This window comes from Flammeovirga sp. OC4 (genome assembly GCF_000812565.1).
Taxonomy (GTDB): domain Bacteria; phylum Bacteroidota; class Bacteroidia; order Cytophagales; family Flammeovirgaceae; genus Flammeovirga.
The window spans coordinates 1-52,741 of the sequence record NZ_JTAM01000052.1; the positions used below are offsets into that span (position 1 = coordinate 1).

The window sequence follows — 52,741 nt, forward strand, 5'->3', positions numbered from 1 at the left end:
TTTTAAACCCATTTCTGAGACCAATAAATTTATACCATGATAGAAAATAAGCTATTTCATTTAATATCATAAAATTCCAACATTTGCTTCATGATATTAAAACAAATAGCAAAATGAAAAAAATAGCATTAGTAACAGGAGCAAATAAAGGACTAGGTCTTGAAACTGCTCGACAATTGGCACAAGCAAATACAACTGTTTTGATTGCTTCAAGAAATAAAGAAAGAGGATTAGAAGCAGTTGATACATTAAAAATAGAAGGTCTTGATGTGGATTTGGTTCAACTCAATGTAACGAATGAAACTGAAATAAACGCCTTAGTACAAGAGATTGACGCCAAGTTTGGTCAACTCGACATATTGGTAAACAATGCAGGTATTATACATAGTCGCGAACCTAAAGGTATTAACTCTGCTGATCGAGTGGAAGCAGAGGTTTTAAGAGAAACATTTGATGTGAATTTCTTTGGTTTAGTCCTTCTCACCCAAAAATTATTACCACTGCTTAAGAAAAGTAAAGCGGCTAGCATTGTTAATGTCTCAAGTATTTTGGGGTCAAACACGATTCAAAGCGATGAAAGTTCTCCATGGAGCAGTATTAAACCTTTTGCCTACAATGCATCTAAAACTGCCTTAAATTCATTTACGGTACACTTAGCAGCTGCTTTGAAAGAAACAAACATAACAGTGAATTCAGCCCACCCGGGTTGGGTCAAAACGGAGCTTGGAGGTGAGAATGCTCCATTAGAAACTCCAGAAGGAGCCAAGACTTCAGTAAGTCTAACATCCGCTGATTTTACAGGAAAGTTTATCCACGATGGGGAGGAAATTGCCTGGTAACCATCAAGTATAACACAATAAAAAAATAATTTCAATTTTAATAAAACACAAAAAGATGAAAAAAATAGTATCACTAATCGTATTGGCTTTTGCCTTGAATTTCCAATCAGTACTTGCTGCAAATATCTTAGTTGTCATCTCTGAAGTCTCAGAAATGAAACTAAAGGGTGGGAGTAATTATAAAACAGGATTTTACTTAAATGAATTAATGGAACCTGTAAAGATCTTTATGGATGCTGGGCATACATTGACTTTTGCGACACCAAGTGGTTTAGCTCCAACTTTAGACCCAGTGTCAGATACTCCTGATCATTTTCTAAACACAAGCAAAGAAAACTATAATGCCCACAAGGCACTTTTCAATCAATTAATGCTGACGGATATAGATAAAAGTCCTGTGATAAGTTTTGCTCGTGTTGAGCAAATCGGAATTGAAACATTTGATGCCCTATTTGTACCTGGAGGTCATGCTCCTTTAGGCGATTTAGTAGCCAATGATTTGCTTAGCAAGTTTTTAAATCATTTCCACGCTGAGGCAAAACCAACGGGCTTGGTATGTCATGGTCCGGTTGCTCTCTTATCTTCGTTACCCAATAGCAAAGCATTTGAAAAGGACATGAAAGCAGGAGACAAAGCGAAACCTGCTAAAGGATGGATTTATAAAGGATACAACATGACTGTATTCAGCAACTCAGAGGAAACTGTAGCAACAAAATACTACTTAGGGGGTGATGAATTACCTTATTGGCCTGAAAACGCGATTACATTAGCTGGAGGTAATTATTCTAAAGGAAAACAAGATTGGGCTCCACATGTAGTTGTCGATAGAGAACTTGTAACAGGTCAAAATAACAAATCATCTTCGGGAGCGGGAGAAGCAGTACTTGAATTGCTTAAGAAAGTCAACTAAACTACTCCAATCTAAATTCTCTGTATTGTAAAATCAATTATCATCCACTTTCAAGTTTTTCTTCCTTTTTACATTATGAAAAGAGGTAGGCTTAGAAATTAAAAACTAAATTTCATTCATATCCTAAAAGTTTTCAGAAACCTCCTGATTTCTAAACAGATGATGCTCCCGGATGTTGATTTTACCTGAACATACCCTATTCTTCTCCCTTAGTGGTTTAGAAGAATAGGGTATTTTGATTTTAATAATAGGAACTGCTATTCTTCAATTAGGACTTAATTTTAAGTGAAAAACATGAGAATAAATATCGTCAAGCACGTTGATATAGCTGAAATTTACCATTCCCTCAATCTAGTACATCAGTAACTTTAATGGCTCAAATAATCCTATATCATTATCAAAAAAAGAGACTGATACATCTACTAGTGATGAAACAGCCTCTTTTCGATTAAACGCTAGTTGAATAGCGCTTTAGAATAGTCTATTGATGACCTAAAAACTCTTCCAAAGCTTCTTTATTTTTCACATAAGATAGTTTACCAACTGCCATATGATATTTTGATTTGTCAGAAGTGTACTCAAACGCCATTTTAGCAAAAGCTAATCTTTTCCCATCCAAGTTGAAAACACCCATCAAATCTACTACTTGGGCAGTGCTGATGCATCCTTTTTCCATCAAAAACTCATTGGCCATCTCTACAAATTTTCCACCTGCATTCATCTCAGCTTTAATGTCATTTTTAAGTTTAGAGAAGTCAGCAAAGCTCATTTCGCAATCTTTTGCAACTTCTTTTTTCTCTGCTTTCGGTGCTTCACTCACTGCTACCTCTTTTTCTACATAAGTAGTACTTCTTATATCAATATTTTCGATGCTCACCTCTTCTAATTGAAGTACTTGAATTGCATTCGCCCAATCGATCACAACAGCTTCACCATTAGGAGTAATGTTGATAGAGAAAGTATAAGATTTGTTAGGGAAGATGATGTCTCCTTTTTTCACAATCTTCGGTTCTCCTCCTGAAACATTAATTTTTGAAAGATCTAAATAACCTAATTGTCCCATTTTTCCTTGGAACGAACATTTTACCTGAACATATACTCTATCAGAATAAACGTTGTGTTCCATCACTTTTACGTGAAAACTACCATACGTTTTTTCTACTTTTTCAGCTACCGTTAAAGGCTCCGTTTTTACAGCTGTCCCTGGTGCTTTTGCATAACGAATGCCTTTCATTTGAAGAAAGAATTGGTCTGCATTTGCCTTTACAGGAGGTTTCGCACGGAACTCATTGTAAATCGTTTTGCTGTCTCCCGGTTTTAAAATGTATTGTGTTTTGGTAGGTCTAACTTCCCCCTCGTTCATTGATAAAGTAGTTTCATTACGATCAATAATAAGGTAACCGTTTCCAGTGTTTTTAGCCTTATAATTAATGTAATAACTAGAAGTAGAAGATTTGACTTTTTCGAAAGTGAAGCTTGAATGATCTGTTGTAATGGATTTTGGCATATTATACACTTTGGTTTGTGCATAAGAAGTCCCGATCATAAGTAATAAAAAAATGAATGATAATTGTTTTTTCATAAGATGCATATTTAATATAATTTATATGAAGAGAGCACTATTTTGAAATATAATTTCACTGTAAAAAAGGATAATGATGTATAACCTATTATCATTGGAAGTAGCAAAAAAAGAAGTCAAATAGCCTCAAGTAGCTAGGAACATATTTCTCCCTAGAATAATCGAATAGATTGTATTTTTAAATTTCTTAGAAGTCTGTTTTTCTTACTACATTTAAGTCATTTCATCCAGCATGAATTGAGTTTTTCACTCTTAGACCCAATGTATTTCTTAACTAATTTTGAATTTACCAGTAGAAACTCCAGCTATTAAAAAATTAGCATGAATACTTCGTTCTTCCGAATTACCAATAACCTCATTTTGATTCAAAAGTCGAATTGCATAGATAGTAAGAAACAAAAAATTAAAGATGTTTATGATTAGCATAAAAAATTCATGTCAGTGTTTTACGCTTCCAAATTCATCAATAATTGTACCACAAAAGTAGATAACTCCAACAGGTCATTTTATGGTTTCACAATGTTATATCAAAGAGAATTGTTTGAGAAAAATCTAAATTCAATACATTATACACTAAATTATCATCAACTTTTATTCGTTCTTTCTACAAACATTTATAGGATCTACTTTCAAGCTTCCTTCTTCTTCATTTTTGGCTTAACGCAAAAGAGTGTCAAGGCTTTGAAGTCAAAAGCTAAATTCTTTGGTCTTACAGGCTGTCCAAAAACACAAGTAGGTACAAAAAAAAGTAAGATTAGTATTTTCTTCATAGTTTGCGTTAGCTGATTTTCAAATAATTATTGCCAATATTCGGAAGATAAGGGGCATTTGAACGTTGAGTGTTATAGTTTCGATTTTATTCTTTTCTAATTATTTCGCTTACTCTTACAGTTCCACATTGTCCTTTTGAAAAGCTTGGGAATTCAAAAGTTTGAATTGAATCATTTTCCAGCTTTATTTCAATTCTTAGCTTGTTTATTTTATAATTATACAAATCATCTGAAATCCCTTGTGTCCAATCATACTTATAAACAGGATAATATGAGAATATGAAATCTTTTTTGTCTTTATAATTAGTTTTTTCAAAATTGTCAGAATAGATTCTTACAATCTCTGAATCATTAATATCATTTAGAATATTTATGAAGGCTTTTTGCTCAAATGAAATATGAATTGATGAATATAATTCTGTTATAGGGATTGTAATAAGAAGAATAATTAAAGGAGTTCTAATATTTTTCCAACTACTCTTTCGTTCCGATACGTAAATACTACATTGTATTAAAGCAATAATACCGAATAAGAAATAAGCCATTATAGTAAAGAATGCTGTAAGTTCAATATCAATATTTTTCGCGAACCATACCCTACTGTAATACCAATAGAAAAATGTAATACTTCCAAATATTAAAGGTGATAATGAAAAAGCATAAATTATTTTCAAACGTTTATTCTTCATGATTATCTAATAAACTACAACGGTGTATATACATTCCTTAGTCAATTTCTTGACACTTACCTATCAAGATGTTAATGATATTACTCGGACTGCAAACTTCTAAATTACTGCAATCTAAACTAAGAAATTTATTCATTTTCTAAATATTCTTTCAGTCTTCGGTACTCATTTAGCAGAGCTCCCCTATTTCCCCAATCCTCGGTTTCGTCTTCTACTTTCGGATTGATAAAAGTTCCATTGCCTGCTATAATTTCAATTGATTCAAGTCCCATTTCTTTTGCAGCTTTTTTCTGGTCTTCTGTTTCATCTTTAATACCCATCATATCTTTAGAGTATTCCCAATCACGATCGAATACTTCTTCGAATAGATCCAAGAATTTAGTAATTGAAACTTTTAAGTCCTTATTCATTCTATTTCATTTCCTGATTTAACAATATTCCTAGCTCTTGATAAAAGTTGCTTGTAATCTTTGTCGAGTAATTCGGGGACATCAGATTCAAGCATCGCACACAAATCCCATAGGAGCTGTTCTTCCGAAGGATCCTTAATTTTTAATTCTTCATCATCACGAAATCGAATGAGGAAGTCAATCAAAACAAGAGCTTCATTTGAAGAAAGTTCAAGAGTTATTTTTTTTATTTTTATCTAAACCTTTTCAATTCAAAAAAACCTATTATTGATAACAATGCACAATAAAAATTAATTGTAACAGTAGAATGTTGTATCAAATCGATGTAATATGTATAGCCATAAACATAGTCCTCGGTTTGACTACCTTCTACGCTGCTGTATATTATGTCCATATACCAATCGTATGTATCTATGCCAAACACAAATAATAATAATGGAAATATTATCTGATAGTAAGTAAATAGTACTGAAGCGAATAAGAAACCATATGATTTGATTTTCTTTCTTGGTTTCAATCCTTTCAAAATTATTTTTAGATTAATCAAAGGAATGAATAACAGATATTTCGATTTTACATTCACTTCCGTTTGTCTATTAACCCACATTAAAAATGTTGCTATAAATACCCATTTGATAAAATTAAGAAAGATACCGACTCTCTCTGCTATATTCAAAAGCATGATATAGCTGTCAGATTCAGCTAAGTCAGGTGATATCCAAAATAGATTGTAAGCATAAAAAGAGGGAAAAAGCAATATTGAAAATACCGACAAAAAATAAATATAGTATTTTCTTAAAAAATCGAATTTCCCAAACCTAAATACTAAAACAAGAACCAATATCTGAATAAAAAAAACTCCAAAGTACCCTATTAGAAGATAATTATAATTGGGAGTAAGTAATGTCGAATCCATTTATTTTAACAGTTACATCTTATGCTTATAAAACAATTATAGCCTACGTAATGGCTAAACTACAACCAGCGAGTGCATCACCCAGTGTATGGAAATTAGCTACTATTAGGCTTCTTTTTTTTATTAATCAGATTTTAAGAAATTATCAGTTACAGCAAAATAACATGAAGTAATATTCGGATAGATATAATCTGAGTTTCTATTATCAAAACCACTATAAATCCAAATCCATAAATCTGAATTCTTCCAAAATGATGTTTTTATGTAGGGTTGCCATGTTTCTCCATCTTCATCTAAAATCATATTCCATTTTCCACCATGTTTTTTGATGTACACATCTCCAGAATAAGCAATAACAGCCAAAACATTTTTTTCGATAAATTTATCTGTCACTTTATTTTCTTCAGCTAATGTAATTAACCTGTTATCGATTGCGTAAAGACTATTTTCACTGTAATCAAAAATGTCTATATCCATATTCAAATTTTCAGCTAACTGTCTTCTTAATTCCTTTGTATGTTTTGGGAAATTTTCACCATAAATATTTTTGCCTTTAAGAACATTATGGGAATAAGTACCGTATTCATGCATTTCCTTCTGTTTAGCACACGAGAATAATAAAACTAAAGCTAAAGTGTATAAAAATCTATATTTCATCTACTTTATGAAGCCTAACATTAAATATAAACAATAGCGTATATCCCTTAAATTCCAAAAATAAACACCATAGCTTATGTTAGTATAAAAACTTCCAACTCCCTTTCAAAAAAATAGTTTGCTGTTAGATTGTTGAAAGACAATTTCAATTTACATTTTAATGTATTACAAAACAAGAATTGATTTTTAAGTGGGTAGAAGAGGTTGATTATTATTTTAAAATCTATTCGTGAGCAAATGCAAATTTATTCGAAAACTTAGTTTATGATGTATTGTTTGTTTGTAAGGACGCCGCAATGCAACGCCCCTACATGACTACATTTTTGAAAAGTTATTATTAAACACTGTTCTTCTATATCTTCAGAAAATCACTTAGTCGTATTTCCCCATTGGTCTTAAAGGAAATTTTGCTTTTGACTTAGTGTTTCGGAATCAAATCTAATGCGATGATTTCACTTTTTGTTCCAAGTCTAAAAGGAGGGCCAAATGTACCAATCCCTTCTGAAACAAGTATTTTTGTGCCGTTATAATCATGCAAACCTCGGTTATAATCAAATATCATATTCGCCACAAAGTTGAATGGAAAAATCTGCCCTGCATGTGTATGACCGGTGAGGTATAAATCAATACCATGTTCATTGGCATATTTGATTCCGTTTGGAGCATGATGAAGCAATATCGTTGGACGTTCCTTGATCATTTTAAGCGTAGGTAAAACTTCGTCCATCGTTGGTTTTTCATCTGAAGCATGCATATCAAAAGAGTTTCGATCGGCAAGCATGTGTGTTAAACCAGCAATTTGCAGTTCTCCAAAAGTTGCCTTTTCATTTTCTAATACATGAACACCAACTTTCTTCATCAAAGAATAAATGCTGTCCATATTGGTGGCATGATCATGATTACCGTCTACAAAATAAACTGGTGCTTTAATTTGCTTCAAAGGCTCAAAATATTTTTCTTTTAGAGCGTATTCACTGTCAAGATAGTCTCCAGTAATCAGTACTACATCAGGATTTTGTGCATTGGTCTTCTCAATGATTTCTTGTAAGAAACCATTTGTTCTGAAATGTCCAATATGAATATCCGTTAAGTGAACAGCTTTTACTTTTTTCGTTAAGCCCTCCATCGGAATTGTCATTGGTGTAATTTGTATGCTTGCTCCTCTCCAATATCCAAAAAGAGTAATGCAAAATGCCAATCCAAAACCTATTAGGCCAAATGTTGATGGTTTTAATTTCACAAAAATACCAATACCATCCGCCACCAAAAATGAGAGGAGTACGAAAAGGTAAATACCCATGGTCACCGATGCTGTTTTGTATAAGATGTGTCCAATCATGCCTGTAGCATTTGTGAAAACACCACTCACTACCATAAAAATCAATGGAAGCAAGCTGAAAGTGATATACACTAAACGTGTACTCTCAATTCCAAAAATATAAATGATTTTTTTTGATAGATAGATAACGGTAAATGCAATGAGGGCTAAAAAGACCACTACTATTGCATAGGGGAGTAATTTCATTTTAAAAGTTTATTTGATGTATTTATCACCGTGTAAACGAAGCTTTCAACAACGTTCGATTACAGTGTATTTCTATACCATAAATTTAAAGGTGTAGATTTTCGTAGGCTTAACAGTTTAAAGGAAATGATTAACAAAATTACAGATCTGCCATTTTTTGATGACGTGGAAAAATAAAAGAGGCATCACTACCAATGTAAACCAGGTTATCGTTTACCCCAAAACGACCTTTCTACAAGCATTGATAGGATCTACTTTCAAGTTTCTTTCTTCTTCATAAATGATGGACTGATTGCAGATCAAAATAATCTGCTTCACGATTGAAGTCATAGGCAAGTGATATGGAGTCCACCAACACTAAAGTCGCTTACGTTAACTAACCTTCAAGACTTCAGTCTTGATAAGGTTGGGCTATCACCTACCCATAGTTTTAACTATGGTGTACGAAACATCCTATCTCTTTTGTTCCAATTCTTATCGTTTTGAAATCGGGAGATTTCTGATGATCTGTTGGACACGAATGTCGCTAACGCTTAACATTCGCACCAGTGGTCTTTCTACCCAATTCGTTGGTTAGTTCTAGCCCTCGTTTTGCATTAAAATAAAATGAAACAGAGAAATTGATTGAAAGTGAACCAAAACCTAGTTTACAGTACGTTATTCACCCTTCAATATTCTATATGTTTCTATTTCTCCATATTTCTGAAAACCGAGCTTTGTATAAATAGGTTCTCCCATTTTAGAAGCGTGAAGCACGGCAATTTTTGAACCATGACCTTTCGCTTCTTTTAGCAAATGCTTCGTCATACTTTTTCCAATGCCTTTTCCTCTCCCTTCGGGAAGCGTCCCAATCATATGCAAGCCTGCATGATTTTCTGTATCAAAAAATACAATGCCGCAACCCAAACTTTTCTGATCTTCTTGATAAAGGAAAAGTCGTATGGTTGAAGATTGTCTTACAATGGTATTGATCACCTTATGGTCTACTCTATAACCAAAAGATTTTGAAGCAGTCGCTGCAAATGCCTTTGCACCTTCTTCCGTTTCTACTTGTTGGATGTTTGGGGTAATCGTTGCTTCAGTCGTAAAAGATTCCAACTCAAGGGCCATGTTTTGTTGCGTCATGAGTAACGCTAGGCCAGTATGACTCCCAAGGTCGTCCGATTTTGGAACCGTGAGCACCTCAGGGATATCCCCTTTTTTACAAAGGTCTATGACTTTCGTTAATGCTGAGTCATGATCTTTTAAATCAAAAACTCTTTTGGGCCAGTCAGCATCTTGCACTGCTACAGCAGTAAAACCCTCGGATGCAATGACTGTATTGTTGATGGTACCAATATGTTCCCAAAGTTCATACAGGTTATTTATGATGTAATTATCCATTGATTACTTATTTACTTTTCACCAAATTATGAAGTAAAGATGTGATCCATTCTTGCTCAGCATCATTTACCTCTTCAAAAAAATAATTCACTTCTGTGTTTGAAATGACAGCCGGAACTTCAAAACCTCCAAATTCCATCGATCTTTGCATTTTAAATAAAAGACTATATTGTTCAATCAACTTATAGGCGCTTGTCTTCCATAATTTCATTCTCACAATCTGAATATCCCTAATTCTTATTTCTTTTATTTTTGATCGAATAGGTCTGTTTTTGATGATTGAAAACGTCTTATTATCAATTAATAGAGTTTGTGATTCAAAAATAGAATTCATTACACCATATAACATTCCTAACCCAATAAACCAGAAAGGAATTGAAAATAATGCAAATAATATACTACTCTGCGTTGCCAGAAACGTCCACAAACTAACAAAACTTAGCCATAGAATAGGCATGATTAATTGTGGTATGACAGATAACGTAAATCCCTTTTTAGGATAAAATATTTCTACTAAATCATCTTCAAACTTTCTCAATATCATTTTTGATTCTGAAGGTGGACGACCTACTGATTTCAACGAAAAACTATCTAACAAACTACTCGCCCTGTAAACGGAATTACAATAGTCGCACTTTGCTAAGTCCGTGATAATATTTACATTTTTTGTCGGGATCGCTGTATTACAATTTGTGCAAACTAGTTCCATATTCGATTTACCAATAACATTTCAACCTTAAGTACAAATTCAAAATTAACTATGATTTATTTTTGATTTTGTACTTATTTTATTAATAATCTATATCCACCATAAAGCTCCTAATTTTATATTTCTTTGGCGTTGCTTTAGAGATTTTCTTTAGCATTTTTTCCTCCTTATACTGATAATTTGAAAAACTAAATTCTACTGGTTTAAAAGAAGGATGTTTCTCTTTTCTGTCAACAACAATCTTAGTGAAAATTGAATCAAAATCATTCAACCCTTGCTCCGAAAACCAAACACAATCTAACCACTCTGTATCAACAATAAAATTTTGAATACTATCATTGTATTTAGGTACATAACCTTTCATATTAGCAAAGAAAGATTTAAATATACCTCCCTTATACCCTGCAATGAGAACATAATCAAATTGTGATTGTAATGTGGAGTCATTCAATGACTTGTAAAACATATCTAATGCTTCAGGAGAAAAAGAGGTAATACACAACCAATTTTCTTGGTCATCTCTTTGATAATGTGTTGCAAATGTTGTCAACTCAGAGGCCAGTGCATTACACCATTCTTCCAGTTCTTCTTTTCCACTGTCTTCATAATGTATTTTGTCCACCTTTATTTCAACATAAACTTTACTTTTCTTATAAAAATCCTCTTCTACAAAATACTCCAAAATTCCTTTGAGTGTATTGGCATGAAGATAAGATAACGCGTTTTTGTTGTTCACTTTATTTTTATCCCACTCAGGGATATCATGCATCACATAAGCGCCATCATCAGGGTAAATTTTTCGAATGAGGTGGTCTTTTGGAGGATAATGAGCATCCAATTCAATAGACATCGTGGGGTCAATGGAGTTAGAGATTTTGATTAAATCCTTAACATCCATCGCTGGTGTGGCTTTTGATTGAAAACCATTACCGTAGACCACTCCATCTTTATTGATCCCCATTGGGTAATACCTCCACGAACTACTTCCGTGACCTATCACTTCCACTTTTATATTTTGGGTGCCATTAATTGAATTGCATAGTTCATGAAAAGGTTGACACCTAGCGTGATAATCTGCTATTGGAACCCTACCAGGGCTTACAAAGGTTTCGTTAATTTTAATACAAGACATTGCTGAAAGTGAGATTAGCATTGATACAAAAAATATTCTCATCATAAGTTGGCATTTTGATACTTTCTGCATTGTAAACTACAATTATCTTTGACTATCAATTGACACCTCTGCAATCTTTAAAGACATTACTTCCAAGCTTCCTTCTTCTTCATTTTTTCCATTGCTGAAAAAACGAAGCAAAAAAAGCTAGGCTTAGAAGTCAAAAGCTAAATTCCATTCCTTTCGCCTAACTGATTTTAAACTCGCTGCGCTCAAACAACAAAATCATTCTTAACGGCTCAATCCATGAAATTCTTAACGCTTTTTCCTTCAAGGCCGGGGGTAGAACTACCAAATGAATTGGATAGCAAGACCGCTGGCGCGAATGTTAAGCGAAAGCGACATTCGTGTGCTATAAATCATCAGAAATCTCCCGATTTCTAACTATCATAAATATTCAAAAACTTAGTTTACAATGTAATTGAGTGTTTTCATTTATCTTATCCCAATTTTCTTTCCAATTGAGTCACTAATAGGATAAAGTCGTTCTTTTGGAAGAAAACGTTTCACTTCTTTGTATTTTCCTGCTTTCCGCAATGCACTCATTTTTTTCACCAATGGAGTCATGTCTATGATCTCGGTGATCCATTCGTTGTTGTATTCTTCAATTAAAAATCTACTGATCCCTACTTGTATTGTTCTCTCTTGTAATTTCCCTCCTTTAAGGGTTCTTTCAGGGTCCCATTGTATGTGTACTTTTGCCTCTCTGAACAGCTTGTCCCATTCGTAACCACTGCTATACACTTCCTTGTCGGGATCAGTTAAAACCCCAAAAGAAAGGGCCTTTTCCCAGCACTCTCTCTTGATTTTAATTCCTAATATATATTCTTGATTCGATTTACTGCCCCAATTGCTACGTTCCATTAACCACAAAAATGAAGGTTTGATCCAAGTCATTCGATGAAATGAAAATGGTTTTTCAAATTTCTGATGCTTAAGTGCGGGAAGTGCTATATTTTTGTTGTAAGCTTGATAAACTGTAATTGTATCTCTGTCAAATTCGGCTCTAATTTCCTGGTATTTCATAAGTTAATTTCTAAACACATTGTAAACTAAATTTTCGATTATTTGTAGTTTTTAGAAATCAGGAGATTTCTGATGATCTGAAGGTCACGAATGCCGCTGACGCTTAACATTCGCGCCAGTGGACTTTATACTCAATTCGTTTGGTATTGCATTCATCGGCCTTGAAGGGAAAAGCGTGAAGAATTTTATGGAACGAGCCGTTAAAAATGATTTTTTTGTTTGAGCTTTAGCGAGTTTAAAATCATTGAGGCGAGAGGAATAAAATTTAGCTTTTGACTTCTAAGCCTAGATTTTTTGCTTCGTTTTTCATCAATGGAAAAATGAAGAAGAAGGAAGCTTGAAAGTAGGTCCTAAAAATGCTTGTAGAAAGATGGATTAAAAGTTAACGATAATTCCGTTTACTGTGTACCTAATCTTGCTCTCTTTCTATGATTTTAAATAATCTGCTATTAATAATTTCTGACAAGTTCCAATTGTAAAGTTTAGCATCGGTAGTATTATAAAAAGCAACTACTACTGCATCAAGGTCCTTGTTGTATTCTGCAAAACTCTGATAACCGGGCACCCATCCACCATGTTCATATTCATAAATGGACGAATAGATTTCCTGTTCGCCAGGTGCAAACAAAGTTCCATTGTTCAATGCTCTGAGGAAAATACCTACATCTTCCGCCGTGGCTAACATGCCGTGTTCGTCTTCTTTTAAATCAAACTCATAGCCTACATGATACCCACTCATTACGTCTTTTAATTCTACTTCACTTAAAGAACTAAAGGTATTTTGGAGTTTTAAAGGAGATAATATTTCATCTTGAATAAATTTAAAATTGCTATACCCCAGCTCATCATCCATTATTTTATTGATCAACATATAATTCGTGTTGCAATACTCATAATCTTCACCTGGTTGAAAATGGGCAGGTTGATCTAAAATTAAAGCAAGACTTTCTTCATAACTCTTTGTTGGGTTACTCCAGAAGTTGGGAGCATCTGTAAAATTTGGAATACCACTTCTATGCTGAATCATAAGTTTTAGCGTAATTTTGTCCGCATTTTCAATTCTCCCCACCAAAGAAGGTAAATAATCTGCCAATGTTTTATCCAAAGAAAGACGCCCTTCACTCACCAATTTCGTCACGGCCACCGCATCGTAGAGCTTACTAATACTGGCAATTTTGAACAACGCATCGGGGCGAGCCGGAATCTGTTTTTCTCTGTTATGCCAACCTGACGCTAAATATTGAGGGGTATGCCCCGCTTGATCCACATAGACAATAACACCTTCAAATCCATGATCTACTGCTTGATCTAATTGCTCTTGCATGGTATCAGGCAATGGAAGTATCCACGCTTTCACTAAAAGCCAGGGTACAAAAAATAAGGAAATGACAGTACCAAGTAGTAACGCTATTCTGATGATTTGTTTGGATTTCTTCTTATTCATAGGTATTTGAGTTTGTGTTATATTAGCCTACAGTAATGACAATTTACTTTTGATTGGTTTTCATAATTCCCTTGTAAAAACTATCTAAAAACAATGAATTATGGGTATCATCTTTATAAAGTTCTGACGTCAATTCAATATACTGATTGCCTTCAAGTGCTTTTTTAAATTCTTCTATTTTCTCTTTGTGGAAAGCAGGTGCCGGCTGATAAGTAAGATGTATTTTCGTTTGCTGATTATAATCTATTGCATTAAACCGCTTTACTACCTCACCGTTACTGTACCAAATAGAAGGGTCGTAAATATGAATCACTTCAAAAGGGTGTTCTAATGAGAGTAGATAGGCACCAAAATAACCTCCATAGGAATGACCAATCAATGTTTCATGTTGGTTGGTCGAATAGTTTTTGTTGACATCTGGAATCAACTCCTCTACCAAGTAATGGTAAAAGTTCATTCCACTACCTGAATTAGAGGCATTATACCAAGTTGAATCAACAGCTTCTCCATCATATTCAATTCTTGATTGGCTAAAAGTAAGGTCTTGCCCTCTTTTATTTTCCATTTCAACATGTGGAATTCCAACCACAATGGCATTCTGTATTTTTTTATTGGCTCCTAAATCAAATGAAATATGTCTGATTAAATCAAACCTCCATTCTGCATCAAAAACATAAATAACAGGATAACTGAGGGTATCTGTATAATGAAGGGGTAAACTTACCCAATACGCTCTCGTCTCATCAAGATGTTTTGAGTCAATCTTGTGTTGTAGTGTTTGATTCACACAAATAGTATCTTGTCCGTATAAATTGAAGCTGAAAATAAATAGCAATAGTACAATCAGTCTTTTTCGATGCATTGAAGTTTGTATTTAAAAAGTAGGTATTTTTATTGAAGTCGGTCTGCTTATAGCAGGATACAAATCCATCACCACTATGCAGGCTATACTAAGTTAAATATCTACTTTTAATTTACCGAATGAGGTTCAAGAAAAAATCGGATTGGCGTAACATCATATACTATCTATGCTGTTTGTGGGGTTGATTAAAGTCGTTTGAGTAAAACGACATTCTATATTAATGTTAGCAAGTTTGGTGGAAGTAATTGTATTTTTCTCCATCCCAATAGATTAAACCTCCTCCAACATCAAACTTAATTATTTTAATTGAGTCTGTTTTTAATTCCAAATTCGGACCTTCTTGTATTCCAGGTTCATTCGACCTAGTTGTATTTATAGTCCATTGATTCACCCAGTTCAGATCATCCCATTGATCTTCATGATTAAAAACTTCTCCTGCACCAATAATAAAGAATTTGTTTGTATTTGGATGTAAAACTATAAAGCCTCGTTTATCGGTTGCTTTTTCTACAATTAAAACAGCAATATCATTAACCCCATCTCCATTAAAATCAGAAATCAAATAATGTGGTTGAATGTAACTTAGGGTTTTAAACCTTTGATTTATAGAATCATTTTCTTTGAAGCTTTTTTCAAATACCTCTACCAAATCATTCTCAGATTGAGCAAAAATTAATAATGGAAAAAAAGTGGTAAGTAAAGTGATTAAGAGTTTCATTCTTGCTGTTGTTTTGTTTGCTTCGTGAAAGTGCTTTTGTAGATAGAATAATTAATTCTAAATTCCTTTATTGGATGGAAATTTCATGCCATGTTTTTTATATGAATGAGTAGTATCAAATCGTAAACTAAGTTTTCATTAAATAACATAATTCCTTTTATGAAGGATAAATGGTAATGTATTGTGGTTCGTGAGGACGTTTTAATAAAACGTTCCTACAGAACTGTATTTTAGAAGGTTATTATAAAACCTTTGTCTTTTAATCTGTAATCAGACAATCATTTTGTAGAAAGTCCACTGGCACGAATGTTAAAAGATAGCGGCATTCGTGTCCTATAGATCAGTAGAAATCTCCCGATTTCTAAATAGTATAATAGTTAACAGTGTAGTAAAATCGAGAAAAGGAACAAGGGTGCTCCTTTTCTCTTGTTGGGTAAGGTTAGTTCACATTAATGTATTGGTTCCTGTTTGTATTGATCAATACGCTCCATGGCTGCCTTTTCGTATTTACGTTTAAGTTGCCAACGGGGTCTTGCCAATGTGGTTTCCCATTCGAAAAGTCTTTTGTATAAATCTTTTACAATTTCGGGGTGTTCTGAAGCCAAATTGTTGGTTTCTGAAATATCTTTTGAGAGGTCGTACAATTCAGCAGGACGATCTGGGTAACGAATAAGTTTCCAATCATCATGTCTTATAGCTCCTCTATTTTCCTTTTTCCAATATAATGTCTGATGGGGTTTGGCCTTATTTTGCTCTGATAAATAAGGCAATAGATTTACACCGTCTATCCCTTCTAAATCTGAAGTATTACCTCCTCCAATGGTATAGCAAAGTGGCAGCAAATCTAGTGTACTAATGGGGTGAGTGTATTCTTTATCAAATTTCTGACCTGGTACTTTTATGATAAAAGGAACTCTCACACCTCCTTCAAGATGGCTTGCTTTTGTTCCACTTAGCGGGCTGTTGTCTGAAGAATTTCCATCTGTAGGACCTCCGTTATCATTGGTATAAATAATTACTGTATTGTCTGCTAATCCTTCTTTTTTGAGGTGATCGAAGACTCTGCCACAAGCTCGGTCCATAGCCCATGTCATTGCTGCTAGTTTTTTACGTTTTCCTTCTAACTCTGGAAATAGTGCGAGGTCTTCTTTTTTGGCGTGCATTGGTGCATGTACAGCATTGTAGGATAAAAATAAGAAGAAGGGTTCGTTTTTATTTTTGCTGATAAAATCAATGGTCTCCTGAGCAAATGCATCAGTGAGGTATTCATCTGGCTCTTCGTAATTTTTGAAATTACGTTCCATGTTATTTTCTTCTCTAGGGTTTGGATTTTTAGCATTAAAACCCCAATAACTTCTTGCTCCACCTCTGAAGCCATAGAAAAAATCAAACCCTCTTTTCAATGGATGAAAACGGTCCGTATTTCCCATATGCCATTTTCCAATGATACCTGTCGTATACCCCAAAGTCTTCATGTGGTCTGCAATGGTTTTTTCTTCTAATGGAAGTCCCATTTCATCATCTTCTAAGCAGTAGTTTTGCATGTAACCGGGCACATTGTTTTCTTCAAAACCAAAACGTTGTTGGTACCTACCGGTCAGTAAGGCGGCTCTTGATGGACCACAAACGGCTCCTGCTACATAGGCTTGAGTACATACGGTTCCCTTCTTGGCCAAACGGTCCAAAGCAGGTGTTTTCATTACGTTACTCCCTTGAAATCCAAAATCGGCGTAACCTGCATCGTCCGAAAGGATAATAATGATGTTTTGAGGTTTAGTCTTTTGGGCGTGAATAAAGCCACTTAACAGACATAAAAAAGTAATAGAGATTAGTCTTTTCATTTCAAAATATTTTTAAGTTGTACAAAATATTCAGCATTTGAGTACTTGAACAAAGTATGGATTTTTGATGCTGTCGGCATTCTATATCAATAGAAGTGTTTTGTAATAATTTATTTTCTAAAGAGTAGTTATTCGCAAACCACAAAACAACCATTTTTTGCCCTAGTATAAATGAAAAAAAGGACCAAAAAATGGTCCTCTTTAATGGAATGAATAATGTGATCAAACATCTACAGTTTTCAACTGCAATTTTTCAATATATATTCGTACATCATGAACTAAGTTTTTGATCTCTTGGTAGTCAAAAGTGCCGTCAGTAGACTTCACAAATAACTGACCTCCGATCCCTACGCAATACGCTCCTGCATCGAACCATTCTTTCAAATTTTCGAAAGTTGGTTTTACGCCGCCTGTGGGCATGATATTCGTCCACGGCATTGGAGCCTTTACAGCTTTGATGAAACCTGGTCCACCAACTTGTGTCGCTGGAAAGACTTTAACGATTTCAGCGCCCAACTCTTCTGCTTTTGAGATCTCTGAAATGGTGCCACAACCTGGGTTCCAAGCGACCTTTCTTCGATTACAGATTTTTGCCATTTCCTCATTGACTATTGGAGAAACAACAAAATCAGCTCCTGTTTGAATGTAAAGTGCAGCAGTTGGTGCATCTACAATTGAGCCTATTCCTAACGCAAGTTCTGGAAGAAACTCATTTCTGTAATCAATTAATTTTCTGAAGATTTCATGAGCATTGTCGCCTCTGTTGGTAAACTCAAATACTCTCACTCCACCTTCATAACATGCCTTTAAAATATTGATGCTCACTTCTACATCTTTGTGAAAGAAAACAGGAACAAAGCCTGTTTCCTTCATTTTTAAGGCTACTTCTATTCTTGAAAATTTCATTATCTGACTATTTTTCCTGTTCCGTTGGTTGCTATAAAATGTTTTACTTCCTCTACAGAACAAATATTCTGATCTCCTTCAATAGTGTGTTTGATGGCTGATGCTGCAATCGCAAAATCAATCACTTCTTGTAGAGATTCTATGTTTCTTAAACCATAAATTAAAGCTGCCATAAAAGAGTCTCCCCCTCCTACTCTGTCTACAATATGTGTAAGATCATATTGCTGACTTCTGTATACTTTCTGCCCGTCATATAATGCACCACTCCAAGTATTGTGATTGTTTGAGATCACACCCCTTGAAGTAAAAACTACAATTTTACAGTTTGGAAAACGTTGCATTATCTTGTCTCCTTCAATCTGAAAATGGTAGTCTTCAATCGTGTCATTTAAGACATCAACATCAGGGTGTGTGCCTGACATCACATGATTGAATTCCATTAGTTCCGGCATCACTTCTTCTGCAGATTTGCCCCACTTCCAAAGGTTTCCTCTGAAATTATAATCCATCGAGATTTTTAAACCTCTCTGAGCCGCTTGTTCTAATCCTTCTAATAGTGCTTCCTTGGCACCTTCAGAAACCGCCGGCGTAATCCCCGACCAGTGAAACCAATCAGCATCTTTGAAGATGGTGTCCCAATCCAGCATTCCTCTTTCCAATGTAGCGGTAGAAGAATAAGCTCTATCATAAACCACTTTACTAGACCTTCCACATGAGCCATTTTCGTAATAGTATAGACCCATTCTTTCCCCTCCATAAAGGATATCTGAGGTGTCTACACCAAAGCTATTCAAGTGACGAACAGCACTGAGTACCATATCATTTTTAGGCACTCTTGTGATGTATTTTATCTGCTCTCCAAACTGCCCCAGAGAAACGGCCACATTTGCTTCAGCTCCTCCAAAATCAATATTCAAAGACTTGGTCTGTTGCAAACGCTGATTTCCTGGAGAAGATAACCGAATCAAGAGTTCTCCAAAACTTACAATCTTCTTCATTTGTCTCTTTTTACTCCACAATTAATTTTTTTGAAATGACCTGTCCCTCCACTTTTATTTGAACAAGGTAAATTCCTGCTTTAAGAGCAGCTGTATTGATCTCTACCACTTCACCACTTAAAGGAATTGTCTTTAGCTCTTTTCCTGTAATGTCTGTCAGTTTAATTTCCTCAATATTGAATTGACGTTTAAAACTCAACTGTACTTTTTCTGACTTACTCGGGTTAGGGTATAAAATAATTTGTTGCCCTACATCTTCTGCATCAACACTTGTAGGTGGGGTTACGTCTCCATCTCCTCTTTCAATCTCTGTACTGAAATTGAATACTCTCATGTTCACGCTACTGATATGACCTCCAGACTCTGGGAATTGAATAGTCACTACATTGTTTTTCTCCAATAATTCGTAATCGATTGGCACTTCTACCATACCAAAAAACGATCTACGCTGTTCTTGAAGGTCACCCATGATATTGTCATTAGTAACTAATGTCTTTCCGTTGATTTTTACAGTAGGTTTCAAAGACAACCCATGTGCTCTGCCCATACCAATTCTTAGTACCGCTTCGCCATGTTCTACCAAATCCACATCCGTGAAGTTGAACGTCATTACATTCCCATCGATAGGTTGGTAATAAGTCGTTGCATAATATTTTGTTTCATCAGAAGTTTCGTCAATTACAAGGTCCGAGTTCATTTCGTATCGGATCAGCATCATTGATTCTGATTGTAATTGTACTTCTGAAGGAAGCGTTGTAAAAGTTGTTTCTTCAATGGTTGGTGTACCGCTCTTGCTGTAAAGGTGTTGTACTTTTACGTTGTTCAAGTTGGCCTCATCAAAACCTTTTACATTTAACGCTACAGTTTGTTGTTGTCTTGTTAAATTATTGAGGACGACATACCCCACCGTTCCTTCTACATAAGCATCCGTTTGGATATCTACATTATCAGAAACATGGTCTACTCTTGTACCGTTTACCTCGCTCCAGAAATCATAGAAATTTACTAAGCTAGAGTACACCCAAGTTCCGGTAAGACTCGCAGGTTCATCTTCTCCTCTGAAAAGCCTCCAGTTATGAGGTACACCGTTTGCGGTTCCCCATGTTGCTTTTAATACAATAAATGGTAAAGCTTTCGCGATATTATCTGCTCTGTCCATAAATGTCATCATCATGGAATTCAACGAAGTGATGTAGTACCAATCTCTCGCAGGTGACCATTGTTGATTGGCCATGGAATGCACTTGACAACCATACTCTGAAACCAAGGTAGGTTTCACTACTCCAAACTTATCATAACTTGCGTGATCCAACATGTCTAAAGTAGCTTCAAGGTTACTTCCTTTACGCATCAAACGCTTTCCTTGAAAAGTAGGCCAATCGTATAAGTGAATCGACCAGAAGTCCATATTTTCACCACTCATATCCATAAACTTGTTCCATCGTTTTTCCCAACGTTGGAAATTATCGTAATCAAAGTTCGGGAATGCAGTTGTGTAACCACCTACTTTCATATCTGGGTTCACCTTTTTGACCTCATGTGCTACAGTATTATGGAATTTGAAGATTTTTTCTAGTGCCTCATCCGTTTCTCCACAATCTTCACATCCAAAGATACCATAAACCGGCTCATTGATGACCTCAAAATATTCTGGAAGTTTCTCGGTTCCTGATCCATGAAATTCTTTGATAAAATGGGCACAATATTCACCCGTGGCTGTACCAAACGGTTCCTCTTGAGTATCATTTTGAGAAAACGCCCAACCTGTTTTGGTCAGTGTACCATCAGGCCAGAAAGGGTGGTGCTGAGTCGCTAAAATGTGTGATTTATTACGGTCAGCATAATTATACAGATCAGGTCTGTTGAGGTAATCATTTCTATATGTTTTACCTTTTTCTCTCAAATGATCCAGATCCACAAAACCTGGTCGGTTTGGATCTTCACGAAGTACAGCATTGATGTTGTAAGTAATGGTTCCGGTATTTCTACCAAAATAAACATCTTTACCATTCATAAAATCATTTTTGATGTCTAACGGACGGGCATCACCGTACCTTGTCCAATCATTCTCTCGAAGCCCTCCATGTACGCCAATAAACTTTTCTCTATTGAAAGTAGAAACCTCTCCAACGGTGTGTTTTACGTTGAGGTTCACGTCTACTTTTGTTGTTTGTGCGATGACTATAAAGGGTAGTAAGTTTAGAATAGTAATAATAATAAATTTCATGTCGTGTATTTGCGTTATAAGTTAATTATGATTGAAGTCCTCTTTTCTTTTGTTTGCTGTTTGGAATATATATTACTTTATAAACTATTGAATAATAGCTGCTATTCGTAAAAGACTTCATAGAAAGTAATCAAAATCTAGTTTAAAATGTGGTGTCGGTAATAAATAGATATTTTATAGAATCCATCATTAACCCACTATTTATTAGCGGGTTAATGATGGTGAATGAGTATGGATATTGCAATACAAAATCCATACGTCACTTTGACTATCCACTATTCTTCTATCGAATTATCTTGATGCTTTTGGCTGTTTTGCCGATTGCTCATTTTTGGCAGTATGAGAAGTTTTTCTCTTACCATGGAAACGTCTGATATGCTGGTAATTGTAGTTGGCATATTTGTGAGTTAGTCCCCATTCAAAAATTGCGAAAGGCTCATCGCTATTTAAGCTTCTATTAAGTCCCATGGCGTGTGGTGCACCTGGAATAACCGCTTGAATATTAAAATTGATACCATCATTAGCGTATTGCACTGTACCTTTTTCCGGTCCGTCTGTTGTGATCAACGACATGATACCGTCTTTGTGCTTGAAAACACAAATCTCATGACCTGAATTTGAAATCGGGTTGTAAGGTGATTTCACATATGGGCCTAACGGGTTGTCTGCAATAGCTACACCATGACGGATCTGACGACCACCGAAAGTGATTTCTTCACCCATTTGCTCTCCTTTGTAATACAGATAAAATTTACCTTTGTAAGGAATAATACAAGGATCATGTACTTTATGACTATCAAAGTCTCCTTTCTTCTCTACCATAAAACGGTTTTGTTCCGTTCCTTTCCAAACACCATTGTCAGCAGGACTTAAGATTGGGTCTTCTAATTTTGTCCAAGGACCGTACGGTGAATCAGCATACGCCAAACCCACTTGGTTTTTCGTTCTTACATTATAAGGTGATTTGATTGTCTGATAACATAAGTAATATTTCCCTTCATGTTCCATCACCTCAGGAGTAAAAACAGAACGATCATCAAATGTTCCTTTTTTACCTCTACTCACTGACAAACCTTCTTCCTTCCAAGTCCATCCATCTACAGATGTGGCATGCCATATATCACAACGGTCCCAAGGGAATACTTTTTCGTTTTCTACATCTCCTCCGAAACCTTGAGTTTCACCAACTGATTTTGAGTAATACACATGGTATTTTCCATCAATAAAAAGTAAAGCTGAAGGATCACGTCTAACGACTCCTTCTTCGTAAGCCAAGTCGCCTTTTAAGTCATGTACCGTAAACTGACCAAACCACTCATTCGTTAATGTATCAGGCCATGCCAATGCTCTTTTTGAGGCAGCACTTAGATGATTTGGATCTGTAATTCCCAAGAAATCCAGCTTCTCTTTTGAGATGTCTACTTTATTTTCGCTGACCCCTGAATGCGGGCCAGTTGGTTTTGTACAAGAAGAGGCGAGTACTGCACCGATCAATAATGACCCTGCAATATTTTTTACTAAATTCATTTTCGTTTATATAATCTAATAATTCAATACTAATTGCGATATTTTAATAAGTCTACTATTATCATCTTTAGCTCACTACTGAAATCGTGGGCTAAAGATGAAATAATAAACAATTTATTAACCTAAACCTTAAAAGTGATTTCGGTTAGATAAGGCTATTACCAAAAGCGATTACCGTAATGCCCAATACCATGCAAGAAAGTCCCACGTAAAGAGATGTTTTGGCTTGTTTTGGAGCCTCTAACCATTCTTTTGTAATCAACCCTCCTACTATAGCAACTCCTACTGATACCGTATTAAAAATGGCATAACCTACAGTACCGCCGTTTTGACCTAATCTAAAAGCAGCATAGGCAAACAATGCTGAAGCTGCAAAGTTAAAGATACCCATTACGGTAGTCAAGATCGTATTTCTTGGTAATTGTGGTGTCACGAAATTGCCCCAAAGGTTCTTTTTCGTTAACTGATAAATGAAATAAGTAGCGATTGATAATCCACCAAAAATGTAAATAATATACATTACAACAATTGCACTTACCCACTCTGGATTACCATTGGCTAAAACTGCATCTCTGATGACTCCACCACCTACAGTATTTGCATAATTAAAACCTGTTGCTAATAAACCACCTACTACGGCAATAGCGATACCTTTAATCATGTTATCACTCTTCACCTCAGATTCCTTCTCACTTTCCTGTTGCTTTAAAAGTCCTGCTCGACCGTTGCTCATTACTCCAAATAATACAATTACAATACCCAACATAATGGTACCGAAAACATGCATTTCTGGTATACCATCAATCATAAATGGTATAAGTGAACCAATTAGAATGATGGTTCCGATAAACAATGAGAAACCTAAAGAAAGCCCTATATAATTAATGGCTTTACCCCACATCATCACGCCAATTCCCCAAAGGAAACTTGCTACACCCATCCCCAATAATACGCTATTTGGAATGGCACCTAAAACTTCACCAAAGTTGTCCACCATAAAATAGGCGGCAATATTTGGAATAATAAAGGTGTTGATCATGAAGAATAAACCCCATGTGTTTTCAAACTCAAATTCTTTTGTAAATTTTTCTGGTAAGGCATATAAGCCTAACATAAGTCCTGCAAAAATGGACCATAAAACTCCTTCAATCATGATGACAATATTTTGTTAGTTAATTAAATGAATAGATTGTAGTAGAGGTGTAAGGTTCCTCTGGTGTTGTAAATGCTTTAGGTGCACCTTCGATGTTAGGACCGTTAGGATAGCGGTGCGTTTCACAACAGAAAGCTTTGTATCGTCCGAATTGATCACCGCTTTCTCTTTGTAAATCATTGGAAGTGAAATAACCTGTATAGAATAACATACCGGGCTCAGTCGTCGAGATTTCCAATGAAATGCCTGTTGCCTTATTTTCAAAAGCAGCTACATTTCTCAATTGATCTTCTTCGTCAAATAAGAAATAATGCTCGCAACCTGTTTCCAACTCCTCAAATACTTCTGCTAATGGCTTTCCTTCTTTCAAATCCAATACTGTCCCCGCTACTTGCTCTACCTCACCAACAGGAACATTGGTTGGGTCTGCTTTTAAAAACTTATCTGCTAAGATTTTTGCTGTATGCCCTCCAATCGTTTCTTGAAAACCTGATAAATTGAAATAGGTATGATTGGTCAATGAAATTGGCGTTTTCTTATCCGTTGTTGCGTGATAAGCAATTTCAATGCTATTATCACTCGAAAGTGTAAAAGTGACTTCCACCACGATATTACCAGGAAAACCTTCTTCCATGTCTTCACTCTTTCTTTGGAAAGTAATACTGTCAGCTACTTCTGTACTTAACTCATTGACACATGACCAAAGTTGCTTGTCCAAACCCTTGATACCTCCGTGCAAGTGATTTGGGCCATCATTTGTTGCTAAAGTGTAGTCCACACCATCTATAGCAAACTTGCCATCTTTAATTCTTGATGCAAATCTTCCCACTGTACAACCAAAATAGGGTGCATTGGCTTTATAGGCTTCTGAAAAATAGCCTTCCAACTGATCAAAACCACAGGCTACTTCTGTTAAACCTCCTTCTTTATTGGGTACTTGAATGGAAGTTATAGTTGCTCCTAATGTCATTATCTTGACGCTCATTCCATTTTTGTTTTGCATTTCGTAGATATGCACTTTGTACCCGTCGTGCACTCCAAATAATTTCTGTTTGATCATGTTGCTTGTACTTTGTGGTTGTTCAGTTGAGCTTTTCAAAACCTAATGCTGGATTTCAATTGCCAACTGCTTAATTCATTTCAATTCTGAGTTATAGTCGTATTGTGTCCAGTGTTGAGCCTTAGCGTCACTTGGAAAAGGTGAATTACTATTAAAACACCTGTTTGATTTATTTTTTGATGAAGTACTAGGAAAATGACGTGCACCATGACTGAAGTCATGGGCAAGGAATATTGACTTCAACAACACTAAAGTGATGTTTACGTTATCAACCCTCAAGATTTCAATCTTGATAAGGTTGTCATATTACCTGCCCATAGTTTTAACTATGGTGCACGAAACACCTGTTATTTCCTAGTACATAGAATATATTTTATACCTGTTCAGTAACAGTTGCAGCTTCAAAAGAAGCTAGTTTTTCCCAGTCGAAAGTCACTCCCGTACCCGGCTCGTCTGATGCTACTGCTCTGAAGTTTTCTACTACCAATGGGCGTGTAGTGTATTCATCAATCGGGAAACTATGCACTTCCAACCATCCTGAATTTTCTTGAGAAGAAACAAGACTTACGTGTAGTTCTTGCATACCGTGAGAACATACTGGAATGTTGTTTTCTTTGGCTAATTTTGCTGCTCTCAACCATCCAGTTACACCACCACAGTTCGAAGCATCAGGCTGTACGAAAGAAAGTTTTGATTGCTCCATTGCGTATTCAAATTCATGAATAGTATGTAGGTTTTCACCCATTGCTAATGGAACACCCGTTTTCTCTGTGATCTCTGCATACCCTTTGTAGTTGTCAGGAATAATTGGCTCTTCAAACCATGTGATATTATAAGGTTTGAACCTTTCCGCACATTCAATGGCTTTTTCAATCGACATCGAATAATTGGCATCTACCATAAAAGTGATATCGTCACCAATGTATTCTCTTACCGCTTTGATTCTTTCAATATCTTCGTCAAGGTTTTCTCTACCAATCTTAATCTTCACTGCACTGAAACCTTTGTCCATATACGACTGCATATTTTTCAAAAGTTTCTCAATTGGGAACATCAAGTCGATCCCTCCACAATAGGCTTTACATGTGTTGTTAGCACCGCCAGCCATTTTCCAAAGTGGTTGGTTCGATGACTTACCTTTGATATCCCAAAGTGCAATATCAATGGCCGAAATAGCGAATGAAGCAATACCGCCTCTTCCTACATAGTGAATGTGCCACTCCATAAAATCATAGATCTCATCGATTTGAGTAGCATCTTTTCCTACTAAAGCAGGACCTAGGTCGTAATCCAACATGGCTTTGATGGCTCTACCACCTTTACCACCTGTATAAGTATACCCCGTACCTTCCATACCATTTTCTAGTGTAATGGTAGAAGTCACTAATTCAAAGTGGGTATGATCTCCATGTTTGGCATCTGAAAGTACCTCAGGTAGAGGTACTTCAAATAGCCTGTTTTTAACACTAATTATTGTAGTCTCCATGTCCGTAGTCTCCTCTTAATATTTTACATAGAAAGTTTTCTTCTCCATGTATTGCTCAAAGCCATACTTTCCATCTTCTCCACCTGTTCCACTTAGTTTATAACCATTGTGGAAACCTTGATGCTGCTCACCATGACCTCTGTTCACATAGATTTCACCAAACTCTAAATCCTCATTCAATTGCATGATTGTTTTGATGTCTTGAGTGAAGACCATCGCTGCTAAACCAAACTCACAATCGTTTGCGTATTCCACTACTTGATCAAACTCTTTGAATTTCAATACTGGAAGAATAGGACCAAAAGCTTCTTCATGTACCACTGTCATATCTTGTGTTACGTCAGTGATTACTGTAGGCTCAAACCAGAATCCTTTTTCGAACTCGCTTCCTGAAGGTTTTCCACCACCGTGAGCAATTGTTGCTCCTTCTTCAATGGACTTCGCTACTAAGTGCTCCATGTTTTTAATCTCCGAAGCATTTACTTTAGGTCCCATAGTAGAAGCTGCGTCCAATGGATTACCCACTTTGATGTTCTTCACTTTTTCCATGAATTTCTCCATGAATGCGTCATAGATATCCTCATGTACATACATTCTTTCGTTACATGTACATACCTGACCGCAATTATCAAAACGTGAATGGAAACATGCTTCCACTGCTTGATCGATATCCGCATCTGCAAATACGATGGCAGGAGCTTTACCACCCAATTCCAATTGAACGTGTGCTAAATGCTCAGAAGCTGTTTTGAAGATTTGTTGACCTGCAGGTGTTGAACCTGTCATTGTCACCATTCTAGTGATTGGACTTGCTACTAAAGCATTACCCAATACTCTACCTTTACCCGTAACGATATTGATCAAACCAGCAGGGATACCCACTTTTTCTGCTAAGAAACCTAGCTCTAAAGTCGCTAAAGGTGTTTCTTGCGTAGGTTTTACAACAATGGCATTTCCCGCTATTAATGCTGGACCAATTTTTCTACCTGCCAACGCAAGCGGGAAGTTCCATGCTGTTATCGCTACAATCACACCACGAGGGATTTTTTGAATCCAAATTTGTTCTTTTGGATTGTTAGAAGGAATGATGTCACCTTCAATATGTCTTGCCCAGTCGCATGCATATTCGATGAAAGTTGCTGTAACTTCCACCTCCATTTCTGCCACTGATAATAATTTTCCTTGTTCTCTTGTCAATAAGTTAGACAAGTAAGGTTTGTTGGCACGAATCTCTGCCGCAAATTTTCTTAATAAGTTCGCTCTTTCAATTGTAGGTACTTTTTTCCAAGCTTTTTGTGCTTTATCTGCTGCTTCTAATGCAAGATTTGCTTCATGCTCATCTCCCATTTGTACCTTACCTACCACTGCTTCATCAATAGGGCTGATCACCTCTTCAGTCTCACCTGATGATGCCTCGATCCATTCACCATTGATAAATAATTTATATTCTTTTACTCCAGTTTCTGTTAAAGTGCTCATAGTTTTTTGTTTTGGAAAATTAATTGAATGTAGAATGATAACTGAAGGTTTTTTTATATCGCAAGTGTTAAGCCGGTAGGCGTCACTTGTGATTATCCATTGGCGAAGTCTCCCGACTTCGAGGTATATTTTTTATATTCGAAGTCAGGAGACTTCGCCAATATTCAGTTCCAAGTGACGCTATCGCTTAATACTTGAAACAGGGTGTTCACTTATCATTCAATCTATTTAATTAGCGGCCCATCCAGCCACCATCTACAAGCATGATACTACCATGCATGTAAGCTGCTGCTTCTGATGCCAAGAATACTACTGGACCTGCAAAGTCTTCTGGATCTCCCCAACGTGCAGCTGGAATTCTTGATAAAATTGAAGTTGATCTTTCCGGATCATTTCTTAAAGCCTCAGTATTATCAGTGCTGATATATCCTGGAGCAATTGCGTTTACATTCACACCTTTACTCGCCCACTCATTGGCAAATGCCATTGTTAACTGACCTACAGCTCCTTTACTTGCTGCATAACCTGGCACTGTAATACCGCCTTGGAATGTCAATAATGAAGCCGTGAAAATCACTTTTCCTTCACCTCTTGCTACCATTTCTTTCCCGATTTCTCTTGTCAAGATAAATTGAGCATTTTGGTTCACTTCAATTACCGTATCCCACATTTCATCTGGGTGTTCCGCTGCTGGAGTTCTTAAAATAGTACCGGCATTATTGACTAAAATATCTATTTGTGGATGATTTGCTTTTACTGTTAAAATGAAATCATACAACGCTTTTCTATCAGAAAAATCGCATTGGTAAGCTTTGAATTTTTTTCCTCTCTCCTCTACTTCTTTCTGTACTTCACTTCCTTCTAATTCTAATGATGCAGAAACGCCAATAATATCAGCTCCTGCTTCAGCAAGACCCACTGCCATTGCTTTACCAATACCTCTTTTACATCCTGTTACTAATGCTACTTTACCTTCTAGTTGGAATTTATTAAGAATGCCCATTTTGCTATTTTTTTATTTTTATTTGATAATATTATTTCGGGCAGACTCATAGGTCTGCCCCTACACGCCCAACGATATTAATTATCGTTACACTTAATTAGGTATTTCATCCCTTCAGGATTCTTGTCGATCTCATCAAATACAGATTGAATATTATCAAGAGAGTCTACTTTTGTAATTAGTTTTTCGAAAGGAACAAACCCTGAATCAGCGATTCTAATTGCTTCTTCGTAATCATCTTCTTCGTATAATCTAGCCCCTAAAAGTTCAATTTCTGACCAGAAGAATTTAAATAAATCCACTTGCTTTTGCTCACCGCCATGGATGGCAACCATCACAATTCTACCTCTTACGTTCACGACTTCTGTCATGGTTTGTACACCCGGTGCAGAACCTGATACTTCAAAAGCACAGTCGATCATTTTCTCTCCTGTCAACTCTGCAATTCTCTCTGAAAGGTTTTCTTTTGCAGGGTTGATAGTTGTGAAACCTAATTCATTCAACATTGAAAGACGTGTTTCATTTACTTCTGAAATGAATACGTTAGCTCCTTTTTCTTTTAAAACATAAGCGATCAATGTACCGATAGGACCACCGCCAATTACTAAGCAATTTTCGTCTTTTTCTACTCTACCAATCTTTACATCATGACATGCAACGGCCAATGGCTCAATAAATGCACCGTGCATTAAACTTAATTGCTCCGGTAATTTATGTAAGGTATAAGAAGGTACAGTCCATGAGTTTTGGAATGCTCCACTTGAATCAATACCAATAAATTTCAAGTTTTTACCAACATGCTTGAATCCCTTATCAAAAGGATGCTCCTCTCCGAAATGTAAAGGTCTAACGGCTACTTTATCACCTACTTTTACATTTTCAACTCCTTCACCAACTTCTGCAACAACAGCGGAAGCCTCATGTCCAACTGTTTGTGGAGGTGCTACTCTTTGATCCATTACGCCATGGAAAATATGTACATCCGTACCACATACTCCACAATACGCTACATCTAGCCTAACCTCTCCTTTACCTGGAGCAATTTGTTTGCCTTCACCAACACTGATCTTTCCTTTTGATTCGTAAAATGCTGCTTTCATCGCCTTCAATTTTTTTAATTTAACTCTGCTAATATTTGTTCACTATCGTTCTTATCTGTACTAATAGTTAGTAGTACTTTGTCTGCGTCTAGCCCATCAACAGTAGCTTTAATCTCTACTTTACCTTCCTCTTTGGTAGACTGTAACACCAATAATGCTCTACCTTGATCTGTTTCAATTTTTCTTGAAACGTGAGGTTGCACATTCATATTTGATCCGTTGTCAACACCTAAAGCTCTGAGGTAAGAAGGAATCTCAAAGTCAATCACTTTTTCTAAATGTTTGACCGGGTTTCCATTTTTATCGATTAATTGTGCTACTACATGAGCCACATCATATTGATTATTTGCTAGGACTTTTTGATCAATTGAAAGTTTTACCGCTACTGGTGCACTTGCAGTGATCAATTCCGTTGTAAATACTTTTCCGTTTTTCTTGCCAATGGCTGTCAATCTACCTTCTTCGAATGGCACACCCCACTTATAAATGTGGTCTTCAAACTCGTCTAGCTTTCTTGTTCCTAAACTTTTGCCATTCAATTGCAATTCAATCTCTTCTGCATTAGAATAAAGCTCCACACTAATCATTTCGCCTTTTTCATAATTCCAGTGATTGTTAACATCATGCCATTCCCAAAGTGCTTTTTTCCATTTTTCAGGATTTCTAGCTACCAACTGACCTGTTTTCTTATCAATCTTATTAATAGACTTTGCTAATTCTTGCGTAGCGATGTAAGTATGTGGACGCTCATCCCAAAGCGTTTTGATCATGTGGTATGATGGCTTTGTGAATCCTGCAAAATCCACCATTCCGGCATCGTTACCTTTCGCTGGCCATGGTGCTCTGATTTCACCCAAATAATTAATACCTGTCCAGAAGAAAGTTCCTGCAATAAATGGACGATCCATAATGGCTTTCCACTCATGATATTGTGCCAAGTTCTCCGTACCCATAATCACTTTGTCTGGATAGTTTTCGTGTCCATAATCATACAACACTCTTCTATAGCTGTACCCTACAATATCTAATGATTTTCCGTAATCGGTTTCGTGAGAAGCCGATGGTAAAATACAGTTGGCAATCACCGGGCGAGATGTATCCATCTCTTTGGTCCATTGCACTAGCTTTCTAGCTGTTGAACCAATATTGTGTTCTTGTCTTGGTAAAACCGCTAATTGTTGTTGAATTTCTTTTCTTGAATGTGGAGGTTTTGACCAGAAGTAGTTACCCTTCCAATTCATATTGTTGAAGAATCCTGTCGCTTGAGAAATACGAGGATACGTCCACTCAATTTCGTTACCTATACTCCACTGAAAAACTGAAGGGTGATTTCTATGTGATAAAATCACTGATTTCAGATCACTTTCTGCATATTCTTGGAAGTAGTTAGTATACCCTTCCGTTTCGTTATTTTGTGTTTTTTCTTTTTGATTAAAACGCTTGTCTTTTGGATAATCCCACTCATCAAAGAATTCATCTTGAACTAAGAATCCCATCTCATCACACAAATCCAAAAACTCGTTAGAAGCAGGGTTGTGTGCTATTCTAATGGCATTACAACCTCCTTCTTTTAATACCGCTAATCTTCTTCTCCAAACATCTTTTGGTACAGCCGTTCCCACTAAACCTGCGTCATGGTGAAGGCAGACTCCTTTAATTTTTCTGTTACGTCCGTTCAAATAAAAACCGGAGTCTGCCTGAAAAGCAATACTTCTTACACCAAATTTGTTTGTTAGTTCGTCTATTATTCTACCGTTGTCAACCAGTTTAGTTTTAAGCGTGTATAGGAATGGATCGTCTACATCCCATAAGTTTGGATTGTTTAGTTTAGTTGAATGAATTACTAATCTATTTTTGTTCGCTTTTATCGTTTCTTTAGTTGAAATTTCAGCAACTACTTTTCCTTTTTGATCTATGATTTCATGGATTAAATCAATCTCTTTTCCTTCCTTGTAACCATTATTAATATCCGTTTCAATAGTTACTTCAGCTAATTGGTTGTTAATAACGTTAGTCTTAATAAAAGTACCCCAAACCGGCACATGTAATTTGTCAGTGACAATCAACTCCACATTTCTGTAAATACCTGCACCCGTATACCATCTGCTATCAGCAAAGTTGCTATGGTTCACTTTTACCAATAATTCATTTTTTCCTTTTTTCTTAACATAAGGTGTCAAATCATAATGAAAAGGTGAATACCCGTAAGGATGGAAACCCAGCTTGTTACCATTAAGATAAACTTCTGAGTTATTATACACACCATCAAAAAGGATGAATGCATTTTGATCATCTGTCAATGGTAATTCAAATTCCTTTTTGTACCATCCTATGCCACCACCATAAATATATCCGGTAGCTGGAGCAAACTCGTGATTGGCAGAATCGTACTGATTACCAATCACCCAATCGTGCGGTAATCTTACCGCTTCCCAAGAAGTAGCAGGGATATCACCTGCCTTCAATGTTGATTGGCTAGTATCTAAAAGTGCAAATTGCCAATCAAAATTAAAATCTGATTCCCTCCCTACTTCTGGAGTAGTATTTTGACACCCCAATATGACTAAAGCCAATAGACCATATACAAAGTTCCTCATTAGTTCTATACTTTTTATGCCACTGCCAACATACAAAGAGAGCTTGTATTGACATGACATTTCATTTTCAAATTGTTTTGTTTTGAAAACAGATTAATGGATCAAAATTGATGTAATTCTGTTTTCTGTTTTGATATTTTGAAATGTGTTTTATCACTTTTTTACGCATCATTTTTCTGCAAAAAAAATTAGTTAGACTTATTTTTAAGCATAAAAAATTAGAGTAAGTTTGTTCTCATAACACATTTTGTTTCCCATCTTTAAATGTTAAATTTGATCTAAAGATTCGTTTTGAATTTTGTCATTTCATTTCAATCATTTCTTACTAAATCAGCTGCCAACTGACTTTAAAATTATAAGTGTCTGCAAAACCCTTAACAAAGATGGGAATTTTAAATTTATTTGCCTTATCTTTGACTAGATCAAAACTGTACAACATAAAAACGAGGTATTTACACCTCGACAACTTTCTAAACAAGAAATACATAAATTACTCACAATCAATGTTTTTATGTTTTAAAAAACATTACTTTTTATGAATTATGACTAGACAATTATTACATATTTTACTCCTATTTTTATCTAGTAATTTTACTCTTTTTGCAGGGGAATTTTCCAAGAATAATAACTCCCCCGAAAAAGAGGGACAGAAAAACGAAATTGTTCAGGAAAAATTGAGTGAAGATTTTGCCTTAAAGTTATACGGGGAAGCAGAAATGTTAAAATTCCTCCAACCGGACAGTGCCATTTCGCTTTATCAGTATGCAATTTCAGAATCAATCAAGTCGAAAGACAGTGTATTATGGATAAAGTCACTCACTAGTCTTTCTTACCTGTATGCACACAACGGAAATTTCGGTCATGCTTATGATGGATATTGGAGTGCACTGTCTTTGGCTAATCAAGTAAAAGACGATTTACTTCGAATAAATATCTATAATGGTTTGGGTTGGCTTTATAGCTTTTATGAAAGAAATAAACTTGCTGGACAATACTTTGATAAGGCCATTTCAATCTGTAGGGAGAATAAAACAATAGATCCTTACATCGTTGTCGATAACTATTATGCGAAAGCTACCCTTGCTAGAAAAATGGATGACATTGAGAAGGCAAGAAACTACCTTGACAGCTGCGTTATTATTAAAGAAAGTATTACCAATGCCAGTGAAGATAGAAATGACAATAGCTTTATTGAGGCAGAATATGGCTATCTACTTTATGAGGATGGTGAATATGATAAAGCATTAGCCCGACTGAAACCTCTTAATAAGTATTTTACTACTTATCAGCATAGTTACCTTGTTATTTATGATTACTTTATTGGTAATATTTATCAAAAAAAGGGACAGCTTAAAATGAGTGAAAAATATTATGATAGCGCCTTAAAAGCGGGGCAACAACATAAAAGCCACTCTGACCTCATCCCTATTATCTATGAGGAACTTTCTAAAGTAAAACTTAAAACGGGCAAAACGAAAGAAGCCTATCAATTCCTTCAAAAAGCCAAAGAACTTAATGAAAAGCAGTATGGTAGTAGGAGTGTAAGCAATAGAAAATTTCTTGAGATCAAGGATCAATTCAGAAAAGAGCAAGAGAATCAAAAGAAAGTTTTACAAGAAAAAGAATTGGAACGATTGCTACAGGAAAGTAAAATCAACTATCTGCGTAACATTATTTTTTACATTACCATCTTTGCTTTAGTATTCCTTGTCTTCTTCATTTACAGAAACTTACGTAACAAATACAAGGCAGATAAACAGCTTTTCATTGAAAAACAGAAAATGGAAGAGCAAAAAATCAAAGAAGTACTCGAAATTAAAAATAAAGAACTTACTGCTTCTGTGCTTCAGATCATTCAGCATGAAGAAACGTTAGCGGAAATTAAAAAAGAGCTGACCGAATTGAAGAAAGAACCTGATACAAATCAGATCAATAAGCTTTCAAAAAAGATCAACCTTAATACCAATAACAATTGGAAGGAATTTGAAGCACGTTTTGTAGAGGTGAATGAAAATTTTTATAAAGAACTCAACGAAAGGTTCCCTAAGCTTACACAAGGTGATCAGAAGATATGTGCACTGATCAAACTCAATTTTGATAGTAAAGGAATGGCTAAATTATTAGGTATTTCCACCGAATCGGTTCATACGACAAGATACCGTTTGAGAAAGAAATTAGGCTTGTCGAGACAGGATAACTTGGAGGAATTTATCTCTCATATCGGATAGTAATGACGAATAAACGAATTCGACTTTAAGAGAAATTGAATAACGTGTGCTGTAGTTTTTTGCTATGGCACACGTTTTTTTATATTTAAAACACTATGATTTGGATATAGTACGTGAGATACAAAGCATTGTACCCTTACCGAAGTAGGTATTAAATACCATATTGAAAGGATATCATTTTGTAGAGCCACAATGCCTTGTGGCTCACGAACCATATAAAACATCAGTATAAAACCATGTAAACAATAATTGTGATCAAAAAACACCCTACTCACAATGGTTTCAAGTGTTAAGCGTTAGCGTCACTTGGAACCATTTATTGTCTCCCGACTTCGAATATAAATACCACACTTTCATTCATTTCGAAGTCGGGAGACTTCACCAATGTATCATCACAAGTGACGCCTATCGGCTTAATACTTGCGATATAATACAAAAAAATCCCCCATCAGCTTTTGAATGCCGATGAGGGATCTGAATCTATAAACTACTTATTCTGAAATTATGGTCTTAAATTCACTTCTCTTAATGAGATGTTATCCATATAAAGAACTAGAGGATCAGGGTTTGCAGGTTCTGGATTAAGTGGTCTAAATACCAATCTATAATCACCACTTCCTTTTGGTGAGTAGAAAGTACATTTAGCATAAATCCAATCCCCAACTACTGTTTGTGTAGTAAAGTTGAATCGATCTGCAGCCCAATCAATTGTTGGATTACCAAAGTAAACAAGCATTGATGGTACTTCGGCAGCAGCATCATTAATATTTGCTATACCACTTTCTACCTTGATCATCATACCTAATTCATATGATTTACCTGCCTCCATTGTGAAGTTCTGGTTATGGCTGAAGATTGCTCCTCCACCTGATTCCAGTTCTAATCTTGCAGATTTACCTCCATGGTAAGACTCAGTGTCTACCATATCTAAGGTATATTTAGCCCATTGACCACCCCAACCTAAGTCAGGCCAATCACCGGCAATAGAAGTTTCAAAACTATAGTCAAATAAACTACCCTCTAATACATTCGCATTTGGACGGTGTACCAATAGACGGTCTACAAATTCCTCCGCTGGACCAAAGTCAGTGGACTGTAAAATACCACCTTGGTAACTTACCATCACTGCATCATCATCATAAACTGTTTCTCCATCTAAAGCGATCAGTACAATGTTTTTAGCAGATGGATCTACAGAAGCCGATAAAATTGATGGTACAATTTCGTCTGCTCCATTTGTTAATTTTACTGAGAACGTAGTTGCATCAACAGAAGCTGGCTCAATTTCTCTTGAGTAATCCAATGCAATAAATCCATTTTTCACATAAACGTCTGTCAAAATAAGAGGATCCGCAGAAGGAATAACATTGATTGCATTTACAAAATTCAATGTATCGATGCCACCTGGTCTTGCTCTATTTCCTAATACAGAAGTAGAGAATGTACCCAATTGCTTGTATTGAACAATAGTCTCCGCTGCTGTTCCGTCTTCGATTTCAGCTTCAATATATGTCACCTGATCTGGATCTCCTCCACCGAAGTTATATACTACTCTTGAAGGCTCACCTATAGCTGTTAGGGTATACTTGATCATTCTACCAGCTTGTACATCATTGGTTTTCGTTAAATCCAATTCATCACCCACTGTACCGTCAGGAAAATAGAAATTTGCTTTTACTATTAATTTTAATGAATCTACAACGTTTACTAAAATCGTTGTATCCATTTCAGATTCTCTTTGAGCATTACCGTCAAAAGCTGCACCTGCAAAACTTTGCGATAAGTTCACTTCTTTTAGACCTGCTTCATTGAATTGTATATGCACTAAATCAGTTGTTGAAGTAGTATCTGAAGTTCCCTCTACAATAGCACCTTCAGGTAAGGACCACTTTCTGCTGATAATACCTTTTGACGCATCCGTAAATGTCATCGAACCACCTACTTGTACTCTGTTACCGAATTGGTATTCTGAAGTATAAATTACTTGATGGTTTGGTTCAACGCCAGGAGCTTCCCATTCTTTCTTACACCCGTAAATAGCGAGTATAGTAAGTAAACCAATTATATAATTAAATTTTTTCATTTCTTCTTTGTCAGTTAGATTACTCGTATAAATCAGGATTCGTTTGAACTTCATTCGCAGGGATTGGGAAGAACTTATGTACTCCCGGATTGTATTTCTTAGCTTGTTCTACGAAGTTTTGGATGATGTAAGCACCAATATATAAAGGTGGTTGACCCAATATCGTTTGTGCATTATCTAATCTCCATTGCTCATCTGCCGCTCTTCTGTCCAATGCTTCACCAACGATATCCCATCTTCTTAAGTCGTCCCATCTATGACCTTCAAACGATAATTCTACTGGTCTTTCTACATATCTGATATGCTCTCTGATCGACTCTTGCGAAGGTGCTACTTGTGGATGCGGAGCACCTGTCACCTCTTGACTGATGTTCAATTTAGGGAAAGTACCACCGTTTGTACTTACATAATGTTGTAATGTATAAACACCTGCTCTTTCACGAACCATATCAATGTAAGTCATCGCATCTGTGAAGTTTCCTTCCTCATTAAGTGCCTCAGCATACATTAATAATACATCTGCGTATCTTATTAATCTGAAGTTGATTGGAGAAGTTTGACCGTTGTTATCCAATACACTGATACCTGTATTCCATCTCGTAAACTTTTTCACATAACCTGAGTGACCACCACCCATTGGGTACATATCACCATTTTCATCCTCCCAAACTCTGTTGAAGTAAGCACCGTAGAAACGAGGCACTAAAATCGAGCTTGTTAATCGTTGAGAGTGAGTTTCACCAGCTTCATTTGCAGGGTGATCAGGATTTATCTCATCACTTAATAAAGTCTCGTGCAAAAACTGTGATGGTGTTACTACGTTGAAACCACCTGCAGTAAGAATATGTGTAAATGAGTGCTCTAAACTTGATGCTTCTGATGGAGTTACGTTACCTCCAGCGATATTGTCTACCCAATCTCTGTTTGCAGATGGAGGCAATACTGAAGTTGAATAATTTACTTCAAAAATTGACTCAGAGTTATGCTCCCCTTCCTCAGTAAAGTTATCTACATAATCAGTAGATAAAGAGTACATTCCACTATCAATCACTTTTTTAAACTCAGCAGCTGCTTCAGCCCATTTTCCATCATATAAATACACTTTACCTAGTAATGATACTGCTGTACCCCAAGTTACTCTACCTGCTTCCATGTTTGACCATGAAGTTGGTAAATGCTGTGCCGCAAATTCTAAATCAGGTATAACGACCTGTGATATTACTTCTGCTCTTGTATTTAACTTTTTATTTAAACTATCAGAGTTGGCATAATAAGTAGTATTGATTACTGCACCGTTGTAAGTGTTGGCAAGTTCAAAGTAATAGAAAGCTCTTAAAGTTCTTGCTTGAGCTTCTACCTCCAACTTCTCCTCTGGCAACATATCAATGTCTTCATTTTGGATGAAAGTGGCGATTTGGTTTGCTCTGTTGATACCGATGTACAATTCAGCCCATTTGTTTTGCACTAAAGGATCACTGTTTGTAAAGTTGAATAACTTATAAGTAGTGTAAGTAGCGTACCATGTATCACTTTTAGACAAGTCCGAAAGTGCCATTTCGTTAGAAGTTCTAAAACCAGACACTGTATTGAACTGTAATGCTGCATATACCGTATTCAACGCATAATCAAAATGTTCTGATGTTTTCCAGAATGTTTCTGGCGTTAACGCATTGACATTTGATTGAGTTAAGAATTTGTCCTCGTTACATCCTATGAGCAAAATAGAAGATAATAACGTAATCAGACTATATTTAATAAATTTCATTAGATCTTAATTTTTTTTTCTAACTAAAAGTTAAACTTCACGCCACCTAAGAATCTTCTTGTAATAGGATAGCTACCTCTATCTACACCTCTCATGAATAGACCATCTCCACCAACTTCTGGGTCATAACCTTTATACCCTGTGATTGTAAATGGATTCTGAGCAGTGATGTAGAATCTTAAAGTATTTACTTTGTCATTAAATAATTTCTTAGGAACTGTATAACCTAAAGTGATGTTACGAATACGTAAGTAAGAACCATCTTCTAAGAAGTAATCAGAACTTGATCTTGTATTAGGGTGTTCTGAGTTTGATCTTACTGCAGCGATATCTGAATCAGGGTTAGCAGGAGACCAAGCATATTGCATATCTCTGTGTCTACCCATACCGTAAGCATAAAGATTTGCTCCATTGTAAATCATCGCTCCATGTGAGTAATATAACTGAACGAATAAGTCAAATCCTTTGTATGCAGCATTAATACCCATACCCATATTGAATTTAGCTTGACCTGAACCAGCATATACTCTATCGTTATCATCAATTACACCATCACCGTTTACATCACGGTACATCATATCTCCCATCTCAGCTTCCATACCTGGTAAGCTTTCATTGTATGCTTTCAATTGCTCTTCCGTCTTGATTACACCTTGGTGTTCCAATAAGAAGAATGCTCCGGCAGGATAACCTTCTTTCAAGAATGTAGTGTGATCTTGGAAACCTTGTCTTGTTTGTACTGGAATACCACCTCTGAAGGCGAAACCTTCAACACCATTTAAATCTGTAACTTCGTTGATGTTTCTAGAGAATGTGTAGTTCACACTCCATTGGAAACCGTTTTCATGAAGGTGCTTATATCCAACCGCGATTTCATGACCTTTGTTCACCATGTTACCCGCATTTACTAAGATTGAAGTATATGGAGTTGCATTTCCACCTGCAGGCTCTGTTACTGAAGTACCGAATGATGGTGGAATTGTTTGGTCTAATAACATATCCTCTTTACTGTTGTTATAATAGTCATAAGAGAATGTTAATCTATCGTTGAATAAGGCTAAATCAACACCAACGTTTCTTGAAATTGTAGTTTCCCACTTTAAATCAGGATTTACATATCTTCTGAAGATTGCACCCGTTGCTATTGCCTCATTTTGTCCTACCCCGAATGTGTAATCTACACCACTTTCAATTCTAGGCATGAATGAGTATGGAGCGATACTTTGGTTACCCACTTGACCGTAACTACCACGAATTTTAAAACCTGTCATAAAGTCGCCCAATACTGAATTCTTGAAGAACTCTTCCTCGCTTACATTCCAACCTGCTGAAGCACCGTAGAATGTACCATATCTATTATCTTCAGAGAAGTTAGAAGAACCATCGTTTCTTAATGATAACGATACTAGGTAACGGTTATCATAATTGTATTGCGCTCTAAACATCTTACCAACCAATGTATTTGTTGAGATATATTGTTGAGGTAAAAATGCTACTGAACCTGAACTTAGTGTTTTTGTGGCATTGTCTAATAGACCTTCAGTAAGTACGCTTCTTGTTTCGTTGTTGTACTCCTCGAAAGAGTAAACTGCAGTCACACCTAAAGTATGCTTTCCAAATGTTTTGTTATAAGAAAGGATATTTTCAAAAGTAGTTGAGCTAGAAAGGTAGTTGTTGATTGTCATTCTAGACTCCATTTGAGAAGCACCAGCTGCTAAAGTACCGTTTTCTCTATAAATCAATAGTTGAGGTTGGAATAAAACGTTTTCAGAAGAGTAAGTATTTCTACCAAAACTCGCTTTATATTTTAAACCATCGATGATTTCGTATTCAAGAGCTAACGCTAAGTTAGTAGACATCACTTCAGTGTTATTTTCGTTTGATAATTGAGTCGCTAAATAACCGAAGTTTTCTACTTGTTCTGTTTCTACCACTAATCCATTGTTACCTACTTGAGTATTTTGGTCCAATGCAGGAACCCATGGCTTTTGAGCGATCGCTAATTCATATAATCCCCAAGGCTCAGTTTGCTTATTCTCATCTGTGATACCTACTGAAGCAAATGCTTTGAATTTACCTTGTGTGTACTCACCATTCATACGTGTAGTAAAACGTTCGAAACCTGAGTTGATTAAAACACCATCTTGGTTAAAATAGTTTGTTGAAACATTGAATTTTAAATGCTCTGAACCGCCTGAAATACCTAAGTTGTAAGATTGGATGGCTGCATTATTGTTTTGTACATCTTCTACATAATTAGAATTGTTATAACCTGCGTTAGGATTGAATAAGTATAAATTTTGCATACCACCTTCTGATTCAATTCTGTTGTGATCAACATACAATTGCTCTTGGTGGTTGTTTAATGGCGTATTTGATGTGATATTTTGAATACCTGCATACGCTGAGAAATCAACTGATAATTTACCTTGTTCACCTCTTTTAGTAGTGATTAAGATTACACCACCTGCTGCTCTAGTACCATATACTGAAGCTGCAGCACCATCTTTTAAGACGTCAATACTTTTGATTTGCTCTGGTGCAATATTTGGATTTCCTTGGAAAGGAATACCATCTACAATATAAAGTGGACCACCTGCTGACTTTGCTGAAACAACACCACGAATTTGGATATTTGCTTCATCACCCGGACGACCTGAACTTTGCTGTACATCTACACCTGCAATTTGTCCCTGAAGTGACTCTCCAAGGTCTGCTGTAGCGATTTTTACGATGTCATCCGATTTTACTGAACCTACAGCTCCAGTAATTTCTTTCTTCTTTTGAGTACCATAACCAATTACAACTACTTCATCTAATGCTTCTACATCAACTTGAAGTTTTACGTCAAGGTATGTTTTGTTACCCACTAAAATCACCTGATCCTGATATCCAATGTAACTGATCACGATAGATTCTTCAGGTTGAACGGCCAATGAAAATTCTCCGTCAAAATTAGTAGTAGTACCTTTGCTAGTTTTTTGAATAACAATATTCACCCCTGGGATAGGCTCACCTGATTCAGTGTCTATCACTCGCCCTTTCAAAACATTCTGCTCTACTTCTTGTGCTATACCTTCTAAGTTAAAAGTAGAAAGTATGAAACAAGTCAGAATGAATTGTAAAATAAGATAAGCTTTACTCATACTCGTAAAAAGTTAATTTAGATTAAAAGAGCTAGTCTGCCTTTTCATTTCATTTCAAATTTTTCTTTATAAAATCAGCGACCGGCTAGTTAAAATTAATAAGTGTCTGCGAAACCCTTAACAAAGATGAGAAATAATAATTTATTCACCCGATACTTGACTAGATCAAAACTGTACAATACTGAAATAGAGATCTAACAACTCGACATTTTTCTAAACAACAAAAACATAAAACACTTATTTTCAATATTTTAATTTTTACATTAACAAAACTTTGCATAAAAATGCACTAGACAATTTATGTTGAAATTTCACTTCAATTTGCACTCCTTTTTCCATTTTTTTGTGATTTAAGCTTAAAATATTAACCTCCTTAAACAAAAAAAAAGTTCCCAAACTAAAGTGTTCAGATAATATTGAGTGTAAAATATACACAATTACACCTGTAACTTGCCCTTTGTTAAAATATCTTTATCAAAAATAAGTCATTTCAATAATTTTTGATTGAAATCATGTAATGCAAAAGGGTTTTTGGGTATAAAATAAAGTGATAAAAGACACATTTTTTTCTTATCAAAGGCATTTATTTATAATAGTTCAGTTCGATTCCAATTTGTAAATTCACTTTATCTTGATACTTTCTCGTGAAGATTGTCTAATATTTATAGCCTTTGAGAAATTTCGGAAATAAAAAAAAGCATCGAGATAAATCCCGATGCTTCTTCAATTATTTATTCTGTAATCCTATTTTTTGGTGTCGTCCTTATTTCAATATTTCAAGGTTTGATGAAAAGGTTTTTCTCCTCAAACCGTGATATTCGGACCACAGAATACTTCATTATTTTTTCAATACTTTACCTTTTACTTGAGAAGTACCATTACTTACCTTGATCAAATAGAAACCATTTGGCATAGTTGATAGGTTTACTTCAACAATATTTCCAGTATTTTGAACCTCTGATGATGACATCAGTTGTCCTGTCAGATTGTAGACTTCTACAACAGAAGCATTACTAGAGAAAGTAGATGGTAATTTCATCCATACTTTTCCTTTTGTAGGATTTGGATAAACAAGCTGATCCAACTTATCTACATTCACTGATAACGGCGCTCCTAAAACAGTTACCTTAAGTAAGCTTTCTACTTTAAGACCTGACTCGTTTTCTGCCACCACCGTGATTTCAGAATCACCAAGACTTGATCCAAATACAGTTAACTCGCTACCGTTTACCCAAGCTGTTGTAAATTGATCTGCACTCTTTACGTAGAAAATCATTTCTTCTTCATCTAAAGTCTCAAAATACTCATCAAGTGATAATACTGTCTCAGAACTTGGATGCAATGAAAGTGAATCAAATTCTTTTACAATAACAGGAGCCACTTTCGTATCCATTACTTCCACTGATAAGTCAATGACTTTCTTAGCGCCCAATTCGTCTTCAATTTCGAATGATGGGAAGTATTCTCCACTCATCAAGTAAGTAGGCGACATTGTTAAGTATAAAGTGTCGTTTGACATGTCGTAAGTGAAATCATCTGCGTTTGTAGCTTCGTTTACTGAGATTGAATGTCCTTCTTTATCAAGCATTGGCAATGCCCAAGTAATACTATCTCCTTCGTTGATATTCAAAGCTGTTGAATCTGCAAAGTAAGGAGCCGCATTGTATTTGATGGCCGTTGGTACTTTGATTGTTTCTTTCAGCTTTTGATTATGACCAATGTAAAGGTAACCTTCGTAATCACCCGTTTCAAATCTGTTCATTGCCGTTGTGATTGAGATCTCCATTGTATCTTTTGATGCAATAGATCCTGCCTTTGGAGTAATATCCACCCACTCTTGACCATAAGCATCCATCGCTCTCAACTTAATCGCGTAAGTATAATAGAAGTAGTTGCTTGATGACATCACTTCCCAGTTGTTACCGCCATCTAAAGTGACAAAGTATTTACCAATCACTGAAGGTACGTTATAATCTACCGGTAAACGGAATTCTACATCTTGAGGTGCCATTACACGGATCACAAATGTTTCACCATCTTCGAAGAAAATTGGTTGATCTAAAGTGATGTTTTCCATTTCACCTGTCAATGAACTTGGGTAATACATTTGTGTTGTAAGTACCTCTTCAGACGTTGGTGAATCACCTTTTAATACTTCAAACTTCCAAGCTGAATCCGATTGCTTCACAAAATAGTTGCTGATATGCGTCAATGTAAAACCTTGGATGTTGTTTACTTCAAACTTCGCTGCATAATGAACATCAAAGTCAGATGACCCTAAATAACTCATCGGTTCTTCCGTTGGGAAGTCATATGAAATTGAATCTGAGAATGCATGCTTTTCAACGTGAACTGTTCTCATTGAGCTTGCTCTAAGATTTTGTGCATTGAAATCAAATGCATCTAGCATTGCTAAAGATTCAAGTGTATTGTTTTCCAAAACAGCAGACGGTTCAGGAGATTCCTCTTCTTCTTCTGAAGCTACTTTCATTGATTTCTCAACACCCCAACCGTATTTCGCAATTCCTAATGTAACTGCATAATCCAATTCTTGCTCTAATCCTGCATTTAATAATGAGAAATTATAGACCGTTTCAGCACCTTCATTCACCAAGATATCCAATGTATCTGTTCTTACTGTTTCTGCTAAATCATACTCAATGATGGCAGGCAATAAAGCGTCACCTTGAAGTGGAAGCAACATTTGTTCTCCATTATCAAAGTCCAATACTAGCGTATCCACTACCACATCATTTGTATTTGCACCGAAAGCTACTGGCAATGCCAACTCACTGAACGCACCTACCAAGGTATCAATATCAAAACTGAAAGATTGATCATGCAGTAATGAAGCTGTAACATTTACTGGTAAACTTCCTTCGTTTTTCAATACAAAATCTAAAGATTGTGTCATCACTGTATCTTCAAGATATACTAACTGATCAAACACTAACGAATCTGCTTCTAAGCTCAATGCTGCTTCTCCTGTCACTGTAAGATTTACATCAGTAATAACTCTTGAATTTGAAGCATCGTTGTTATGTACAATTACTTGTCCTTCATGCTCACCTACTGCTGTTTTGTTTCCTACATATTGTAATGAGATTTCTTTAGAAGCTAAAGCAGGAACTTTTATCAATTCTGGTGCTTTAATTCTCAATGTTTTACCAAGAATTCTCGCTCTGTAATCTGCATTGGTCTCCATGTATTGCCAAGCATAATCACCTTCAATATTCTTCATACCAATATTTTGGTAAACGAATACATTCGGTAAAGTTTTGTAGGCCATCACAATATCACCATTCTCATGCAATACCATTTGCAATGTAGTAATTGTTTCTGCACCTAAAGATCCAGCACCTACGGCAACATTTTTCTCGAATTGAATAATCAATCGATCTTCTTTCTCATACATGAAAATACCACTTCCTTCAAGACTTGATGGCGTCATGTTCATCCAGAATGCTGAGATAATACCTAAGTCCAATCCATTGTAGATACTACCATCTGCAATATTATATACTGGTGGTGGGTTGTATCTGAAATCATCTGGAGTTGTTTCAGGGTTGAAGCTGATCAATGCTGCAATTGACATTTGGAAACGGTCATAGTATTGACCATAGAATGGGAACTTAAAGTTTTCAAACTCATAAGCGTAGACAAACTCAGGGTAGAACATTTCATAAGAAACGTCTTTACCAACCGCTGAGATATCTTCCCATACAAGGCTGTCTTCAATTTTATATTCGTAACCAAAACCATCAACACCTTCAAAATCGAAGAATTCTTCTCCTTCTTGCATCATCCATTTTGGAGTAGACAAGCTGTAGTATAAATCAAGGTCTTCTGATTCATTTGTCACTGTCAATGAAGTGGTTTGTCCTTCTTCACCGTAAGCAATTTGATCTGAAGTTACAAAGTTACCCGTGTTTACATCAATCGTAGGCGATGGCAATGCAGTTGCTTTTAAGTTGATCTCATAAGGCTCATCGTTCAATGTAAATGTCATCACACCAGTCAACTCTTCTACACCAGCAAAAGTTGCTTTCATGTTTAAGTTTACTTTGCCATTAGGACTGATAGTAGATGGGATATAACCACTTACTGTAAATCCTGCAGGAAGATCGCCCATTGAGAAAGTACCTTTTACATTACCTTTATTTTCAATCGTTACATATCTTGATAATGTAGCACCGTCACTATAAATGATGCTTCCAAAATCAACATCAGCGTCATACTCAGCTACTACTTCTCCTAGAAGTTCTACTTCAAATCGAACACTTGTTCTTCCGGCATCGTGTGTAGCATAAAGTGTCGTTGACTTTGTATTAGAATAAGCAATTTCGCCTTCTGTATCAATTGACACTTCCAAAGTGATAGACTCACCCGCATCAAGAGTAGCTCTTGAAGGAACAATGTCACTTACAAAACTTGTATAACCATCGTTTTCAATGTTTTCAAAAACAAACTCAGTGGCTTGATCACCTTCATTTGTCAACGTAAATTCAGCTGTTCTTGACTCACCAATAGTTACTGCATTATCACCTTTCCAGTCGATGGTCGATAAGTCCGCAACGATTTTTGGTCCTATTACACGATTTACTGATAAAGGAATAGAAACGCCATATCCTTCAATTGATAATTCACCCTCTACGTTGATTACATCAGATGTTGCCTTAGCGCTAACAACAACTTCTATCTGCTCACCAGCCTTTAATAAAGGAATTGTAGAAGGCGATACAGAGAAGTAATCCTCATTAGAAACCGTCAATTGAATGTCCTCCGCTTCTGCCTTACCTTCATTTTTTAAGACAAACGTTTGGTTATCAGATTTATTCTCGAACAATGTACCGAAGGCAAACTCTTCAACACTTGGCACTAGTTCTGGAGTATTACCTGTAACTGTAACATAGATGTCCTTTGCTAACGGATATTGATTTGGATTTTCATGCGTAGCTACAATTTGTAATTTGTAAGTACCGTTTTTCCAATCTGTATCTCTTAAAGTAACATCCGTTCTCGCTTCTTCACCGTTGTTGATATCATGATATCTTGCACTGAAAGAAACCATATCGTTTTTCTTCTGTGCTTCATACGCTCTAATCTTGAATACCGATTGATGAGCTGTAGCATAATCAGTGTAATACCCATGTGTTCCTTTTCTTGCATATGATTTACCTCTATCACGGTAGGAAGCTTCATCTGCACCAAGTGGGAAATAAATACCTTGAGGCGCTCCAATGGCAATCCAGAAAATCTCACCTGCTTTTACCTTTCTTGGCCAAAATGAAGTTTCTACCCATCCACCTCTTTGCTGACCAGATACATAGAAGCTACTTGTTGCTACTGGCTGACCGAAAGGTTGATCTTCACCACCAATATACATGGCTACTGTAAATGGTACAGAAGCATACATTTCATTGGAAAGTACAGCTCTTACCACACTAATTTCCATATCTCTCTCTGCCACAAACTTGTTGGCATATTCCATTGCCGCACCAGTATGTCCTACCATATAAGTAGGTAGTGGCTCTTGTTCATGATAAACAGAATCCATCTTTTTTGTACCTGGTAAGATGGTGATCTCATCTTCTATATCAACGCTTCCTCCGTCACCTGGGATGTCAGAAAAAGGCATTCTTGAAAATTCTTCAGAAGAAACAAATGGCAAATTATTTTCTGGCGTAAAAGTAGAAGCCGTTGCTATTCCCATAGGAGATGGTGCCTCTTGAGAATAATCAAAATCATTGATCGTATACACAATTCTACTCGGCATTGAACCTGAATTGGTAATGGCCAAACTTGCAGAAGGGAATTCACCAGAAGTCACATCATATTGTAAATGAGGAACATCTTCTGTTACCCAAGATAATAATGGAGTGGCTTGTGTAGTCACTGTAAATACTTCAGACAAAGGAGACTTATTTCCAAATTGATCAACTGCTTTAATGGCAATTGAATAAGTATTCACTGGTGCTAAACCTTCCAATACATAATTCGCAAACGAATTTGCAGTAATAGCTTGGTATGAAATTACTTCAGCATTTGCTTCAAAATCCTCATTGCTAGTGAACTCACCAGTTGCTTTTAAGATCTCATAGTTCTTGATTGTTAAACCAAAATCATCCTTCACAAACATCCAACCGATTCTTGCAGTCGTAGAGTAAACATATTGGAAACCCCAATCTGATACTACCGGAGGCAATGCCCCTTCATCCTTTACCAATGAAGCATAAGCATCTAAACGACCTTTACCCATTTTACCGACAAAAGTTGGGTTAAGGTGATCAATATTTTTAGAGTGATTTACTAATCGGTCTCTCACTTGATCGGCTGTAATTCCATAAGCATTATTGGAAGCAATCAATGCCGCTACACCTGCTACGTGAGGTGCTGCCATTGAAGTTCCTGAAATAACTTCATACTGTCCGTTAGGGAAAGTAGAGTAAATATCTGTACCTGGAGCAGCAATATCTACTGTTTCATTCCAGTACGATGAGTATGATTTCTTATCTGTGTTATCCGTATTGGCTACACAAATTACCTCTTCCATTGTAGATGGGAAAGATGAAGCTGGACGTGTATAAATTCCATTATGGCCACCGTAGTTTCCTGCTGCAAAAATAGCAACACCACCATCAACTGGACCTACTACATTACCCTCTGCGTCTTTTCCTGCGTTTTCAATAAAGTAACGGATTGTCTCTTTTTGCAATTCAGATTCCATGCCGCCACCCCATGAGTTATTGGTGATAACGGAACCCATATCTGCTGCATAAATAAAAGCTTCTTCAAAACCTCCTACTGTAGTGGAATTCAAATAATTGGAGAATACCTGTAATGACATCATTCTAACACCATCTTCTGGCTTAGAACCACCGGCTACACCTGACACACCGATACCATTGTTGTTTTCTGCTGCAATAGTACCCGCAACGTGTGTACCATGGTAATGAGGAATAATTGTAGGCATATTATCAGCATAGTTCCAGCCATAATAATCATCTACATAACCATTGCCATCATCATCAATACCGTTACCTGGGATTTCACCTGTGTTGATCCATAATCTGTTGATCAAGTCAGGGTGGTTTACATCAATACCACCATCAATCACACCCACAACTACGTCTGGAGAACCTGTTTCGATCTCCCACGCTTTCAACAAGTTGATATCAGCACCGGGCGTTCCCCATGACTGTCCAAAGTTGTGGTAATGCCATTGATTGTTGAAGAATGGATCATTTGGAGCTTCACTCATTGTATCAAAAAGACTGTATTCTCTTTTTGGCTCAGCAAATTCTACCATTTCCAAAGCTTCATAGGCAGACAATAACTCTTGCACTTCGTTTAGTGAGTCCGTTTGGATTTCGTACCATTGGTGGAAACCATAAGCTTGGTGTCTTGCTTCAAATTTTCCTGCATCACGGAAAACTCTTTTGATTTTTGTAGTGTGAAACTTATCATTTAATTGGTCAAAATTTCTGAAGCCAGTAGCATTAATTGGCAATTCGTTTTTAGTAATCTTGGCTACCTGTTCTTCTAAAAAGTTGACATTGCCTTGTTTCACTTTAATCCTAATTACCCCCTTGGTAATTACATTGTTGTCCTGTGCGTGGATTGGAGTTTGAAATAATAGGCAACACACTGCCATCAAACTCAACCACAATTTAGTTCGAGTAACTAAGTTCATCATGTTTAAATAATAATCAGATATGAATTGGTTGAAAAATTTAAAAACCTATTATAATTTTGACAATATGTCTCCACTATAAATGAGTTCATTTATTTATAAAGCATAAAAATTTTGTAAGTCAGCAAGAGAACAATATTGTTCTTTACTATGAGATGAAGATGTTGTAGATCAATGATATTAGCACACTTTTATATCATTGAATAAAGTCTAAACTACGTCTGCTTTTTCCCAATAAAGATTGAATAAATCATACATCGATGTTGCGAAGTCCTTGTCATCAACACTTAATGCCATATTTAATGACATTCCAGCACCTCCATGCAGTAGAATAAGCACGTATTGAAAATCTACCATCAACATTTTAAAAGGCAAGGATTCAACCATTTTCACGTCCTCTCCTTTTGATTTAAAATAATTGGCCAGCTTCTTTATCGATACCTCATCCTCTCCTGGAGGCAGTTCATAAATCCCCTTAAACTCTACTCCACTATTAATAGAATCCTCCTCTGATGGATTCACGTTTTCAAGTTCATTGATGTTCACCGTGTAGGGTGCTTTTGAAAAACCAACACCAATCTTTTTAGCTAATCGAAATAACCGATAATATTCTTCGAGTATTTCCTTCTTACTGGTTATAGTTTTAAAAACAGTAGCGGTATTAGACTGAGTTTGTAAAAATTTGTCTTCTAGTTCTGTACTTAATTTTTGTAATGCTTTTTCTTTTTGTAAGTATTCGTCCCTAATTCTGGAAAATGCAGAATTAGGAGAGTTTAGTGCGTAAATCTTTGGACGGTCTTTTATTAATCTACAAAATCCTTTATCGGTAAGTGTATCCATAAAGGCATATAGTTTTGAGGTAGGGATTGAAGTTGCCCTAGAAATTTCTGTAACAGTCAATTCCCCTTTCTCTAATAAGAGCTTGTAAATCTTCAGTTCTTGATGAGAAAATCCTATGTTTAATAATAAGCTATCCATAACTACTACCAAAAGTAGTACCTTTTATAAAAGTATGCAAGAATTCGTGAAAATAATTTAATAATACAATACACAATTGCTGATTACCTTAAAATTAACCCTGTATTTATGCAAATATAAATCTGATAAAGGTGCTTCAATCGATTTACTACTCATTTTGGTAGAAGTTTTTTTATACTTCAAATTGGAGGAAATGTACACGTTTAAGTAATTACACTCTAACTAAGTACATTGTAAACTAAATTTTCGTCAATTTAAGATCTTAAATTTAAAGAGATGAAAAGAGATCATATTCAATTAAGTGAAGAAGAGAAAAATCACATCAAAGAACTTCTTTCTAAAGGTGATATAAAATCAAGAGTTAGTCTTCGTTTAACTTCTTTATTGTTACTTAATGAGCATAAAACATATAAGGAGGTTGCTTCTATTTTACAGGTTAGACTAGCCACTGTATCAGATTGGAAAAAGAAGTATAAGTTAGAAGGTTTAAATTCTTTACTGGAGGAAAAACCACGAAGTGGCCGTCCTGCAGGTTTAACTGGTGAAAATAAGGCAAAAATTACGGCATTAGCTTGCAGTACTCCCCCTGAAGGTTATTCTAAATGGACCTTAAGAATGTTGGCTGATAAGGTCGTTGAACTAGGATATGTAGATGAAATCTCTCATACACATGTTCAAGAGATATTGAAAAAAACGAACTTAAGCCTCACCTCAAAAAACAGTGGTGTATAAGTAAAGTGACAAGTGATTTTATTGCAAGGATGGAGCAGATTTTATGGTTATATAACCAGCCTTATGATCCAAAATACCCTGTAATATGCTTTGATGAACGACCTTGTTTCTTGATTGGAGATAAAGTAGATCCTATTCCCATGCAAAAAGGAAAAGTAAAGAAGGAACATTACAGTTATGAAAAACATGGTTCGTGTGTATTGTTAATGGCAATAGAACCATTAACCGGAAAGCGATTTGGTAAAGTTTATAAACAGAGAAGAAAGCAAGAATATGCAGATTTTATGCATGAGCTAAGTCTCCTATATGCTGATGCACACCAAATAAAACTAGTCCAGGACAACTTAAATACACATAGTAATAGTTCTTTTTACCAAAATATGGAAGCCGAAAAAGCATTCAGTCTCACTCAGAAATTTGATTTCTATTTCACACCAAAATCAGCTAGCTGGCTTAACATGGTAGAAATTGAATTTTCAGCATTATCAAAGCAATGTTTGTCTGATAGAATTCCATCTCAGGAAGAATTAGAGAAAAGAGTAATGGCGGTAATCAAAGATCGAAATGACAAAAAAGTTAAATTCAAATGGCAGTTTACAAAAGAAAAGGCTAGAGATGTTATGCATAAAAGCTACACTCAAATATTAACGAAAACTTAGTTTACAATGTATTTAATACATTGTAAACTAAGTTTTCGAATATTTATGATTTTTAGAAATCAGGAGATTTCTGTTGATCTGTAGGACACGAATGCCGCTAACGCTTAACATTCGCGCCAGTGGCATTCTACCCAATTCGTTTGGCAGTACTTTCCTCGGCCTTGAAGGGAAAAGCGTTAAGAATTTCATGAAGTGAGCCGTTAAAAATGATTTTGCTGTTTGAGCTTTAGCGAGTTTAAAATCATTTAGGCGAGAGAAATGGAATTTAGCTTTTGACTTCAATGCCTTGAATTTTTTGCTTCTTTTTGTTTTAAGACAAAAACGAAGAAGAAAGACGTTTGAAAGTAGATCCTATCAATGCTTGTATAAAGGTCGATTGAAAGTTGACGATAATTTAGTTTACAATGTATTAAATACATTGTAAACTATGTTTTCGTCAATTAATATAACTCCTTTTATGAGGGAT

Annotated in this window: 35 protein-coding genes; 5 read left to right on the top strand and 30 right to left on the bottom strand. The window is 35.9% G+C overall.

Features of this window, described 5'->3' with window-relative positions:
- The first annotated feature begins 113 nt into the window (after positions 1 to 113).
- Together PL77_RS21435 and PL77_RS21440 are read left to right on the top strand one after the other, a co-directional pair.
- Entirely contained in the window at positions 114 to 839 is a 726-nt protein-coding gene (locus tag PL77_RS21435) for an SDR family NAD(P)-dependent oxidoreductase (RefSeq protein ID WP_044210100.1), read from the top strand.
- A gap of 55 nt (positions 840 to 894) precedes the next feature.
- Positions 895 to 1,749 (top strand): type 1 glutamine amidotransferase domain-containing protein, encoded by an 855-nt coding sequence (locus PL77_RS21440; RefSeq protein WP_044210103.1) that lies wholly within the window; start codon positions 895 to 897, stop codon positions 1,747 to 1,749.
- A 481-nt stretch (positions 1,750 to 2,230) separates the two neighbouring features.
- Here the strand turns inward: PL77_RS21440 and PL77_RS21445 are convergent, their stop codons facing one another.
- The 25 genes from PL77_RS21445 to PL77_RS21575 all read right to left on the bottom strand — a co-directional run bounded on the left by PL77_RS21445 (position 2,231) and on the right by PL77_RS21575 (position 32,991).
- Complete coding sequence (locus PL77_RS21445; protein ID WP_044210106.1) at positions 2,231 to 3,331, bottom strand: DUF4476 domain-containing protein; 1,101 nt, start codon at positions 3,329 to 3,331, stop codon at positions 2,231 to 2,233.
- A gap of 856 nt (positions 3,332 to 4,187) precedes the next feature.
- Complete coding sequence (locus PL77_RS21455) at positions 4,188 to 4,790, bottom strand: hypothetical protein (protein ID WP_044210111.1); 603 nt, start codon at positions 4,788 to 4,790, stop codon at positions 4,188 to 4,190.
- Between the two features lie 128 nt (positions 4,791 to 4,918).
- Positions 4,919 to 5,200 carry a hypothetical protein gene (locus PL77_RS21460; protein ID WP_044210114.1) on the bottom strand — a complete coding sequence of 94 codons (282 nt, stop codon included), beginning with the start codon at positions 5,198 to 5,200 and terminating at the stop codon, positions 4,919 to 4,921.
- 232 nt (positions 5,201 to 5,432) lie between these two features.
- Complete coding sequence (locus PL77_RS32065) at positions 5,433 to 5,882, bottom strand: hypothetical protein (RefSeq protein WP_172665919.1); 450 nt, start codon at positions 5,880 to 5,882, stop codon at positions 5,433 to 5,435.
- A gap of 357 nt (positions 5,883 to 6,239) precedes the next feature.
- Positions 6,240 to 6,773: a hypothetical protein gene (locus PL77_RS21475; RefSeq protein ID WP_044210121.1), complete on the bottom strand. Its 534-nt coding sequence runs from the start codon at positions 6,771 to 6,773 to the stop codon at positions 6,240 to 6,242.
- Positions 6,774 to 7,191: 418 nt separating this feature from the next.
- Entirely contained in the window at positions 7,192 to 8,298 is a 1,107-nt protein-coding gene (locus PL77_RS21480) for a metallophosphoesterase (RefSeq protein WP_044210123.1), read from the bottom strand.
- A gap of 657 nt (positions 8,299 to 8,955) precedes the next feature.
- Positions 8,956 to 9,681, bottom strand: coding sequence for a GNAT family N-acetyltransferase (locus tag PL77_RS21485; protein ID WP_044210125.1), 726 nt, complete (start codon positions 9,679 to 9,681; stop codon positions 8,956 to 8,958).
- A gap of 7 nt (positions 9,682 to 9,688) precedes the next feature.
- Positions 9,689 to 10,390 carry a hypothetical protein gene (locus PL77_RS21490; protein ID WP_156152475.1) on the bottom strand — a complete coding sequence of 234 codons (702 nt, stop codon included), beginning with the start codon at positions 10,388 to 10,390 and terminating at the stop codon, positions 9,689 to 9,691.
- Between the two features lie 82 nt (positions 10,391 to 10,472).
- Complete coding sequence (locus tag PL77_RS21495; RefSeq protein WP_156152476.1) at positions 10,473 to 11,567, bottom strand: hypothetical protein; 1,095 nt, start codon at positions 11,565 to 11,567, stop codon at positions 10,473 to 10,475.
- Positions 11,568 to 11,999: 432 nt separating this feature from the next.
- Entirely contained in the window at positions 12,000 to 12,590 is a 591-nt protein-coding gene (locus PL77_RS21500) for a DUF4291 domain-containing protein (RefSeq protein WP_044210130.1), read from the bottom strand.
- Between the two features lie 409 nt (positions 12,591 to 12,999).
- Positions 13,000 to 14,034 carry a serine hydrolase gene (locus PL77_RS21505; RefSeq protein ID WP_044210131.1) on the bottom strand — a complete coding sequence of 345 codons (1,035 nt, stop codon included), beginning with the start codon at positions 14,032 to 14,034 and terminating at the stop codon, positions 13,000 to 13,002.
- Positions 14,035 to 14,077: 43 nt separating this feature from the next.
- Complete coding sequence (locus PL77_RS21510) at positions 14,078 to 14,896, bottom strand: alpha/beta hydrolase (protein ID WP_044210132.1); 819 nt, start codon at positions 14,894 to 14,896, stop codon at positions 14,078 to 14,080.
- A 223-nt stretch (positions 14,897 to 15,119) separates the two neighbouring features.
- Complete coding sequence (locus tag PL77_RS21515; protein ID WP_044210134.1) at positions 15,120 to 15,614, bottom strand: hypothetical protein; 495 nt, start codon at positions 15,612 to 15,614, stop codon at positions 15,120 to 15,122.
- A gap of 449 nt (positions 15,615 to 16,063) precedes the next feature.
- Complete coding sequence (locus PL77_RS21520) at positions 16,064 to 17,455, bottom strand: sulfatase-like hydrolase/transferase (RefSeq protein WP_044210135.1); 1,392 nt, start codon at positions 17,453 to 17,455, stop codon at positions 16,064 to 16,066.
- Between the two features lie 222 nt (positions 17,456 to 17,677).
- Positions 17,678 to 18,361 (bottom strand): bifunctional 4-hydroxy-2-oxoglutarate aldolase/2-dehydro-3-deoxy-phosphogluconate aldolase, encoded by a 684-nt coding sequence (locus tag PL77_RS21525; protein WP_253274008.1) that lies wholly within the window; start codon positions 18,359 to 18,361, stop codon positions 17,678 to 17,680.
- Positions 18,361 to 19,359, bottom strand: coding sequence for a sugar kinase (locus tag PL77_RS21530; RefSeq protein WP_044210137.1), 999 nt, complete (start codon positions 19,357 to 19,359; stop codon positions 18,361 to 18,363). The genes PL77_RS21525 and PL77_RS21530 overlap by 1 nt, the downstream gene beginning before the upstream one ends.
- Before the next feature lie 10 nt (positions 19,360 to 19,369).
- Complete coding sequence (locus PL77_RS21535; protein ID WP_052444620.1) at positions 19,370 to 21,586, bottom strand: T9SS type A sorting domain-containing protein; 2,217 nt, start codon at positions 21,584 to 21,586, stop codon at positions 19,370 to 19,372.
- Positions 21,587 to 21,877: 291 nt separating this feature from the next.
- The gene (locus PL77_RS21540) at positions 21,878 to 23,113 is read right to left on the bottom strand and encodes a family 43 glycosylhydrolase (RefSeq protein WP_082026672.1); all 1,236 of its coding nucleotides are present in this window, start codon (positions 23,111 to 23,113) and stop codon (positions 21,878 to 21,880) included.
- A 145-nt stretch (positions 23,114 to 23,258) separates the two neighbouring features.
- Positions 23,259 to 24,266 carry an L-rhamnose/proton symporter RhaT gene (locus tag PL77_RS21545; protein ID WP_044210139.1) on the bottom strand — a complete coding sequence of 336 codons (1,008 nt, stop codon included), beginning with the start codon at positions 24,264 to 24,266 and terminating at the stop codon, positions 23,259 to 23,261.
- A gap of 19 nt (positions 24,267 to 24,285) precedes the next feature.
- Positions 24,286 to 25,326 (bottom strand): aldose epimerase family protein, encoded by a 1,041-nt coding sequence (locus tag PL77_RS21550; protein WP_044210141.1) that lies wholly within the window; start codon positions 25,324 to 25,326, stop codon positions 24,286 to 24,288.
- Positions 25,327 to 25,699: 373 nt separating this feature from the next.
- The gene (locus PL77_RS21555; RefSeq protein WP_044210145.1) at positions 25,700 to 26,812 is read right to left on the bottom strand and encodes a mandelate racemase/muconate lactonizing enzyme family protein; all 1,113 of its coding nucleotides are present in this window, start codon (positions 26,810 to 26,812) and stop codon (positions 25,700 to 25,702) included.
- Between the two features lie 15 nt (positions 26,813 to 26,827).
- Positions 26,828 to 28,291, bottom strand: coding sequence for an aldehyde dehydrogenase (gene aldA / locus PL77_RS21560; protein ID WP_044210146.1), 1,464 nt, complete (start codon positions 28,289 to 28,291; stop codon positions 26,828 to 26,830).
- A gap of 232 nt (positions 28,292 to 28,523) precedes the next feature.
- On the bottom strand, positions 28,524 to 29,288 hold the full coding sequence (locus PL77_RS21565) for an SDR family NAD(P)-dependent oxidoreductase (protein ID WP_172665920.1): 765 nt from the start codon (positions 29,286 to 29,288) through the stop codon (positions 28,524 to 28,526).
- An 83-nt stretch (positions 29,289 to 29,371) separates the two neighbouring features.
- Positions 29,372 to 30,394, bottom strand: coding sequence for a (R,R)-butanediol dehydrogenase (locus tag PL77_RS21570; RefSeq protein WP_044210152.1), 1,023 nt, complete (start codon positions 30,392 to 30,394; stop codon positions 29,372 to 29,374).
- A gap of 14 nt (positions 30,395 to 30,408) precedes the next feature.
- A complete protein-coding gene (locus PL77_RS21575; protein ID WP_044210154.1) occupies positions 30,409 to 32,991 on the bottom strand; it encodes a sugar-binding domain-containing protein in 2,583 nt (860 codons plus the stop codon).
- Positions 32,992 to 33,533: 542 nt separating this feature from the next.
- Between PL77_RS21575 and PL77_RS21580 the strand changes: the two genes are divergently transcribed.
- Positions 33,534 to 35,219 carry a tetratricopeptide repeat protein gene (locus PL77_RS21580; protein WP_052444621.1) on the top strand — a complete coding sequence of 562 codons (1,686 nt, stop codon included), beginning with the start codon at positions 33,534 to 33,536 and terminating at the stop codon, positions 35,217 to 35,219.
- Between the two features lie 502 nt (positions 35,220 to 35,721).
- Here the strand turns inward: PL77_RS21580 and PL77_RS21585 are convergent.
- The 5 genes from PL77_RS21585 to PL77_RS21605 form a co-directional block, all read right to left on the bottom strand.
- On the bottom strand, positions 35,722 to 37,302 hold the full coding sequence (locus PL77_RS21585; protein ID WP_156152477.1) for a hypothetical protein: 1,581 nt from the start codon (positions 37,300 to 37,302) through the stop codon (positions 35,722 to 35,724).
- 19 nt (positions 37,303 to 37,321) lie between these two features.
- Entirely contained in the window at positions 37,322 to 39,067 is a 1,746-nt protein-coding gene (locus PL77_RS21590; RefSeq protein ID WP_044210158.1) for a RagB/SusD family nutrient uptake outer membrane protein, read from the bottom strand.
- Between the two features lie 23 nt (positions 39,068 to 39,090).
- Positions 39,091 to 42,213, bottom strand: coding sequence for a TonB-dependent receptor (locus tag PL77_RS21595; protein ID WP_044210160.1), 3,123 nt, complete (start codon positions 42,211 to 42,213; stop codon positions 39,091 to 39,093).
- Between the two features lie 838 nt (positions 42,214 to 43,051).
- A complete protein-coding gene (locus PL77_RS21600) occupies positions 43,052 to 49,909 on the bottom strand; it encodes a S8 family serine peptidase (protein WP_044210162.1) in 6,858 nt (2,285 codons plus the stop codon).
- Positions 49,910 to 50,116: 207 nt separating this feature from the next.
- A complete protein-coding gene (locus PL77_RS21605; protein WP_044210164.1) occupies positions 50,117 to 50,884 on the bottom strand; it encodes a TrmB family transcriptional regulator in 768 nt (255 codons plus the stop codon).
- Between the two features lie 276 nt (positions 50,885 to 51,160).
- Here PL77_RS21605 and PL77_RS21610 point away from each other — a divergent pair, with 276 nt between their 5' ends.
- Both PL77_RS21610 and PL77_RS21615 read left to right on the top strand, forming a co-directional pair.
- Positions 51,161 to 51,616, top strand: a complete 456-nt coding sequence (locus tag PL77_RS21610; protein ID WP_044210166.1) for a helix-turn-helix domain-containing protein — start codon at positions 51,161 to 51,163, stop codon at positions 51,614 to 51,616.
- Complete coding sequence (locus tag PL77_RS21615; RefSeq protein ID WP_253274009.1) at positions 51,613 to 52,275, top strand: IS630 family transposase; 663 nt, start codon at positions 51,613 to 51,615, stop codon at positions 52,273 to 52,275. The genes PL77_RS21610 and PL77_RS21615 overlap by 4 nt, the downstream gene beginning before the upstream one ends.
- The last annotated feature ends 466 nt before the right edge of the window (positions 52,276 to 52,741 follow it).

Coding starts and splice junctions, on each gene's coding strand:
- PL77_RS21435 (WP_044210100.1), top strand. CDS start 114: ATGAAAAAAATAGCATTAGTAACAGGAGCAAATAAAGGACTAGGTCTT.
- PL77_RS21440 (WP_044210103.1), top strand. CDS start 895: ATGAAAAAAATAGTATCACTAATCGTATTGGCTTTTGCCTTGAATTTC.
- PL77_RS21445 (WP_044210106.1), bottom strand. CDS start 3,331: ATGAAAAAACAATTATCATTCATTTTTTTATTACTTATGATCGGGACT.
- PL77_RS21455 (WP_044210111.1), bottom strand. CDS start 4,790: ATGAAGAATAAACGTTTGAAAATAATTTATGCTTTTTCATTATCACCT.
- PL77_RS21460 (WP_044210114.1), bottom strand. CDS start 5,200: ATGAATAAGGACTTAAAAGTTTCAATTACTAAATTCTTGGATCTATTC.
- PL77_RS32065 (WP_172665919.1), bottom strand. CDS start 5,882: ATGCTTTTGAATATAGCAGAGAGAGTCGGTATCTTTCTTAATTTTATC.
- PL77_RS21475 (WP_044210121.1), bottom strand. CDS start 6,773: ATGAAATATAGATTTTTATACACTTTAGCTTTAGTTTTATTATTCTCG.
- PL77_RS21480 (WP_044210123.1), bottom strand. CDS start 8,298: ATGAAATTACTCCCCTATGCAATAGTAGTGGTCTTTTTAGCCCTCATT.
- PL77_RS21485 (WP_044210125.1), bottom strand. CDS start 9,681: ATGGATAATTACATCATAAATAACCTGTATGAACTTTGGGAACATATT.
- PL77_RS21490 (WP_156152475.1), bottom strand. CDS start 10,390: ATGGAACTAGTTTGCACAAATTGTAATACAGCGATCCCGACAAAAAAT.
- PL77_RS21495 (WP_156152476.1), bottom strand. CDS start 11,567: ATGATGAGAATATTTTTTGTATCAATGCTAATCTCACTTTCAGCAATG.
- PL77_RS21500 (WP_044210130.1), bottom strand. CDS start 12,590: ATGAAATACCAGGAAATTAGAGCCGAATTTGACAGAGATACAATTACA.
- PL77_RS21505 (WP_044210131.1), bottom strand. CDS start 14,034: ATGAATAAGAAGAAATCCAAACAAATCATCAGAATAGCGTTACTACTT.
- PL77_RS21510 (WP_044210132.1), bottom strand. CDS start 14,896: ATGCATCGAAAAAGACTGATTGTACTATTGCTATTTATTTTCAGCTTC.
- PL77_RS21515 (WP_044210134.1), bottom strand. CDS start 15,614: ATGAAACTCTTAATCACTTTACTTACCACTTTTTTTCCATTATTAATT.
- PL77_RS21520 (WP_044210135.1), bottom strand. CDS start 17,455: ATGAAAAGACTAATCTCTATTACTTTTTTATGTCTGTTAAGTGGCTTT.
- PL77_RS21525 (WP_253274008.1), bottom strand. CDS start 18,361: ATGAAATTTTCAAGAATAGAAGTAGCCTTAAAAATGAAGGAAACAGGC.
- PL77_RS21530 (WP_044210137.1), bottom strand. CDS start 19,359: ATGAAGAAGATTGTAAGTTTTGGAGAACTCTTGATTCGGTTATCTTCT.
- PL77_RS21535 (WP_052444620.1), bottom strand. CDS start 21,586: ATGAAATTTATTATTATTACTATTCTAAACTTACTACCCTTTATAGTC.
- PL77_RS21540 (WP_082026672.1), bottom strand. CDS start 23,113: ATGAATTTAGTAAAAAATATTGCAGGGTCATTATTGATCGGTGCAGTA.
- PL77_RS21545 (WP_044210139.1), bottom strand. CDS start 24,266: ATGATTGAAGGAGTTTTATGGTCCATTTTTGCAGGACTTATGTTAGGC.
- PL77_RS21550 (WP_044210141.1), bottom strand. CDS start 25,326: ATGATCAAACAGAAATTATTTGGAGTGCACGACGGGTACAAAGTGCAT.
- PL77_RS21555 (WP_044210145.1), bottom strand. CDS start 26,812: ATGGAGACTACAATAATTAGTGTTAAAAACAGGCTATTTGAAGTACCT.
- aldA (WP_044210146.1), bottom strand. CDS start 28,291: ATGAGCACTTTAACAGAAACTGGAGTAAAAGAATATAAATTATTTATC.
- PL77_RS21570 (WP_044210152.1), bottom strand. CDS start 30,394: ATGAAAGCAGCATTTTACGAATCAAAAGGAAAGATCAGTGTTGGTGAA.
- PL77_RS21575 (WP_044210154.1), bottom strand. CDS start 32,991: ATGAGGAACTTTGTATATGGTCTATTGGCTTTAGTCATATTGGGGTGT.
- PL77_RS21580 (WP_052444621.1), top strand. CDS start 33,534: ATGACTAGACAATTATTACATATTTTACTCCTATTTTTATCTAGTAAT.
- PL77_RS21585 (WP_156152477.1), bottom strand. CDS start 37,302: ATGAAAAAATTTAATTATATAATTGGTTTACTTACTATACTCGCTATT.
- PL77_RS21590 (WP_044210158.1), bottom strand. CDS start 39,067: ATGAAATTTATTAAATATAGTCTGATTACGTTATTATCTTCTATTTTG.
- PL77_RS21595 (WP_044210160.1), bottom strand. CDS start 42,213: ATGAGTAAAGCTTATCTTATTTTACAATTCATTCTGACTTGTTTCATA.
- PL77_RS21600 (WP_044210162.1), bottom strand. CDS start 49,909: ATGATGAACTTAGTTACTCGAACTAAATTGTGGTTGAGTTTGATGGCA.
- PL77_RS21605 (WP_044210164.1), bottom strand. CDS start 50,884: ATGGATAGCTTATTATTAAACATAGGATTTTCTCATCAAGAACTGAAG.
- PL77_RS21610 (WP_044210166.1), top strand. CDS start 51,161: ATGAAAAGAGATCATATTCAATTAAGTGAAGAAGAGAAAAATCACATC.